Origin of the sequence: Serratia sp. CY33525 (assembly GCF_052169115.1) — a bacterium.
GTDB lineage: Bacteria > Pseudomonadota > Gammaproteobacteria > Enterobacterales > Enterobacteriaceae > Serratia > Serratia sarumanii.
On the sequence record NZ_JBJNLK010000007.1, the window covers coordinates 223,669 to 277,658 of the forward strand.

Genomic DNA, 53,990 nt, shown 5'->3' on the forward strand with positions numbered 1-53,990 from the left:
TCCTGCAGCCAGGCACTTAACCCACTAAATTCATAGCTTAACAAGCGGTTTAACCCCTGGCATTTTGCTTAAACTGCACACGGGCGCTTTCCTCACCTGTAACATTTCGTTACCATCGGCGCACAGACCCTTTAACATCAAAAGGCAACCCGGTGCAGAACACCTACATGCCGTGGCAAATTCGCCTGCACTGGCTGGTGGCGATCCTGCTGGTCATCACCTGCGTCACCATCGAGCTGCGCGGCTTTGCCGAACCGGGCAGCGCCCCCTGGTACGTGCTGGTTGTCACCCACTTCAGCTGCGGCGTAACGGTGTTCGCGCTGATGATCGCCCGCCTGTTCCTGCGTTGGCGCCACCCTTCGCCCGCCATCGCGCCCAAACCACCGAAGTGGCAAACCGGCCTGGCGCACCTGACGCACACCCTGATTTACCTGCTGCTGTTGACGCTGCCGGTGCTGGGGGTGTATTCGCGCTATCTGGGCGGCAAGGAGTGGTATCTGTTCGGCCTGCCGATGCCGTTCGCCGACGTGGCCGATCGGCCGCAGGCGCGGATGATTATCGGCTGGCACAAAAAGCTGGCGTCATTCGGCTACTGGCTGATCGGCCTGCATGCCGCCGCCGCGCTGTTTCACCACTACATCGTCAAGGACAATGCGCTGGTGCGCATGCTGCCGTTGATGAAAAAGCGCTGAATAATTTGGCGCCAGGGATGAATTTTCGGGCCACGCCCGCCGACAGGGAATGACATGCAAACCCAATTTTTTAATGTGACCGTCGAACAATGTGCCTGCCAACAGACGGCGCCGGACAATCTGGTGAGGATCATCGCCGCCGGCCAAACGTTCTTTTTTTACCGTGACGACTTCAGCGACAGCGAAAATCTGCTGGCCACGCTCGCTGCCGGCGATCGGGTGAAGATTGGCGCCCATCGCCTGCAGGACGGCAGCTACTGGCTGCACTGGCTGCTGCACGAGACAAAAGGCCGGCTGGAGCCCGACAGAACGCTGAAATACAAGCTGAAATACTTCGCCCTGCTGGTGCTGGGCGCGGCGCTGGCCGGCGGTTTTCCGGCAGCCTTTTTCATCATGGACGGGGAAGATTCCTGGCTGACCATCGTTCTGTTCTTTATCGCCGTAATCGCCGGCCTTGTCGGCATCGGCATGGTGCTGTTCGTCGGTTCGGAGCTGCTGCTGATCGGGCATCGCGGCCGCAGGCGCCTGCTCAAGGCGCTGGATCGCGTGCTGCAGGGGCAAGACGTCACGCCGCCCGGATCGCTCAGCCTGAAAATCCCCGGCATCAAATACCGGGCCGTCAGTGCAGACGCCGCGTCAGTGCCCGCAGCGCAGCAAACCGACGTCCCCCTCCCCGACGGCGTCGAGGCCTCCGGCATCGAGACGGTCAACGCCCTGAGCTACGAACTCCTCCACTATGAGATCCCGCGCCAGGTGCAGTATTTGGACACCTATGCGTGGCGCCAGAAGGAGACGCACTTCGCGTTGACGACCCGCGCGCTCAACGTCCCCAATACCAAACTGCATCCGGTATTTCGTCGGCAACATCCGCTTTTCATCGCCAAAGGCGATCCGTTGCAGGTGCTGTATTGCGAGAACGACACCGTCCCCGAGTTGCCTACGGTGCGTGGGATCATCAACCACCGCGATCGCCAGACCTACCTCATCGGCGGCCGCCGCTACTTCACCGAATCCGGCCTTAACCTGTGCGCGCGCGTTGTCTTCATTCTCGGCGCGATCGTGACGTGCTTTGTGCTCGGCCTGGCGGTGGCGGATAACGCCGATACCCCGGCGGGCTTTTACCTGGATGCCTGGACCCTGCAGCGTCTCGGCAGCGAATTGCCACCGATTCTTCTCTTAATGATGCTGATGGTCAGCGGCCTCGCGCTGTTGATCGAGGGCTTCGCCCAGATCTGCCGCCTTTACTCTTTTGACCAGCACCGCACGTTTAAAACGTTTAAATACCTGCGCAATCTGCGCCGCAGGTTATGGCGGCAGGATCAGGTGACGGAGCTGAAATGATGACGTTAGCGCTTTATAAAAGACCCCTTATTATCCTGACGCTGTTTTTGGCCAGCGCGCTGGGCGTCTATTTCCTCGCCCCTGAACAACGCTATGCGCAGTGGCAATGGACCCAGAGCGACGAAGCATTGCCGACGATAGCCCATTACGATCTCATCGACAGCTACCCGGCGCAGGACGGCGCCCTGCTGCTCATCAGCAAAAGGAGTGAGCGCGGGGCCTACAATAGCTTTTACGGCTGGGCGGCCAACTATCTCAGCCAGGTGTTGTTCAGCGGCCCGCAGGGATTGCAGATGCTGGGGGAACTCGACGAGTCTATCCACAATGCGGTTTGCGGCGGGCAAGAGTGCGTGCTTTTTCTGTCCAAGGGGCGCCGGCTGGTCGATGTGAAACAGGGCACCATCGGAGCGCTGATCCCTTGGCCGGAGGGCGACGACAACCGGCCTTCCTTTATCGGCGGCAAACTGGTGGCGCTGCCGGGTAAACGCGCGCTGTATCTCATCAGCACCGAAGGCGTATTCTACAGCCCGGACTTTGGCGCCCATTGGCGGCAAACGCTGAATCTGCCGGCGCTGTTGGAAGCGCGACAGCTGCTGGGTTTTGAGCGCGGCGAGGAGGACTCACCGACGGCTTACGCCTCCGGCAAGCGCAAATCCATACCCGAGATCTTTACCGCCGTTGACGGCGATCGCGTGCTGTTCTGGATGAATCCGGTGCTCGGCTCCGGCGCCTTGCACATCGCCGTTAACGGCAAAACCGGCGAGGTGGCCGAACCGCATTGGCTCACGGTGCGCGTGACGGAAAGCGCGCAGGCCCCGGATGGCGGCATCTACCTGATCGCACAGACGCTGGAAAGAGGGCTGTATCAGCTCCTGCGTTATCAATCCGACGGGCAGTTGAAGGTGCTGCTGGAGACCGGCGATAAATCGCTGTATCAGCTGTGGGCAGGCAACGACAAGCTGGTCACCCAAACGGATAACGGCGATGCGCGCCTTTCGCTGATTTTCGATCTGCGCTCATCCGACGTGCGCTACCGCCAGCCGTTGGAGTACCGCTACAACGGGCGCGACGACGCACGCCAAACCGTGATCGAACCGGAAAGCCACTATGGCGATGACGGGGAGCCCCCGGCGCTGCCCTACTTCGTTCGCTACCGTTCCACCACGCCGTGAACATGAGGAACTTGCCATGCTGTTAGGTTATGGCGCCGGCGTTGCAGGGCTGGTGGCGCTGTTGTTGGCGCTGCTGCTCGCCGGCATCCTGCTCGCCTGGTGGGGCTGGCGCTACGCTTCTGCCCGCTGCGGCCGCCCACGCCCGCCGCTTTCCTGGGGCGGCTATCTGCTGGCCTCGGCGCTGGCGATCTACCCGGTGGCGTTCGTGCTGATGCTGATCGACATCGCCATCCAGGATCTCAAGAGCCAGCGGGCGGAAGAACGCTGGAATCGGCGCAGCTACCTGACGCTCGACGAAGCCAAACCGTTCGGTGAAATCACGCTGACGAAAGGCAGCTGGGTAAACCGGCAGGAACCGCGCCTGCCCGGCACCGAAGACAGCCCCATCACGATGGACGGCGTGACCGCCGTGCGTTTTCCTCGGCCGCAGAGCGTGGCCGGCGTGCCGATCATTGCCTTCGAGGTTTTACCGCCGGTAATGGAGCTGGCGAGCGCGCACACCTTTACCCGCCCGAGCGGCCAAAGGGTGCACTGCGAAGCGGGTTGGCTGGTCTCTTTCTCTTTACCGCCGGATAAGCCGGCCCCGCAGTGGGAAGAGTGGCAGGCCGGGCTGCCTGCGGCGGCGTTTCGGCCCAGCGACTGGATCTTTAGGGAGTGCTTCCCCGGCAGCCCGATCGCCGTGCTGACCTTGCACAACGGCGAAGTCAGGGTGCTGCCTTAAGCCTTACGCCGTGGCGTTAGGCAAGCGCACGGTCACGCGGTTATTGGCCGTGGGCAGCCGCAGCGGCGCGTCCTGCCAGCTTACTGCGATAACCAAGACCGGCGGCGCCGCTACGCGCGGCGCACGCCCGTCGGGCCCCACGCTGTAGGCATCCCATTCAATCACGAATACGCCGCCGTCTTGCGGCTCGACCCGCTCGACAAAAAAGGTGGTGTCCGAACCGCGCCCGCCCGCGGGTTTGTGCGCGTAGGAAAGCAGGCTGAACCACTCGCCGGCGAAGTACAGATGGTACAGACCATCGACGATATGCTCACCGCGGAACTGGCAGCCGCCGACGCTCAAGCCGTCGCCCGTCGGCGATTCCGCCACGCGTTCGAGATCGCACACCAAGCGATCGGTCGGCCGGTTATCCAGCAACAGCTCATAAGGCGGCGCGTGCAGCAGCGCGGCAGGATCGTCCGCATGGCGCAAATCCGCCGGTAACGTCGAGCGCGCCGCCAGCGCGCGGCCACTGGGCAAGGCGATCTCCAGACGATCCGCCGGATCCTCTGCCCACTGCGGCACCCACAGACCGCGCACCTGACGCAGCGGCGTGGCCACCGCCTGCCGACAGCTCGCCCGCAGCCACGCCAGCGCCTCGGCGGAACCGCCGGCCACTGCTTCCAGCTCGCGATCGGTCAGCGCAGGCAGCGCGTACATCGCCCGGGCGGCAGGTTCGTAGACCGTCAGCCCCTCACCCTCGCGGCTGCGGGTCGGGATCAGGCGCAACCTGCCGCCGTCCACGTCCTGCGGCGCCGCACAGGCGCCATGCACAATCGCTCCGTCGCGCAGCAGCAGCGTCCAAAAATTGGGGCCGCCCATGCCCAGCTCCCCCACGCCGCCAATCTGCCGGTCGCTGTCGCCGGCGTGCGCCATTTCAATCGGCTGCGAACGCCAGTCGGTCTTGCGCCACTCTGCGGCCTCTTCGGGGTTTTGCACGCCTTTTGCGGCGTATTTGGCCCATTGCAGCACGGCGAACAGCGCGATGCACAACGCGCCGAAAATCGGGTAATCCCGCCAAATCAACAGCCAACCGACGATCAAAAAGGCCCAGGCGGCCATGACGATATCCTTTTTCAAGAGCAAACCGCCTGATTCTAGCGCAGGCGGTTAGCGGGGTTGAAGCCTATGCCATGAATAATTAGCCGTTAAATAGAAAGGCAATAATTTCAGCATTATTTCTGTGACCATGAAGATCACATAAATAACGCTTCACTGAGTGATTTTAACGTAGAAAAGATAACTCTCTGTATCTCAATGCAATATTTAAACCCGTATTAAAATGCAAAGAATTAAAGCGGGAAAAAACCGCAATAATTTGTGCATATTCTAAACATTGACTATGTTTAGACATACTCTTTATATGCAGGTAAACATACTGAAAAACAAAAGAGCAAGGCTCTCAAGATAATTAAACCAACCTCGCGCACCGCGTGGGTGAAACACTCTTTACTATAAAAATTCCGAGGATATTTGATCTCCACGGAACGAGTAACTTTGCGTTTTATCAGGCCAATAGACTACACACCGCAATTAATATCATTATTAGCATTTCGGAGAGCGACAATGAAAATCGTTACAGGCATTATCCTTACCTCTGTGGCCGCCTTCAGCGGCGCGGCTTACGCGGCCGATGCGCAGCCTACCACCGGCAACGCGGAAGTGACGCTGGAACACGTGCACGCCGTGATGGAAAACGGCAGCCCGGCGCCGCAGCACGACGCCGCCTGCAAAAAAGAACTTTCCATGCCGGAATCGAAATATATGGGCATGAAGGTCAAAACCGATTACACCATCAACAGCAGCACCATGATGATGTCGGCCAAATCGATGTTCCCATCGCCAAACGATAAACAGCCGATGGAACTGACGGTCGATCTCTCCGCGCTAGGCCTGGCGGATGTGTATGCCTTCGGCGCCTTTAAACCGGCCGCACTATCGCAGGCGTATATTTATTTCACCATCGATAAGGATTTTAAAAATCCGGTCAGCACCTTTATGATCATCAACCAAGGCAAGCAATATAACTGCGTGATCTCCAGCTCGAATAAAATGATGAGTGAAGAAATGCGCGGCAAGATGAAGAAACAGTAACGGAACGAAAAACGGCGCTTCCCTTAACAGGAAGCGCCGTCAGCAAAGCATTAAATCAGACCAGGATTGTATTTCTGATTGAATTTCTCTTCCGATTGGAACAGATAAATAATGCCTTCGATAAAGCCGACAATCGCCGGGATCCCCGTCCAGCAGAACAGCAGGTAGAACAGTCCCCACCACTTCATCCCTAAGTAAAACTTGTGAATGCCCAGCCCACCCAGGAAGATGGCCAGCAGGGCCGCCGCGAGCTTGTCTTTTCTGCTCATAGTGCACTTCTCCTTACTTCTCACCGAACCACCGGCATGTCCAAAAAAAGGATGCCGCTCCAGAGAGCGCCGCATCGCAATGCTTACGGAGAAAAACATTCACTCCTGCAAGGCTCAACGGGGGTAATTATAACAGTAATTAATTAAACGGTTGTTTAACCGGCGAAACGGTAGACAAATGGGAGATCGCATTGATTTGACTATGCGCTATCCCTCCGTACTATCCCTGAGGCATAAGTTATTAACAACGCCATATTTAATCCGCTGCAAAAAAGAGTGACAGGAAAATTGCACTCTCTGTTAGCTATCGGAATTTAGTATTTAATTCAATTAATTATCCAATTAACAGCCATCACCCTACCGTACACCAGGGTTCGCCTATTTGAACCCAGCCATTACATATTGATCGCCCCTATCGCCCGACGCATCGTCCTTCATACGGCGTTGTATTTCGCCAATCGGTTTACCTCATTTCCATCATTCATTTTGATGTCAACTAAGTCTGCTTTATACAAGCGGCTTTGCCGTCCATTCTGCACAGTGCAGGAGCGGCCATCGCAACTCTCAAATTTTCAATGTCTCAATGACCATTCTTAGGGCGGGGGATACATTGCGATGGGGATAATAAAGAAATAACCCTTCCATTCGCAGGCTGTAACGCTGTAATACCCTGATTAGCACCCCACGCTCTAAATCATCGGCAACCAACTCGACAGGAACATAGGCCAGCCCCAGGCCCAGCCGGGCGGCTTCTGCCTCCATATAGCTGTCAGATAAGGCCCATTGCCCTTCCGGCCGATGAGTGATTTTTTTATCATCCTGATGGAGTTCCCACTGGTATAGGCTGCCGTCGGCAAGCTGATAGGCGATACAGGGATGTGTCTTTAAATCCGCAGGATTTTGTGGAAAACCGTAACGACGAAAATGTTCAGGAGTCCCCACAATCGCCATCTCCATATCGGGCGTAATGCGCACCGCGACCATGCCCTGGCCTACTTCAGGCCCAAGACGGACGCCTGCGTCGAATCTTTCCTCGATAATATCGACGAACCGGCTCTCATTCATGAGTTCGAGCCTGATATCAGGATAGCGCTGTTTAAATACCGCAAGCTTTGGCAGCAGGCATTTATCAATCGCGTGCTGGCTGGCATTGATGCGGACCGTGCCGGAAGGGGTCTCACGATAATGCGCCAGTGTCGCAAGCCCAAGATCTAAGGTATCAAATCCGGACTCCGTTTTCTGATAGAGCTGCTCACCCGCTTGCGTCAGCGATAGCTTACGCGTGGTGCGCACCAGTAGCTGGACACCTAACCTTTCTTCAAGCTCGCGAACAGAACGGCTTATCCCCGATTGAGCCAGGCCAAGCCTGTGAGCCGCAGCGGTAAAACTGCCTTCCCGTACCACCTGCATAAACAGGTAGAGCTCATTGTAGTTCTCCCTTTTTGCCATTGATTTACTCCCCCAAGAATGACGCCAGTCTCAGCATTAATTTATAACAATATGGTATTAATCTTAGCAATTATCTCCCTCTAATCAGCATTAATTCTGCTCACTATAATGAGCCCATCAAAACAAAGCACAGCAGCGTTGTCCGTAGGAAACCTGTCTCTCTATCTTGTTTTTCATGGGGATTTTTATGAAAGCCTTCACCCGAACGCTAAAAACCGCAATGCCTGCCATGCTGTTATTCGCATCATTAAGTGGAGTCACGACAATGAGTTATGCTGATTCAGTCAATCCGAATGCTCCTGTTTCGATGATCGATAAATGGGACAAGACGTTCGCCGAGAGCCAGAAAGTCGATCATCGTAAGGTCTCGTTTCAGAATCGATATGGGATCACCTTAGTGGGCGACCTTTATCTCCCCAAAGATCGTGGCGATCGCAAGCTGGCGGCGATTGCCGTCAGCGGGCCTTTTGGCGCGGTGAAGGAGCAATCCAGCGGCCTGTATGCGCAAACGCTGGCGGAACAGGGATTTGTTACCCTGGCGTTCGACCCTTCTTATACGGGGGAAAGCGGCGGCTATCCGCGTAACGTCGCCTCGCCGGATATCAACACGGAAGATTTCAGCGCGGCGGTAGATTTCTTGGGGCTGCAAAAAGAGGTGGATCGCAACCGTATTGGGCTGCTCGGCATTTGCGGCTGGGGCGGCATGGCGTTAAACGACGCCGCGATGGATACCCGCGTCAAAGCGGTGGCCACCAGCGTGATGTACGACATGAGCCGGGCGATGGGCCATGGCGTAGGTGATGGCAAAGACCGTTATTCGACCGCCGACCGTCGTGCCGTTCTGCAGTATCTGAATGAACAACGCTGGAAGGATGCGGAAAGCGGAACGTTCGCACGAGGTGGCCATGATATTAACGTCGACAGCAATGGCAAGGTCAGCGCGGGTGAGCGCATTCTGCCAGAAACCCTGCCGGCCGATCCGCATCCGGTGCTGAAGGAGTTCTTTGATTACTACCGCATGCCGCGCGGTTTCCACGAACGCTCCGTTAACTCGACCGGGGCGTGGACGGCAACGATGCCCCTGTCGTTTATGAATATGCCGCTGCTGAGCTACGCCAGTGAAATTACTATCCCGACGCTTATCGTGACCGGTGAAAAAGCCCATTCACGCTATTTTGCCGAAGATGCTTATAAGGCGGTCGGCAGTAAAGAAAAAGAGCTGGTGATTGTCCCCGGTGCAAATCATGTGGACCTGTACGACAATGCGGCCGGTAAAATACCTTTCGCTAAGTTCGAACAATTTTTCAAAGCCAATCTGAAATAGCCCCTCTACTGACAACATTAAAAGCCGCCTATCTACGCGGGTGGCTTTTATTCTGACTTCCGTGAAATCTGACTATGTCTGCACTTAGCCAAACACCATCACCGAATAATCAGCCCGCTTACTGGAGCGGCATTTTTGCCATGACCCTGTGCGTCTTTGTGCTGATTGCATCGGAATTTATGCCCGTCAGCCTGCTTACGCCGATTGCCCGTGATTTAGACGTGACGGAGGGGCTGGCGGGACAGGGAATTGCCATCTCCGGCGCGCTGGCCGTCCTGACCAGCCTGACGCTTTCGACGTTGGCTGGAAATGTGAATCGCAAGTACTTACTGCTGGGGATGACGATTCTGATGGCCGTGTCGGGGCTCGTTATCGCACTGGCTTCCAACTATCTGATGTATATGGCAGGCCGCGCGATGATAGGTATTGCGATCGGTGGATTCTGGTCGATGTCTGCGGCAACGGCAATTCGTCTGGTGCCACAGCATCAGGTTACGCGTGCGCTGGCTATTTTCAACGCCGGCAATGCGCTGGCGACGGTAGTGGCAGCGCCGCTGGGTAGCTATCTTGGAGCGACCATCGGATGGCGAGGCGCTTTCTTGTGCCTGGTCCCCGTCGCGGCCGCGGCCTTTATCTGGCAGTGCGTGAGTCTGCCGGGTATGAACGGCAATAATAACCCTGCGTCACGCGGATCCGTATTGCGCCTGTTCAGTCGCCCTGTTGTCTCCATTGGCATGCTGGCTTGTGGCCTGTTCTTTATGGGGCAGTTTGCGTTATTTACCTATGTGCGTCCGTTTCTGGAGTTGGTGACGCGGGTTGATTTCTCTGGCTTGTCGCTAATTTTACTGGTTATCGGTGTGGCCGGTTTTATTGGCACGCTGGTTGTCCCGGCATTCCTCAATAGGAAATTCTATCTAACGCTGATGGCCATTCCTGGGCTGATGGCTGTCATTGCCATCGCCCTGATTCTTGCCGGGCATAACGTTTGGGCTGTCTCGTTGCTGTTAGGCCTCTGGGGCATGCTGGCAACCGCCGCGCCAACGGGATGGTGGACATGGATTACACGCACGCTGCCCGAGGATGCGGAAGCCGGAGGCGGCCTGATGGTTGCGGTGATTCAGCTCTCGATTGCCCTTGGTTCAACGGCAGGTGGCATGATGTTTGACAGCCTGGGATGGCGAAGTACTTTTGGCTTGAGTGGCTTATTACTTCTTGGTGCGGTAGCGATGGCGTTTCTTACGTCCCGTCAAAATAGCAATACGTACTAGCGTAATCAGTTTGTTCAAACGAGCTCTCAGCCATGGCAGTGAAAGCTAGCCGAAAATTCAAGACCGAACAGAAGTACGCGCGCGCCGGATTTTACCGGACAACAAACCAATCGATTCATTGTAATTCGAAGCGTTTAGGGATAATCAAGGATGTGGTAGGAAGAGAGGATGGTGCCGATAATAGGAGTCGAACCTACGACCTTCGCATTACGAATGCGCTGCTCTACCAACTGAGCTATATCGGCATCGAACCGGGCCTGCGGGGCAAGCCGGAAGTGCGTTGAACAAGGTAGACCTGCGCGCGAAATGAGTCAATAGCCGCCGGGGCGTTTGGTTGTTTTGCAAGCAGTGATACTGCCGTGCCCCCAAAAACACTCAGGGCGCAGCACGCTGCGCCCTGACATCTTTATGACCGCAATCCGGCCTTAGCTGCGCACCAGATCGTCGCCGTAGCCAATCCACTTGTAGGTGGTCAGCGCGTCCAGGCCCATCGGGCCGCGGGCGTGCAGTTTCTGGGTGCTCACCGCCACTTCCGCGCCCAGGCCGAACTGGCCGCCGTCGGTGAAGCGGGTGCTGGCGTTGACGTACACCGCCGAAGAGTCCACCGCGCGCACGAAGTGCTCGGCGCTGCTCAGCGAACGGGTGAGGATCGCGTCGGAGTGGTTGGTGCCGTGGGTGCGGATGTGGTCGATGGCCTGATCGATATCGTCCACCAGCAACACGTTCAGATCCAGCGACAGCCATTCGTCGTCGTAATCCTCCGCGTTCACCGGCACCACCGTCGCCGGGCAGCCCTGCAGCAGCGGCAGCGCGTTTTCCGCCGCGTGGAGCGTCACGCCCGCCGCCGCCATTTTGGCGCTCAGCGCCGGCAGGAACTCGGCGGCGATGCTGCGGTTCACCAGCAGCGTTTCCAGCGAGTTACAGGCGCTCGGGCGCTGGATCTTGGCGTTTTCAATCACCGTCAGCGCCTTGTCGAAATCGACGTCGGCATCCACGTAGGTGTGGCACACGCCGATGCCGCCGGTGATCACCGGGATGGTCGATTGCTCGCGGCACAGCTTGTGCAGGCCGGCGCCGCCGCGCGGGATCAGCATGTCGACATAGCGATCCAGGCGCAGCAGCTCGTTCACCAGCGCGCGATCCGGGCTGTCGATCGCCTGTACCGCCGCCGCCGGCAGGCCGCACTGTTCCAGCGCCTGCTGGATCACTTTCACCGTCGCCTGGTTGGTATTGTGCGTCTCTTTACCGCCGCGCAGGATCACCGCGTTGCCGGTTTTCAGGCACAGGCTGGCGACGTCGATGGTGACGTTGGGGCGCGCCTCGTAAATCACGCCAATCACGCCGAGCGGCACCCGACGGCGCTCCAGCTTCAGCCCGCTGTCCAGCAGGTTGCCGTCCAGCACGTGGCCGACCGGATCGTTCAGGCGGCACACCTGGCGCACGTCGTTGGCGATCGCCGCCAGCCGCGCCGGGGTCAGCAGCAGGCGATCGAGCAGCGCTTCGCTCATGCCGGTGGCGCGCGCCTGCGCCATGTCTTGTTCGTTCGCCAACAGGATCGCTTCGCTGTCGGCTTCCAGCCTGTCGGCCATCACCGACAGCACCTGATTCTTCTTCGCCGTGCTCAGCACCGCCAGCTGCCAGGAGGCCTGCTTGGCGGCCTTCCCCATCTGCTCCAGCATGCTCACTCCTTAACTGACAATCATATCGTCGCGGTGCACTGCCACCGGACCGTATTCATAACCGAGGATTTCGCTGATTTCCTGCGAGTGGTGCCCGGCGATCATGCGCATCGCGTCGCTGTTGTAGCGGCTGACGCCGTGCGCCAGATCGCGCCCCGCCAGGTTGCGGATGCGGATCACTTCGCCGCGCGAGAAGTCGCCCTTCACATCGCGAATGCCCTTCGGCAGCAGCGAACTGCCGCGTGCCATCATCGCTTCCACCGCGCCATCGTCGACGGTGATCTCGCCGGCCGGCGGCGCGCCGAAGATCCAGCGTTTGCGGTTTTCCAGCGGGGTTTCCAACGCGTGGAAACGGGTGCCCACCGGTTTGCCTTCGATCACGTCCGCCACCACGCCCAGTTTGCTGCCCGCGGCGATCACCACGTCGATGCCGGCGCGGCAGGCCACGTCGGCCGCCTGCAGCTTGGTGCCCATGCCGCCTGTGCCCAGGCCGGAGACGCTGTCGCCGGCGATGGCGCGCAGCGCGTCATCGATGCCGTGCACTTCACGGATCAGTTCGGCCTGCGGGTTGTTGCGCGGATCGGCGGTGTAGAGGCCCTGCTGATCGGTCAGCAGCAGCAGTTTGTCGGCCCCGGCCAGAATGGCCGCCAGCGCCGACAGGTTATCGTTGTCGCCCACCTTGATTTCGGCGGTGGCGACGGCGTCGTTCTCATTGATTACCGGCACGATGCGGTTGTCCAGCAGCGCCGTCATGGTGTCGCGCGCGTTGAGGAAGCGCTCGCGGTCTTCCAGATCGGCGCGCGTCAGCAGCATCTGCCCGACGTGGATGCCGTAAATGGAAAACAGCTGTTCCCACAGCTGGATCAGCCGGCTCTGCCCCACCGCCGCCAGCAGCTGCTTGGAAGCGATAGTTGCGGGCAGCTCGGGGTAGCCCAGGTGTTCGCGCCCGGCGGCGATGGCGCCGGAGGTGACGATGACGATGCGGTGGCCCGCGGCGTGTTGCTGCGCGCACTGGCGCACCAATTCGACGATGTGGGCGCGGTTCAGACGCAGCGATCCGCCGGTCAACACGCTGGTGCCCAATTTCACAACCAATGTCTGGCTGCCGTTCATAGTATTTCTGCCGTGTGTAATGATGAGAAGAAGAGTGCAAAGGTCTTTGTAACAGGAGAGACGCGTTATGCCAACAGGCACAACGCGAAATCAGCACAATACGTGGTCAAACGGGGTCAGGCGGAGAGTTTGATCAGTTTTTCTTTGAAATCGTCGGCGGGTTCCAGCCCCAGTTCCATGGTCGCCAGCAGCTCGCCCAGGCGGCGATGGAAGTCGCGCAGGGTGTCTTCCAGCTTGGCGTTCACTTCATCATCCTTAATGTTTTGCGCCGTCCAGTCGCCTTCTTTGTCGAACAGGCCGAATTGGTACGAATAGGTAAAGCGCGCCTCTTCCGCCTGCAGCTCCATCCACCAGCCCCAGAACTCGCGCTTCTCCGGAGCGGGCTTTACATTGACGCAGACGGCCAAACAATCAAAGAAAAAACGGTCGTTTTCACATTGCCCTTCACGCAGGTACGGCCCCAAGCTGGCAAAACGTTTCATTAGTCGGCTTTTAGGGTGACCACTCGGTAACGTCATTCTCTAACCTCCTCAATGTAGACCACTCTTTTTAACAAACTGTTAAAATTTAGCAACTAATTAACGCATTTTGTCCTTCAGCCAGCCGGACATTTGCAGCAGTGCCCGGTGGAAACTGTCGTAAACCGGGGTGCGTGGGATGGCGACCAGCTTGCCGCTCACCGAGGAGGTGACGATCAGCTGCGACTCCTCTTTCGGGCTGAGCGTATCGCGCTCCCAGTAGCCGGAGATCATCGGCGTCGGGCAACGGCGCCCCAGCAGCCCCTGCATTTTCAGCGAGTAGCTGTTCAGCTCCACCTTCAGCACGTTGTCGGAGGCGTTGGCCATGCCCATGCGGCTGGCCAGCACGTCCATATACATGTCCGGTACGTTCAGTTGGGTGCTGCTGTCGCACAGCAGGCGATGCACCACCGGCCCCAGGCAGGCTACGCCGCGCAGCCGCTGCGGCTCCAGGTAGGCCAACCGCACCGCCACGTTGGCGCCGAAGCGGAAGCCGAAGGCGCTCACCCGCTGATGATCCACCCACGGCACCGAGGCCAGCTGGATCAGCACCTGCTGGTGCAGGTAGCTGGAATCCTGCGTCAGCTTCCATTTGCAGGAGGAGCCGATCGACGGCATGTCGAGCGTCAGCATGGCGATGCCGTGCGGCGCCAGGTAGTCGCGGAACAGGCGATGATAGTCGGTCTGCAGCGTATCGAGGCTGCCGCACATCAGCACCGTCGGGAACGGCGCTTCGCCCTTCTCCGGCATGTGCAGGAAGCCGGTGACGCTGGCGCCGCCTTCGATGCGGAACTCCAGCTCTTTCAACTGATACGGCAGCAGTAGCGCCGCCTCTTCGTACGCGCGGTTGGCGAGCATCTCCGCCTGTTCGGCCAGCTCGTCGCCCTTCAGGTGCGGGTAACCGGCGATGCTGTACAGGCTCGCGGCCTTCAGCCAGTATTGGCCGCCGAGCAGCGGATCCTGCTGCTCCGTCGCCCGCTGCTGCCACTGCATGCCCTGATGGATCCACTCGTAGATCCAGTTGCCGTTGCGGTAGCCCACCACGGTATCCAGCCGCTGCGGATTGCTGCGTTCGGCGTCGGAGGCGGCGATGCGCGCCAGCACTTCGTGGATTTCGATCGGGCTGACGCCGCGCCAGGCCCACAGCAGCGGATTCAGCATGCGGTACCAGCTGCCGGTGGTGTCGCCTTCCAACGCGGAATGCATGGCGGCGCTCACTTTGTTGCGCGCGCGCAGCACCAGCGTCGAGGTTTCAGGGTGTTTGAATTTGGGCTTGAAAAGAATTTCAGAAAGGTTGGCCTGTGCCATGGTAACAACAGCCTCCGTAAATCTGGCGATAGGCCGCAAAAGGCCTACTTAACTGGAGGTAGTGTACCTAACTCTGGCGGGAGAAACCAAAATAACGCAAACGCCCGGCATCACCGGGCGTTTGCTTGGAACTGGCTGGGCTTAGCGGCCGCCGATCGGTGGAACGAAGCTGACGCCCATATCCCACGGCTGTTCGATCCAGGTGTCCTGCGGGATGTCGACCACGTAGTCGTCCACCAGCGGACGGCCCGCCGGTTTGGCGAAGATGGTGACGAAATGCGCTTTCGGGTACATATCGCGGATCGCTTTCGCGGTGCCGCCGGTATCCACCAAATCATCCACCACGATGAAGCCTTCACCGTCGCCTTCGGCGCGCTTGAGCACTTTCATTTCGCGCTGGTTGTCATGGTCGTAGCTGGAAATGCAGACGGTATCCACATGGCGGATGCCCAGTTCGCGCGCCAGCAGAGCCGCCGGCACCAGGCCGCCGCGGCTTACGGCAATGATGCCCGTCCATTTGTCGGCAGGCAGCAGGCGGTGCGCCAGCTTGCGTGCGTGCATTTGCAGCATATCCCAGGTAACAACGTATTTTTCGCTCATAGAATCGTGTCCCAGCCGGCTGGTGAAGCGGCTTACTTTATAGTTCAGGGGAAAAAAGGTTGCGCGAGATTATAGAGACTGGCCGCGTTGAATTCCAGTTGTACCGAGGAAAACCTCGCGATTTCCGCCGTGCGGCTTTTCGGTGATTGATGCTGAAAAAGCGAACGTTCCCGCAGCGAAGCCGTGTGATCAAGCGCTTAAACCGCACAATACGGTGCGCGCACCGCCGGAAATAAAGTGATATTCTCTGGTGATTGTGCCACGACGCACAGATACCCGCTCACCTTAACCGCGCGGCACGCCCGTCCTGTCGGAGCCTGCCGTCACAGGAGACTTATAGTGTCTGAATTGTCTCAGCTTTCGCCACAGCCGCTGTGGGATATTTTCGCCAAGATCTGTTCTATCCCTCACCCTTCTTATCATGAAGAAGCGCTGGCGCAGCACATCCTCACCTGGGCCAAAGAAAAGAACCTGCACGCCGAGCGCGATCGGGTCGGCAATATCCTGCTGCGCAAGCCGGCCACCAAAGGCATGGAAAATCGCAAGCCGGTCGCGCTGCAGGCGCACCTGGACATGGTGCCGCAAAAGAATAACGACACCGTGCACGACTTTGCCAAGGATCCGATCCAGCCTTATATCGCCGGCGAGTGGGTGAAAGCGCGCGGCACCACGTTGGGCGCCGACAATGGCATCGGCATGGCCTCCGCCCTGGCGGTGCTGGCCGACGACAGCGTTGAGCACGGCCCGCTGGAAGTGCTGCTGACCATGACCGAAGAAGCCGGCATGGACGGCGCCTTCGGGCTGCAGCCGAACTGGCTGCAGGCGGATATCCTGATCAATACCGACTCCGAAGAAGAAGGCGAAATCTACATGGGTTGCGCCGGCGGTATCGACTTCATCACTACCCTGCCGCTGCAGCGCGAAGCGGTGCCGCCCGGTTATCAAACCCTGAAGCTGACCCTCAAGGGCCTGAAAGGCGGCCACTCCGGCGCCGAGATCCACGTCGGTCTGGGCAACGCCAACAAGCTGCTGGCGCGCTTCCTGTTCGCCCATGCGGCGGCGCTGAACCTGCGCGTGCTGGATCTGAACGGCGGCACCCTGCGCAACGCCATCCCGCGTGAAGCCTCTGCGGTGGTTGCGGTGCCGGCGGACAAGGCCGACGCGCTGAAAGCGCTGAGCCAGGAGTTCCTGGCGGTGCTGCAGAACGAACTCTCCGCCAAAGAGAAGAACATCACCGTGCTGCTGGAGCCGACCACCAGCGCTTCGCAGGCGCTGAGCGCCGACAGCCAGCAGCGCTTCCTGGCGCTGCTGAACGGTACGCCGAACGGCGTGATCCGCATGAGCGACGCGGTAAAAGGCGTGGTGGAAACCTCGCTGAACGTCGGGGTGGTCACCACCAGCGAAAACGAAGCGGAAATCATCTGCCTGATCCGCTCCCTGATCGACAGCGGCAAAGATTACGTGGTCGAGATGCTGACCGCGCTGGGCCAGCTGGCCGGCGCCAAGGTGGCGCCGAAGGGCGGCTACCCGGGCTGGCAGCCGGACGCCGATTCGCCGGTGATGCACCTGGTGCGCGAGCTGTATCAGGAGCTGTTCGACAAGACGCCGAACATCATGGTGATCCACGCCGGTCTGGAATGCGGTCTGTTCAAAAAGCCGTATCCAAACATGGACATGGTCTCGATCGGGCCAACCATCACCGGCCCGCACTCGCCGGATGAGCAGGTGCATATCGAAAGCGTCGGTCTGTACTGGAAGCTGCTGACCTCGCTGCTGAAAGCGATCCCTGAGCGCGCATAAGCCGCGCGCTTAACTCAAAAAGCCGGCGACTTGCCGGCTTTTTTATTCCCAAGGCAGCGCCAGCTGCCGCTCCAGCTGCGGATCGAGCAGCGTCACGTGCAGCCCCACCAGCCGCACGCCGCGCCCTTCACGCCGCTCGCGCCACGCCTGCCGCGCCACCTCCAGCAAATCCTGCCGGTTCAGCACCGGGAACACGTGCTCCTGGGTGGTTTGCTGAAAATCCTGAAACTTCAGCTTCACGCCCTGCCGGGCGATGTGCAGATCCGGCTTCACCTTGCGCAGCCGCATCTCCAGCTCGGGATAGAGTTTGTCGATAATCAGCGTTTCGCAATCTTCCCAGTCGTGAATGTCTTCCGCCAGGGTGCGCTCAACCCCCACCGATTTGCGCAGCCGCTCAGGAGAGATTTCGCGCCGATCGATGCCCTGACACCGCTCCCACAGCACCCGGCCGAACTTGCCGAAGCGCTTGAGCAGCTGCGCCAAATCGTATTGCTGCACGTCGGCGCAGGTGATAAGCCCCACCTCTTCCAGGCGCTTGGCGGTCACCTTGCCGACGCCGGGGATCTTGCTGAGCGGCAGCTGCTGCAAAAACGCCGGCACCTGCGCCGGCGTGATCACGTACTGCCCGTTCGGCTTGTTCATCTCGGAGGCGATTTTGGCGAGAAACTTGATAGGCGCGACGCCGGCCGACGCGGTGAGGTTCAGCTCGTCGGCGATCGCCTGGCGGATCTCCTGGGCGATCAGCGTCGCTGAACCGTTGCATTGCGGGCTGTCGGTCACGTCGAGGTAGGCCTCGTCGAGCGACAGCGGCTCGATCAGCGGGGTATAGCGGGCGAAGATTTCACGGATATGCAGCGAGGCCTCTTTGTAAGCCGCTATGCGCCCCGGCAGCAGGGTGAGGTGCGGGCACAGCTTGAGCGCCATCGCCGTGGACATGGCGCTGTGCACGCCGTAGCGCCGCGCCGGGTAGTTGGCGGTGCTGATCACCCCGCGCCGATCGGCGCTGCCGCCAATCGCCAGCGGGATATCGCGCAGGCTGGGATCGTCGCGCATTTCCACCGCCGCGAAGAAACAGTCCATATCGACATGAATGATTTTACGCATCGCACCCTCCAGTAACACTGTATAAGTATACAGTCAGATACCGAAAGCTCAAGGCCGCAGGGTTCGACGAAAGCGCCGTTTCCGCCAGATATTTCCGCGTTGTTAAAAAAGCTTAATTTTTCAATAGTATGATTTCCGCCATCCCGTGCGGCTCACCACAACGACAACGAAAAGGTACCCTACATGATCAGATTTTCTCATTTGCTGCTGGCTTCCGCGCTGTCGCTGAGCGCGCTGGCGGCCAGCGCCGCCGCCGGTCACGCGCCGGCGATCGTCGCCCACCGCGGCGGCACCGCCGATGCGCCGGAAAACACCCGCATCGCCATCGAAACCGCGTTGAAAAACGGCGCCGACGCCATCTGGATCACCCTGCAAGAATCCAAAGACGGCGTCATCGTGCTGTATCGCCCTTCGGATCTGAAAACGTTGACCAACCGACAGGGCCCGGTCTCTGCCTATACCGCCGCGCAGCTGGCCGAGATCGACGCCGGCTGGGCTTTCGCCAAGGGGGATGCGCACCCGTTCCGCGGCCAGGGCATCGGCATTCCGCGGCTGGATGAGGTGTTGAAGGCCTTCCCGCGCGTGACTTTCTATCTGGACATCAAATCCCCGGACGCCGATCCGGCGCAGTTTGGCCAGGCACTGCTGGCGACGCTGGAAAGCACCGACAGCCTGAACCGCATCCGCGTCTACTCCACCGACGCCAAATACCTGCAGGCGCTGCCGCCGGCCATCCCGCGCTTCGAAAGCCGCGACGAGACCCGCACGCTGCTGGCCAACGTCACCATGGCGCACCAGTGCGACGTCAAACCGGACAACCGCCAGCCGCGCTGGTACGGGCTGGAGCTGAAGCGCGAGGTGGAAGTGGTGGAGAAATATACCCTCGGCGAAGGGCGTTCGAAGGCGTTTCTGACCTGGGATAAAGAGTCGATGGACTGTTTCCGCTCGCAGGGCCCGGCGCACATCATCCTGTTCGGCGTCAACTCGCCGCAGGATTATCAGCAGGCGCTGGCGTTGGGCGCCGACGGCGTGATGGTCAACTCACCGGCCGAGGCAAAAAGCTTCCGCAAGGCGAAGTAAAAAACCCGGCCAAGGCCGGGTTTTCGCTACAGCTACAGAATGCGGTGTTTGTCCAACTGCTCGCGCCGCTGTGCCGCTTTGGCTTCGCGCTTTTTGCGCGCATCGCAAGGCTCCGGGCAGTCGCAGACTTTCTCCATCCCCAATGCGGTGATGCCGCCGCAGCTGCCCTGCAGGCTTTTGCGTTTGAACACGTAACCCAACGACATCCCGCCGACGATCAGCAGGAACAACACGAAGGTGGCGGCGAATACCGTCAACATAGCAACCTCACGAACGCTTTTTCATATAGGGTTTGAACGCGTCGGAATAGCGCTCCTCAAACCCGTCGGCGGTTTTCACGATCATGAACACCGGAATGCCGAGCAGATTGGCCAACGCCATGCCGCGCTCCGGCCCCATCACGTTCAGGCCGGTGGACAGGCCGTCGGCGGTCATGCAGGCCGGGCTCAGCACGGTGATCGACACCAAACGGTGGTTGATCGGCCGGCCGGTGATCGGATCGATGGTATGCGAATAGCGCACCCCGTCCTGCTCGAAGTAGTTGCGATAGTCACCCGAGGTGGCGATCGACATCTCCCCCGGCTGGATCACCAGCTGCGCCTGCTGCTGCGTACCGGCGGTCGGGCGCTCGATGGCGATGCGCCACGGCTTTTGCTCGCCGTTGCGCCCGCGGGTGCGAACTTCACCGCCGATATCCACCATGTAGTCTTTCACGTGTTGCGATTGCAGATACTCCGCCACCACGTCCACGCCGTACCCTTTGGCGATCGACGACAGGTCGACATACAGCTCGGGGATGCTTTTCACCAGCGCGCTGCCCTGCACCGACAGTTTTTCGGCGCCGGTCCAGGCGCGGCGATGCGCCAGCTCCGCCTCGCTCGGCACTTTATCCGGCCGCCCTTCCGGGCCGAAGCCCCACAGGTTGACCAGCGGCCCGACGGTCACGTCCAGCGCGCCATCGGTCACGCGGTTGATGCGCAGCGCTTCGCGCACCACCTTGGCGGTCGCCGGCGAAACCGGGAACGGCCGGTCAATATCGCGGCTGGCGTTGAAGCGGCTCAGCTCGGAGTCCGGCCGGTAGGTGGACATCTGGTCGTTCACCTGTTCCAGCCGTTTGTCGATCTCCGCCTGCATCTCGCGCGCCGACGGCGTATCGTCGCCGGCCACGTAACGGATCGAATACGAGGTGCCCATGGTTTTACCCGTCAGGTCCACCTGTTCCGGCCCGCAGCCGGTCAGCAGCAGGGTGGCGCTCAGCGCCACGCCCGTCAGCCAGTTCTTCATCGCCAGTGCGCGCATTTAGCCACCAAAGTCATCCAGCATGATGTTCTCGTCTTCGACGCCCAGATCTTTGAGCATCTTGATCACCGCGGCGTTCATCATCGGCGGCCCGCACATGTAAAACTCGCAGTCCTCCGGCGCCGGGTGGTTCCTCAGATAGTTCTCCAGCAGAACATTATGGATAAAGCCGGTGTAGCCGGTCCAGTTATCTTCCGGCTGCGGATCCGACAGCGCCACGTGCCAGGTGAAGTTTTCGTTCTCCGCCTGCAGCTGGTTGAAGTCGTCTTCATAGAACATCTCGCGCAGCGAACGCGCGCCGTACCAGAAGGTGATCTTGCGCTTCGAGTTCAGGCGTTTGAGCTGATCGAAGATGTGCGAACGCATCGGCGCCATGCCCGCGCCGCCGCCGATGAAGATCATTTCGGCGTCGGTCTCCTTGGCGAAGAATTCGCCGAACGGCCCGGAGATGGTCACCTTGTCACCCGCCTTCAGCGACCAGATATAGGAAGACATGATGCCCGGCGGCACGTCCGGGTTGTTCGGCGGCGGCGTGGCGATACGCACGTTGAGCATGATGATGCCCTTCTCTTCCGGGTAGTTGGCCATCGAGTAGGCACGCACCGTGGTGTCGTTCACCGTCGAGCGGTAGCGGAACAGATTGAACTTGTCCCAGTCGCCGCGATACTCCTGCGGCACGTCGAAGTCGGCGTAGCTGATATCGTGCGCCGGCGCTTCGATCTGGATGAAGCCGCCCGCGCGGAACGGCACGTCTTCGCCATCCGGGATCTTCAGCTTCAGCTCTTTGATAAAGGTGGCTTTGTTATCGTTGGAGATAACCTCGCACTCCCATTTCTTCACGCCGAAGATCTCTTCCGGCAGCTCGATCTTCAGGTTCTGCTTCACGTTCACCTGGCACGCCAGGCGGCAACCCTCTTTCGCTTCGCGCTTGTTGATGTGCGAGAGCTCGGTCGGCAGGATATCGCCGCCGCCCTCTTTGATCACCACCCGGCACTGGCCGCAGGAACCACCGCCGCCGCAGGCCGAGGAGACGAAGATCCCCTGGCTGGAGAGCACGTTGAGCAGCTTGTCGCCCGCCGGCGCATGGAAGCTCTTATCCAGATCGCCGTTGATCTCCACCGCGATGTCGCCGGTGTTCACCAGCTTCGATTTGGCGAACAGGATCAGCAACACCAGCACCATCACGATGGTGGTGAACATTGCTACGCCTAAAATAATTTCCATAAATTCTTCCCGCCTTTACAACTGAACACCGGAGAAGGACATGAAGCCCAGCGCCATCAGTCCGGTGGTGATAAAGGTAATGCCCAGGCCGCGCAGCCCCGCCGGCACGTTGGCATACTTGAGTTTCTCGCGGATCCCCGCCATGGCGACGATCGCCAGCATCCAGCCGGTGCCGGAGCCGAAGCCGTACACCACCGATTCGGCGAAGTTATAGTCGCGCTGCACCATGAAGGACACGCCGCCGAAGATGGCGCAGTTCACGGTGATGAGCGGCAGGAAGATGCCGAGCGCGTTATACAGCGACGGGAAGAAGCGATCGAGGATCATCTCCAAAATCTGCACCAGCGCCGCGATCACGCCGATAAAGGTGATGAAGTTGAGGAAGCTCAGATCGACGCCTTCCACCAGCGCGCCGTCGCGCAGGATCAGGTTGTAGACCAGGTTGTTCACCGGCACCGAAATGCCGAGCACGATGGTCACCGCGATGCCCAGGCCAAAGGCGGTCGAGACCTTCTTCGAGACCGCCAGGAAGGTACACATCCCGAGGAAGAACGCCAGCGCCATGTTCTCGACGAACACCGCGCGCACAAACAGGCTGATATAGTGTTCCATCGGCCTTTACTCCTTTTCGATCTGCGCCGGCTTCAGGGTGCGCAGCACCCAGATCAGCAGGCCGATGATGAAGAACGCGCTCGGCGCCAGCAGGAACAGGCCGTTCGGCTGGAACCAGCCGCCGTTCTGCACCGTTTCCAGCACCGGGACGCCGAACAGCTTGCCGGAGCCAATCAGCTCGCGCAGGAAACCGACCAGCACCAGGATCACCCCGTAGCCCAGCCCGTTGCCGATGCCGTCCATAAAGCTCTCGATCGGCGGCGACTTCATGGCGTAAGCCTCGGCGCGCCCCATCACGATACAGTTGGTGATAATGAGTCCAACGAACACCGACAGCTGCTTGGAGATCTCGAACGCGTAGGCGCGCAGCAGCTGATCGACCACGATCACCAGCGAGGCGATGATCGCCATCTGCACGATGATGCGCACGCTGTTGGGAATATGGTGACGGATCAGCGAGATGAAGAAGCTGGAGAACGCCGTGACCAGCGTCACCGCAATGGTCATCACTACCGCCGTCTCCAGCTTGGTGGTCACCGCCAACGCAGAACAGACGCCCAGCACCTGCAGGGCGATCGGGTTATTGTCGAACAGCGGCCCCAGCAGGACCCGCTTTATCTCTTTGGAATCAGCCATTTTTCAGCGCTCCTTCACGAACTTTTTTCAGGAACGGGCCGAAGCCGTGCTCGCCCAACCAGAAATCAAACGTATGCTGCACGCCGTTGGAGGTCAGCGTGGCGCCGGACAGGCCGTCCACCCCATGCACATCCCCCTGACGCGCGCCGCCTTTCACCACGCGGATCGCCGGCTGGCCGTTGTCGTCGAACAGCTGTTTGCCGACCCACTGCTGGCGCCAGGACGGGTTCTCGACCTCGCCGCCCAGCCCCGGGGTTTCCCCCTGGTCGTAGTAGGTGATGCCCTTGACCGTGTTGCCGTCGTTATCCAACGCCACGAAGGCGTACATCATCGACCACAGACCGGTGCCGTATACCGGCAGCACAATCTTGTTCACCTGGCCGCTTTCGTCGCGCACCAGGTAGATTTCCGCCTGGTTGCTGCGGCGCTTGATGCCGGCCGGATCGTCGCCCGCCGCCAGCGCCACGCTTTTGGCGTCGTCGCGCAGCGCGGCGCCCAGATCGAACGCCGCCGCCTTGCCGGCGACAAACTCGCCGCTGTTGAGATCCACCAGGCGCGGTTCGATGCGCTCGCTGTACAGGCGCTTGACCTGCTCGCTCTCCATTTTCGGCTGCAACAGGCCGGCTACGTCGAGAATATTGCGCTGCTTGTCGAGCAGCTTTTGCTCCTGCTGTTTGGACTTCAGGCCGACGGCGGAGCCCGCCACCACCACTGAACACACCAGACACAGCAGCAGCACTACCAGCAGCGTTTTACCGATGCCGTCGTTTTTCGCTTCATTCGCCACGGGCTTTTCTCCGCTTGATGTTGGCCTGCACCACCAGATAATCGAACAGCGGTGCGAACAGGTTGGCGAACAGGATCGCCAGCATCATGCCTTCCGGATAGGCGGGGTTGACCACCCGGATCAGCACGCACATCACGCCGATCAGAATGCCGTACCACCATTTCCCCTTGTTGGTGAAGGAGGCGGAAACCGGGTCGGTCGCCATAAAGATCATGCCGAAGGCGAAACCGCCCAGCACCAGATGCCAGTACCACGGCATGGCGAACATCGGGTTGGTATCGGAACCGATGGCGTTGAACAACAGGGCGGAAGCCACCATGCCGAGCATCACGCCGGCGACGATGCGCCAGGAAGCCACGCGGCCGAACAGGATAATCGCCCCGCCGATCAGGATCATCAGCGTGGAGACTTCACCGATGGAGCCAGGGATGTTGCCGAGGAAGGCATCCATCCAGCTGATGGACTGGCCGGTAGCCACGTTGCTCAGGCTGTGCGCCCCGCCTGCGCTCCACTGCGCCAGCGGCGTCGCGCCGGAGAAACCGTCCGCGGAAGTCCACACCAGATCGCCGGAGATCTGCGCCGGATAGGCGAAGAACAGGAAGGCGCGGCCGGCCAACGCCGGGTTGAGGAAGTTGCGCCCGGTGCCGCCGAAGATCTCTTTGGCCACCACCACGCCGAAGGTGATGCCCAGCGCGGCCTGCCACAGCGGCAGGGTCGGCGGCACGATCAGCGCGAACAGGATAGAGGTGACGAAGAAGCCTTCGTTGACCTCATGCTTGCGGATAATGGCGAACAGCACTTCCCAGAAACCGCCGACGACAAACACCACGGCGTAGATCGGCAGGAAGTAACAGGCGCCCAGCACCATCTTGCTGACCCAGCCGGCGTCGGCCGCCAGCGAGGCGCCGAGCCACTGCGCCAGGCGATAATGCCAGTCGCCCGCCAGCACCTGTTGCAGCTCGTCGCCGCTGTACAGATGGTGCAGCGCCGGGATCGCCTGTTGGCCGACGTTGTACATGCCCCAGAACATCGCCGGGAACACCGCCAGCCACACCAGGATCATCATGCGTTTCAAATCGATGGCGTCGCGCACGTGCGAAGCGCCGCGCGTCACCGTGCCGGGGGTGTAAAACACCGTGGTAGTCGCTTCATACAGCGGGTACCACTTTTCCAGTTTGCCGCCCGGCGTGAAGTGATGCTCTATCTTCTCAAAATAATTCTTCAGGCCCATCGGTTATCCTTCCTGCTCAATCTTGGTCAGCACCTCGCGCAGCACCGGCGCGTACTCATACTTGCCGGGGCAAACGAAGGTGCACAGCGCCAGATCTTCCTCGTCCAGCTCCAGACAGCCCAGCGCCTGCGCGCTGTCGCTGTCGCCCGCCAGCAGATCGCGCAGCAGCAGCGTCGGCAAAATATCCAGCGGCATCACCCGCTCGTAGTTGCCGATCGGCACCATGGCGCGTTCGCCGCCGTTAGTGGTGGTCGAGAAGGCGAACAGTTTGTTCTTCAGGAAGTGGCCCAGCGTGGTGCGGGTAATGGAGAACTTGTTCGGCGAAGGCACGATCCAACCGAACAGCTCTTTGTCGCGCCCTTCTTCCAGCACCGACACCTGCGAGTGGAAGCGGCCGAGCCAGGCGTTCGGCCCGGTGGCGTGCATGCCGTTCAGCACCGAACCTGAGATCACCCGATTCTCGCCGTTTTTCAGGCGGCCGGCGGTCAGCTCATCGAGGCTGGCCCCCAGGCGGGTGCGCAGCAGCGCCGGCTGCGCCACCTGCGGCCCGGCCAGCGCCACGACCCGGCGGGTATCGAGCTGACCGGTGGTAAACAGCGTGCCGATGGCGATGACGTCCTGATAGCCAATGTGCCAAACGGTTTTCTTCAGGCTGACCGGTTCGAGGAAGTGAATGTGGGTGCCCACCAGCCCGGCGGGATGCGGGCCGGTGAATTCGCTGTAGGCGATCTGCGGGCCGCTCTGCTGGCCAACGGAGGCGCCGGCGGCGTGGCATACGTGCACCTTGCCCGCCGTCAGGCGCGCCAACACCACCAGCCCGGCGTTGAACGCCGCCTGCTGCTCGGCGATGATCACCTGCGGATCGGCGGCCAACGGCCGGGTATCCATCGCGGTGACGAAAATGGCGCGCGGTTCGCTGCCGGGGCTCGGCGTTTTGCTGAACGGACGGGTGCGCAGCGCGGTCCACAGGCCGCTGGCGATCAGTTCGCTCTCGACCTGTTCGCGTGGCAACTGGGCCAGTTCACCCAGCGGGTAATGCGCAAACTCGAGCTGGTCATCGCCGCCGTTTTCCAGCGCAATCACCACCGATTGCAATACGCGCCGCTCGCCGCGGTTAATCGCGGCGATGCGGCCGCTGGCGGGAGCCGTGAAGAAAACCCCGGGGTTTTTCTTATCTTCGAACAACGCCTGGCCTTTCTTAACGGTATCGCCTTCCTGCACCAGCATGGAGGGACGCATTCCGACATACTCTTCCCCAAGCAGGGCAACATGCTGAATGTTCGGGCCGTCTTGGATCGCCTGAACCGGGGCTCCGGCTATCGGCAGATCTAACCCTTTTCTGATCTTAATCATAGGATTTATACGATGTAGTTTGGTTTACACGTCTGCCCGGCCCCAGAGGCGGGTGCTGACGATGCCAGGATTGCCGGGCAGTGCGCATGACGGCACGCCCAACATGAACTTTCTCGCAGTGAAAAACTGGGGTAACGCGCATTCCCTTGATTCCCCCTTTCCGTTGTTAGCGCGACGGTCGATATGTTAACGGCCTGTAGCCAAATAACCATCAAAATGGCCGGGTTATATGCCATAACTCCTGCCGCTTCAATCGCCACAGCGCGTTAAATTGAAGGGGGAATATTAACATTGTTCGCAACATTGTTCTGCGTTCCGTCGTGACTTGGGTCAAGCAAACGCAATTAAATTTCGCCTGTTTTTCACTACTTATCGTTAAAATCTGCCGGTCATTTCACTTTTATCGAGCTTTGTCGTTTTTTTATACATATCACGTATTGCTAAAAATAAACGCGCTGGTAATCTGGCGGTGTTTTGCAGCAGTAAAAACAATATCAGTGGCATGCCGACCAACGTCATTGCGCCGGCAAATAAATATAAGCAGGAATAATAATGAGCAAAATCGCGCTGTTGTTTGCGATGCTTGTTTCTATGCCGATGATCACGGCCTGCAGCGCCAGCGAGCAGGTACCCGAAGCGCCGGTAGTTAAACAGCAATTATTGGGTTCGCCGGTCTATATTCAGATCTTCAAAGAGGAACGCAAGCTGGAATTGTATGCCAAAATGGGCAATGAATTCCGCCTGGTCAACACGTTCCCGATCTGTAATTTCTCCGGCGGGCTGGGTCCTAAACGCCGTGAAGGCGACTTTAAAAGTCCGGAAGGCTTTTATAGCGTTGACGCGCGTCATCTGAAACCCGACAGCAAGTATTATCGGGCGATCAATATCGGTTTCCCTAATGATTACGATAAGTCGCAGGGCTATTCCGGCGCTTATCTGATGATCCACGGCGAATGTAAATCGATCGGCTGTTACGCGATGACCAACACCTATATGGACGAGATCTATCGCTACGTCGAAGCCGCCTTCGCCTATGGCCAAAGCCGCGTCAACATCAGCATTTACCCGTTCCGCATGACCGAGCAAAACCTCAAGCGCCATGCATCATCCAGCTATATCGCCTTCTGGCGCCAGCTGAAGCCGGGCTACGATTACTTCGCGAAGAACCACCAGCCGCCGACAATGGGCGTGGTCAATGGCCAGTACGTCTTGGGTCAACCGCTGATGAGCAGCGGCGGCATGATGACGCAGTACGCGTCAGCCAGCCCGACGCCCAACACCAATCCCTTCGCTCAGAACAAGCCGCTCACCGAAGTGAAATAACGCGAACTCGCCTGGCTCAATCTTGTGCCAGGTTTCGTTGGCGGTCAGCGGTTGGGTGGCGATCACCGTGACCACATCGTTCGGTGTGGTCTGCTGCTGAAAATCGATTTCCACGTCCTGATCGAGCAGCGTCGCCTTGCCGAACGGCGCGCGGCGCGTGATCCAATACAGGTTGGTGGAACAATAGGCCATCACGAAGCGCCCGTCCGACAACAGCATGTTGAACACCCCCTTCTTGCGCAGCTGGTTCGCCAACAGGCCGATATAGCGGAAAACCGCCGGCCATTGGCTCGGGGTGCGCGGGTATTTCAGCGCCAGCTGATGCAGCAGCCAGCAGAACGCGTATTCGCTGTCGGTCTGGCCGACCGGGCGAAACGTGCCGGTATCCAGCTGACGATAGCCTTTCAATTGGCCGTTGTGCGCGTAGGTCCAGTTGCGGCCCCACAGTTCGCGGGTGAACGGGTGGGTGTTTTCCAGCGCCACCTCGCCGCGATTGGCCTGACGAATATGGGACACCACCGCGCAGGACTTGATCGGATAGTCCTGCACCAGGCGGGCGATCGGCGAGTTGAAGCTCGGCTGCGGATCCTTGAATGTGCGGCAGCCGTTCCCTTCATAGAAGGTAATGCCCCAGCCATCCTTATGCGGCCCGGTGCGGCCGCCGCGCTGTACCAGGCCGGTAAAGCTGAAGCAGATATCGGTCGGTACGTTTGCGCTCATCCCGAGCAGTTCACACATCGCCAGCACTCCTTAACCACACTGACACAGGCTGTGCGGGCGCAGCATGCGGCGCCCGCCGTCTTATTCATGGGGAGCCGCAGCTCCCCGCAGGCTATCAAGCCTTAACCATCTCTTTTTCGATCAGCTGAATCAAGATGTGAATCGCTTTAATGTGGATTTCCTGAATGCGGTCGGCGTAGCCGAAGTGCGGCACGCGAATTTCCACATCGGCGGAACCCGCCATCTTGCCGCCGTCCTTGCCGGTCAGGGTGATCACTTTCATCCCCTTGGCGCGCGCCGCGTCGATGGCCTTGATGATGTTGCCGGAATTGCCGGAGGTGGAAATGCCCAGCAGCACGTCGCCTTCGCGGCCTACCGCTTCCACATAGCGAGAGAACACGTACTCATAGCCGAAGTCGTTGCTGACGCAGGACAGGTGGCTCACGTCCGAGATGGCAATCGCCGGGTAGCCCGGGCGGTTTTCACGGTAGCGGCCGGTCAGCTCTTCGGCGAAGTGCATCGCGTCGCAATGGGAACCGCCGTTGCCGCAGGAAATCACTTTACCGCCGGCTTTGAAGGAATCCGCCAGCAGCACCGCGGCGCGTTGGATGGCGTCGATGTTGGCGTCGTCATTGATAAATTTCGCCAGGGTATCAGCCGCTTCGTTCAGTTCACTGCGAATAAGGTCGTGGTACATGAGGAACCTCTTGTTATCGTCAAATCTTCCGCTCCGCAGTGTACCGGATCGCGGAAACAGCGAGAAGCATTCTCAGCCAAACAGCGCGCCGGTTAAGGAAGCGGAGAGGTTTTTGATGATTGGTGCTGTCAGTTTGTGACCTGAGTTGTAATTAAACTGTAAACGCATTGATAAAAATTCTGCCTTGTACTAAAACCTATTACATACACACAACAGGTCAGACCTCTTACTACTTCGGAGCTTCTTATGATGGTTCTTAGTATCGTCGTTTTCCTGGCTCTCCTCGGCGTGGTGTTCTACCACCGAGTGAACCTTACCCTCAGCAGCCTGATCCTGGTGGCGTACACCGCCGCCATGGGTGCGATCGGCCTGTGGAGCTTCTGGCTGTTGCTGCCGCTGGCTATCGTGCTGCTGCCGCTGAACCTTTCCTCTGTGCGCCGTTCCCTGCTCTCCGCGCCGGCGCTGCGCGCCTTCCGCAAGGTGATGCCGCCGATGTCCACCACCGAGAAGGAAGCGATCGACGCCGGCACCACCTGGTGGGAAGGCGATCTGTTCCGCGGCGCGCCGGACTGGAACAAGCTGCACAGCTACCCGAAACCGCGCCTGACGGAAGAAGAGCAGGCGTTTATCGACGGCCCGGTGGAAGAAGCCTGCCGCATGGCCAACGACTTCCAGATCACCCACGAACTGGCCGATCTGCCACCTGAACTCTGGGCATACCTGAAAGAACACCGTTTCTTCGCGATGATCATCAAGAAAGAGTACGGCGGTCTGGAATTCTCTCCTTATGCTCAGGCGATGGTGCTGCAAAAACTGGCCGGCGTTTCCGGCATCCTGGCGATCACCGTCGGCGTGCCGAACTCCCTCGGCCCGGGCGAACTGCTGCAGCACTACGGTACCGAAGAACAGAAAAACCACTATCTGCCGGGCCTGGCGCGCGGCGACGAGATCCCTTGCTTCGCGCTGACCAGCCCGGAAGCGGGTTCCGATGCCGGCGCCATTCCGGACGTGGGCACCGTGTGCATGGGCGAATGGCAAGGCAAGCAGGTGCTGGGCATGCGCCTGACCTGGAACAAGCGCTACATCACGCTGGCGCCGGTCGCCACCGTACTGGGCCTGGCGTTCAAACTGCATGACCCGAACCGCCTGCTGAGCGACAACGAATCCCCGGGCATCACCTGTGCGCTGATCCCGACCAGCACGCCGGGCGTGGAAATAGGCAACCGCCACTTCCCGCTGAACGTGCCGTTCCAGAACGGCCCGACCCGCGGCACCGACGTGTTCGTCCCGATCGATTACATCATCGGCGGCCCGAAAATGGCCGGCCAGGGCTGGCGGATGCTGGTTGAGTGTCTGTCGGTAGGTCGCGGCATCACCCTGCCGTCCAACTCTACCGGCAGCCTGAAATCCATCGCCCTGGCGACCGGCGCCTACGCGCACATTCGCCGTCAGTTCAAGATCTCCATCGGCAAGATGGAAGGCATCGAAGAGCCGTTGGCGCGCATCGCCGGCAACACCTATGTGATGGACGCCGCCGCTTCGCTGATCACCTATGCGCTGGTGCAGGGCGAGAAGCCGGCCGTGCTGTCGGCCATCGTCAAATACCACTGTACGCACCGCGGCCAGCAGTCGATCGTTGACGCCATGGACATCGCCGGCGGTAAAGGCATCATGCTCGGCGAATCCAACTTCCTGGCTCGCGCCTATCAGGGCGCACCGATCGCCATCACGGTGGAAGGCGCGAACATCCTGACCCGCACCATGATGATCTTCGGTCAAGGCGCGATCCGCTGCCATCCTTATGTGCTGGATGAAATGGCGGCGGCGCAAAGCAACGATCTGAACGCCTTCGATAAATCGCTGTTCGGCCACTTGGGCCACGTCGGCAGCAACAAGGTACGCAGCTTCTGGCTGGGCCTGACCAACGGCCGCACCAGCGCCACGCCGACCAAGGACGCGACCCGTCGTTACTATCAGCAGTTGAACCGCCTGAGCGCCAACCTGGCGTTGCTGTCGGACGTTTCCATGGGCGTGCTGGGCGGCAGCCTGAAGCGCCGCGAGCGCATCTCCGCTCGCCTGGGGGATATCCTCAGCCAGATGTATTTGGCTTCCGCCGTGCTGAAACGCTTTGACGACGAAGGCCGTCAGAAAGAAGATCTGCCGCTGGTGCATTGGGGCGTACAAGACAGCCTGCATAAAGCCGAACAGGCGCTGGATGATCTGCTGCGCAACTTCCCGAACCGCTTTATCGCCGGCGCGCTGCGCTTCGTGGTCTTCCCGTTTGGCCGCGTGCATACCGCACCGTCCGACCGTCTGGATCACCAGTTGGCCAAGATCCTGCAGGTGCCTTCCGCCACCCGCAGCCGTCTGGGGCGCGGTCAGTACCTGACGCCGAGCGAGCATAACCCAATCGGCCTGCTGGAAGCGGCGCTGGCCGACGTGATGGCCGCCGAGCCGATTCACGAGCGTCTGTGCAAGGCGGCCGGCAAAAACCTGCCGTTCACCCGCCTGGATCGTTTGGCGGAGCGCGCGCTGGAAGAAGGCAAGATCAGCGCCGACGAGGCGAAGATCCTGGTGAAAGCCGAAGAGAGCCGCCTGCGCTCCATCAACGTGGACGACTTTGCGCCGGATGCGCTGGCGGCCGCCAAGCCGGAAAAGCCGGCGGCGCAGTCTAAGCGCCAACAGCAAACCGAAGCGGCTTAACGTTCACTTCACGCATCCAAGGGGCGTCATCATCGCCCCTTTTTCTTTTGCTTTCATGACAAACTGCGCACCGCGCCGCAGGTTGGCGCAACGGCGGATTTCACGGGAAGGAAGTTCGAGTAGACTGCGCGACGGGTGCTCTGGATCTTTCTGTCCGGAGCCTTGGCAAAGGAGAGAAAGAGAAAGGCCCCGAGTCGATATTATCAACCCGAGGCCACTCTGATGCCTAGCAACGTCAGGTTAGCCTCTTACCCGCCGCAAGGCAAGGATAGGGAGGTCAAAAATGCAGCAAAAACGGGTCGTGCTTAAGCTGGTGATCGTCTGTATGACGCTGATCGCGTTCATCTGGCTAACCCGCGGTTCGCTGTGCGAACTGCGCATCAGGCTGGGAGACTCGGAGGTTGCGGCCACTTTGGCTTACGAATCCGAACGGTAAGGCAACCCAACGGCGGGGTTCGCCCCGCCCGTTGGCTGATGGTGTCAGGCAAGATCCACGAGCACCCGCCTTTTCAGCCCTGCTGACGAATGCGCGCCAACAGCGCGTCAATATGCTCGATCTGCGGCGCATTGACGATCAGCGTGCGCCCCAATCCCAGCGCATGGCGCTGACAGTCGAGGCGCATATCGGCGTCGGCGATGCTGTCCAGATCGGCGACGTGCGCCAGGCCGATGGTGCGCCGAATCAGTTCGGTGCCGCAGTACCCGACCGCATCGGTCCAGACCTGTTGCAGGAACAGCTCGGCGTAACCCGGCGTCGCCAGCGCCGCATCCCGGCTTTGCTGATGGCACAAAGCCAAAAAGCGATCGGCGAAGATCAGCCACAGCTCGCGCACATCCTGCAAGCGCTGCTCGCGCCCGGCGGCGGCGTCGCGCGGCCCGAACAGCCCCGGCAGCCCGCAATAGTTGAGCAGCAGGTTGCCTAACGCAGTACCGATATCGAAACCGATCGGGCCGTAGAAGCCGAATTCGGCGTCGATCGCTTTCAACCGGCCTTCCGCCACGAAGATCGAACCGCTGTGAATATCGCCGTGCAACAGCGCCTCCGCCTTGGTGAGGAAGCGATGTTTCAGGCCGGCGACCGCCAACTTCAGCGGCGCATCCTCGCGCAGCGCCTGCACCTGCGGCAACAGCGCCACCTCGAACTGATTGCGCTCATGGTCGATATAGGGATCGGTAAAGAACAGGTCTTCGGTGATCTGGCACAGTTCGGGGTTAGTGAAACGTCTGACTTCCGCCTTCTTCTGCTGCGCCGACTGATAAAAATCGGAGGTGTGAAACAGCGTCTGCGCCAGGTATTCCGCCAACTGCCCGGCCGCCAGCGGGTGATAGTTGCCCTGTACCAGCTCACTGCGCCAGATGCGATGATCGGAGAGATCTTCCTGCACCATCACCGCCAATTCGGGATCGTGATGCAAGACTTTTACCGTATGCCGCGGGCAGAAACCGCCGTGAACCCGCAGCGTTTCCGCTTCGATGCGCGCCCGATCCAGCGTCAGCGGCCAGGATTCGCCCACGCAGCGCACGTAGGGCAGCGCCTGTTTGACGATCACCCGGCTCACGCCTTCGCGATCGCGGATCTTGAACACCAGGTTCAGGTTGCCGTCACCGATCTCGTCGGCGCTCACCAGCGCCTGCGGATCGGCCACCTGCCCGTATTGGCGGGCATATTCAACGGCATCGGCAGCCGTAAACGTACGATAAAGCGACATTCCCCAACCCCTCTGTTCTCTCTCACTGACCCCAGCGATTCTGTTTATTTAGACGTAAAAGCATTTGGACGTCTATACATCTGGAAGTCATGTTGGCAGAATAGCGTTTCAGATGCAATAACCACGCAACAAGGAATTAACCGCCGATGCAAGCGCTTAACACCACCAGCTTGACCCTGCAGGACAACCGCCTTTGGATCCTCGATCAGCAAGCCCTGCCGCAGGAAAAGCGGTGGCGCGCCTGCGACAGCGTGGAGGAACTGGTCGGGCACATTCACAGCCTGCGGGTGCGCGGCGCGCCGCTGATCGGGCTGTCCGCCAGCCTGCTGTTGGCGCTGCTGGCGGAACGCGGTCTGCCGCGCGCCGAGCTGGAACAGGCGCTGCACACGCTGCGCGCCGCTCGCCCGACGGCGGTCAACCTGATGAATAATCTGGATCGCATGAAGCTGGCGCTGGCGGAGCCTGACTGGGCGCCGGCGATGGTGAACGAAGCGCTGCGGCTGGTGGAAGAAGATCGCCGGCTGTGCGATCGCATCGCCGATCACGGCGCTGGGCTGGTCAAGCCCGGCAGCCGCCTGCTGACCCACTGCAATACCGGCGGATTGGCCACCGCCGGCGTCGGCACCGCCATCGGCGTGCTGCTGCACGCCCACCGGCAGGGCAAAGTGCAACAGGTATGGGTCGATGAAACCCGGCCGCTGCTGCAGGGCGGCCGTCTGACCGCCTGGGAATTGGGCGAGCTGGGCATTCCCTATCGCCTGATCTGCGATTCGATGGCCGCCAGCCTGATGGCGCAGGGCCAGGTCGATGCGGTATGGGTCGGCGCGGATCGCATCGCCGCCAACGGCGACGTTGCCAACAAGATTGGCACCTACAGCCTGGCGGTGCTGGCGCACTATCACGGCATCCCGTTCTACGTGGCCGCCCCGCACACCACCCACGATCCGCACTGCCCGGACGGCGCAGCCATCCCGATCGAGCAGCGCGCGGCGGCCGAAGTCACCGGCGTTTCAGGTAGCTTCGGCGCCTGCCAGTGGGCGCCGAACGATGCGCCGGTCTACAATCCGGCGTTCGACGTCACGCCGGCGAAGCTCATCAGCGGATGGATATTCGACAGCGGCGTGATTACGCCGCAGCAGGTTGAAGCGGGGATTTTCCAGCGGGCGTTGAGTTAACGCCCGCCCATCGGCACTCAGTCCAAACGCGGATAAGCATCGGCGATCTTGTCGCCGGTGAAATGCGCCACCCAGCCTTCCGGGTTGTCGAACACCCGGATTGCGGTGAAATGCGGCGCCGATCCCATATCGAACCAATGGCGGGTGTTGGCCGGCACCGAGATCAGATCGTTCTTTTCACACAGGATCTGAAAGATCTTGCCGTCCAGATGCAGGCAAAACAGCCCTGCGCCCTCGACGAAAAAGCGCACTTCATCTTCGCCGTGCGTATGTTCGGACAGGAATTTTTCACGCAGCGCCTGGCGCTGTTCATGGTCCGGCCGCATGCTGATCACGTCCCAGCTCTGGTAACCCTTTTCCGCCACCAGCCGGTCGATCTCATGCTGGTAGGCCGCGATCACCGCCTCCGGCTGCGGATTGTCGCCCAGCTCGCGATCCGCCTGCCAGCGCTCAAAGCGCACGCCGATCTGCGCCAACTGCCGCTGGATCTCCTGCGCATCACGGCTCTGCCACAGCGGTTGCTGCGGCGCTGTATCGCTGAAAATGGTCAATCCACTCATGAGACGAACTCCCCTAAATCGATGCGATCAAAACGGTTAACCTGCGGATGTCGGCTCTGCACGTCCGCCTCATCGCGGATCAGCTGGCAGGTATGCCAGCCGGCGGCCTGCGCCGCATCCAGCTCCTGGCGGATGTCGGACAAAAACAGCAGCTCGTCGGGCGCGATGCCGATAGCCTGCGCGATGTTGCGGTACGACGCGGTTTCACGCTTGGCGCCGACGTGCGTATCGAAATAGCCACTGAACAGCGGCTGCAGATCGCCCGCGTCGCTGTGGCCGAACAGCAGCTTCTGCGCCTCCACCGAACCGGAGGAATAGACGTAGAGCTTCACCCCTTGCCGCTGCCAGGCGGCCAACTGCCCGGCGACTTCCGGATACAGATGCCCGCGGAAATCACCCTCGCGGTAGCCGCTGCGCCAGATGATGCCCTGCAGCGCCTTGAGTGCGGTGGATTTGCGGTCTTCATCCATAAAGCGGTACAGCGCGGCGATCAGCACGTCGAGATCGGCCTGCGGTTGGCCAATTTCAGCGCGCAGCGCCGCCAGCGGAGCGGCGACTTCGCTCTCAGCGGCATGGCGGCGCACAAAATCCGCCAGCCGTTCGCGGGCGTAAGGAAACAGTACCTGATGCACGAAGCGAATATCGCTGGTGGTGCCTTCAATATCAGTCACGATGGCGCGGATCATTTCGCCTCCAGTAAGCGGCGTTGCAGTTCACACTGGAACAAGAATTCCAGCCCTTCAAGATGGCGGCGAGCTTCCGCCACCTGGCTTCCCCAGCAATACAGACCGTGGCCGCGTACCAGAAAGCCGTATTGCAGCGGCGTGGCCTCGGCATAGACCGCCACGCGCGCCGCCAGCCGAGGGATATCCTGATCGTTGTCGAAAATGGGGATCGCCACGCTGTCCAGGTGGCTGCGCTGGCCGGCCAGCGACTTCTGCATTTCGTACCCCTGCAGCACCAGCGCATCGCCGCGTTCCACCCGCGACAGGACGGTAGCGTTGACGGAATGGGTATGCAGCACCGCGCCGATATGCGCAGACAGGCGATAGAGCAGCGTATGCAGCCCGGTCTCCGCCGACGGCGTGCGGCCGCTCGGCACATGATTCTCGGCAATATCCACCCGCAGAAAATCGGCGGCGCTCAGGCTACCCTTGTCTTTGCCGGACTCGGTGACCAGGCACTGACGTTCGTCCAGGCGCAGCGACATGTTGCCGCCGGTCGCCGGGCACCAGCCTTTGTCGCCAATCCAGTGGCAGGCCGCCAGCAATGCGGTAAGTTGCGGATTCTCCGTCATTATTATCGTTTCCCGTTCGGTAAGGCGGCCGGCAGATGAGGCTTGGCCTGCCGCGTGGCGGGCTAAGCACTTTTTCGCATTTAGCCATCTAAGCGTCTTGATTGCCAAATACTAGCATCGTGTTATATTGACGGCAATATAAGCGCCAGGAGTATTCACCCGCTATGAGCACTTCCGCATTGATTCCCGAAAGCAAACTGCCCTCGCTGGGCACCACCATCTTTACCCAGATGAGCGCGCTGGCGCAGCAGCACCAGGCGATCAACCTGTCGCAGGGCTTCCCCGATTTCGACGGCCCGGACTACCTGAAAGAACGCTTGGCCTGGCACGTCGCCCAGGGCGCCAACCAATATGCGCCGATGACCGGCGTGGCGCCGCTGCGCGAAGCCATCGCCGACAAAACCGCCGAGCTGTATGGCTGGCAGCCGGACGCCGGCAGCGAAGTGACCGTCACCGCCGGCGCCACCGAAGCGCTGTTCGCCGCCATCAGCGCGCTGGTGCGCCCCGGCGACGAGGTGGTCTGTTTCGATCCCAGCTACGACAGCTATGCGCCGGCGGTGACGTTGGCCGGCGGCATACTCAAACGCATCGCCCTGCAGCCGCCTGCGTTTGCCGTGGATTGGCCAGCGTTCGCCGCCGCGCTGTCGCCGCGCACCCGCCTGGTGATCGTCAACACGCCGCACAACCCGTCCGCCACCGCTTGGCAGGCGGAAGACATGCAGCAGCTGTGGCACGCTATCGCCGAACGCGAAGTCTACGTGCTCAGCGACGAGGTTTACGAACACATCTGCTTCGCCAAAGGCGGCCACGCCAGCGTGCTGGCCCACCCGCAGCTGCGCCAGCGCGCAATCGCGGTGTCCTCTTTCGGTAAAACCTTCCACATGACCGGTTGGAAAGTGGGCTATTGCGTGGCACCCGCCGTGCTGAGCGCCGAGGTGCGCAAAGTGCATCAATACCTGACCTTTTCGGTCAATACCCCGGCCCAGCTGGCGCTGGCGGATAGCCTGCGCGCCGAGCCGGAGCACTGGCGACAGCTGCCGGCGTTCTATCGCGCCAAACGCGACCGCTTTGTGCAGGCGCTGGCGAGCAGCCGACTGGAAATTTTACCCTGCGCGGGTACATACTTCTTGCTGGCGGACTACGGCGCCATCTCCGATCTGGACGATGTGGCGTTCTGCCATTGGTTAACCGAGCACGTGGGCGTGGCGGCCATTCCGCTGTCGGTCTTCTGTGCCGATCCTTTCCCCCATAAATTGATCCGGCTGTGCTTCGCTAAACAGGACGCCACGCTGGATGCAGCTGCGGAGCGGTTATGTCGACTTTAAAAATTACCCTGTTGCAGCAACCTTTGGTCTGGCGCGACGGCCTCGCCAATCTGGCCGCCTTCGACGCGTTGCTGGCGCCGATCGTCGGCCGCGATCTCATCGTCTTGCCGGAGATGTTCACCACCGGTTTCGCCATGGATGCCGGCGAGAGCGCCCTGCCCGAACAGCAGGTGATCGACTGGCTGCACGGTTGGGCGGTGAAAAGCCACGCGTTAATCGGCGGCAGCGTGGCGCTGAAAACCGACGAGGGCGCGGTCAACCGTTTCCTGCTGGTCGAGCCGGGCGGCCAGGCGCACGCCTATGACAAACGCCACCTGTTCCGCATGGCCGGCGAACACCTGCACTACCAAGCCGGCAACCGGCGTGAAATCGTCGAATGGCGCGGCTGGCGCATCCTGCCGCAGATCTGCTACGACCTGCGTTTCCCGGTTTGGGCGCGCTATCAGCAGGATTACGATCTGGCGTTGTACGTCGCCAACTGGCCGGCGCCGCGCAGTCACCATTGGCAAACGCTGCTGGCGGCGCGGGCGATAGAAAACCAGGTGTATGTAGCGGGTTGCAACCGGGTGGGCGACGATCCCAACGGCCTGAACTACAGCGGCGACAGCCTGATCATCAGCCCTCAGGGCGAGATCCTGGCGGATGCGGAGCCAGGCGCGGCCACGCGGCTGGACGCCGAGCTGTCGCTGGAAACCCTGCAGAGTTACCGCAGCGCCTTCCCGGCCTGGCGCGACGCCGACAGCTTTCTGCGTTTAGACTGACTCCCCCTTCTCCCAGCCGGCGATCGTCAGGCAATAGGCCTGGATCGCCAGCGCCACGTCCGCCTGCCGCACCGCTTCGGCCGGATGATGGCTGACGCCGCCGGCGCAACGCACGAACAGCATGCCGACCGGCCAGTGCGCCGCCACGGCGATGGCGTCGTGCCCGGCGCCGCTCGGCAGCGCCAGGCTCCGCCCCTGTACCTGCTCGACGGCCGCCTGCCAGCATTGCCGCAGATCGCTATCGCAGGCGGTGGCGTCAATGCGGTAAAACTCCTCGCTGGCGAAGCGCACGCCGCGGCGCGCGCAGATCGCCTGCGCCTGCGCCAGCAACGCCGTCAACAGCGCCGCCAGTTGTGCATCCTGCGGGCCGCGCACGTCGAGCGTCAATCGCACTTCGCCGGGGATCACGTTGACCGCGCCCGGCAGGCATTCAATACACCCCACGGTGGCCACCAAATGCGGATCGGCGGCGCGGGTCAGAGTTTCGACCGCCGTTATCCATTCCGCCGCGGCCGCCAACGCGTCTTTGCGCTGCACCATAGGCACCGTGCCGGCGTGGCCCGCTTCACCGCTGAAAGTGCAGGTAAGCCGGCGCGCGCCATTGATCGCCGTCACCACGCCCAGCGCCAGGTCGGCTGCCTCCAGGCACGGCCCCTGTTCGATATGCAATTCGAGATAGGCGCGAATTTCGTTTGGCGCGCGACGCGCCTGTGCGATCGCCGCCGGATCCAGCCCAAAGTCGCGCATGGCCTGCGCGATGCTCACCCCGTCGGCATCCGTCTGCGCCAGCCATTCCTGCGGCCATTGGCCGGTCAGCCCGCGGCTGCCGAGCAGCGTGACGCCAAAGCGCGCGCCCTCTTCGTCGGCAAAACCGATCACCTCCAGCGCCAGCGGCAAACGGCGCCCCTGGCGGTGATAGTGCGCCACCGTCTCCAGCGCTGTGAGCACGCCGAGCATGCCGTCATAGCGCCCGGCGTTGCGCACCGTGTCCAGATGCGAACCGAGCAGCAGCGCAGGGGCAGCGGGCGTGAGCCCTTCATAACGGCCGCAGATATTACCGACGCTGTCCTGCCAAACCTGCATGCCACTCTCGCGCATCCATTCACCCACCAGAGCGTTGGCGCGCCGATGTTCCGCAGACAGATAAAGACGCGTCAATTTACCGGGCTCCGCGCTGATCGCCGCCAGCTCGTCACAGCGCGCCATCACCCGTGCGGCAGCCTGCTGCGCCTCCAGCGGCGTCATCCACGCTTGCCTGCGTCATAAACGTTCCAGGCGGCCTGCAACGCCTCGCCCTGCTTGCTGGCGAAGCCGAGACGGTTCAACACCGCCTCCAGCGCCGCCAGGGTTTGCAGCACGCAATCTTTGCGCGCGTTGTAGCCCATGGTGCCGATGCGCCAGATCTTGCCCTGCAGCGGGCCGAACGAGGTGCCGATTTCGATGCCAAAGTCGTTCAGCATCATCTGCCGCACCTGTTCGCCGTGCACCTGCGGCGGGATCATCACGCCGAGCACGTTATTCATGCGGTGTTCGAGATCGCCGAACACCGCCAGCCCCATGCCCCGGATGCCCGCCAGCATCGCCGCGCCATGCAGCCGGTGGCGGGCGATGGCCTGATCCAGCCCTTCTTCAAGGATCACCCGCGCACATTCGCGCGCTGCGAACAGCATGCTGGTGGCTTCGGTATGGTGATTCAGGCGCTCCGGCCCCCAATAATCCATGATCATGCCGATGTCGAAATAGTTGGAGTAAATTATCTCGTCGTCGCCGTCGGCATGCTCGGCGGTGCGGATCCCCGCCTCCACGCATTTACGGCGGCGCACAATCTCTTCAAACTGCGGGCTGAGGGTGACCGGCGAGCTGCCGGAGGGGCCGCCCAGGCACTTCTGCAGCCCGGCGGAGACCGCATCCAGCCCCCAGGCATCGGTCTCCAGCGGGTTACCGCCGAAGGAAGCCGTCGCATCGGTGTAGAACAACACGCCGTGGCGGTGGCAGATATCGCCCAGCTCATGCAGCGGCTGCAGCATGGTGGTGGAAGTGTCGCCCTGCACCGTCAGCAGCAGGCGCGGGCGCACTCGCTTAATCGCGTCTTCGATGCGATCGGCGCTGAACACCTCGCCCCACGGTACCTCGATCGTGTGCACCTCGGCGCGGCAGCGGCGGGCAATCTCGCACAGCAGATGCCCGAAACGGCCGAAGACCGGCACCAGCACCTTATCGCCCGGCCGAATGGCGGAAACCAGCAGCGCCTCGATACCGGCGCGCGAGGTGCCGTCCACCAGCATCGTCCAGCGGTTTTCGGTGCGGAACAGCGCGCGGTACAGCGCCATGACCTGATTCATGTAACCGGTCATCGCCGGATCGTACTGGCCGATCAGCTGGCTCGACATGGCGCGCAGCACGCGCGGATCGGCGTTGATCGGCCCCGGCCCCATCAGCAGGCGTGCCGGCGGGTTAATCTGATCGAATTGCGAGATATCCAACATGTTCATTCCCTGTCAGCTTAGTAAGTTATTGAGTTATGCCGTCAGCGTCGACATGACGTTTGTTTGCTGCCCAACAGCCTACTCCCGATAGGGTTTCAGTTGAAACAAAAGATTCTTATGATCAATTAATGAAACCAAAGTAACACAATGAGGTGACCGATCCGCCTTAAACGGCGGAAGGTGCAGGAAGGGAAATGACCTGCCGCACTTAACGCAGCTCCAGTTCGTCCAGCGCCTGGAACAGTTCGGCGACGTGATGAATACGCTGCCGCCCCTGCGCCAGCCGCTCATGCAGCAACGCATTGCTGAGCAGGCTGGCCAGGCTCATGGCGGCGGCATAGCTGTCGAACGCCGACACGCTGTCGAGCGGCACGGTCAAGTGCCAGTTGGCCAGTGGGAACAACGCCTGCGCCTGCGGTTCGCAGATCAGCAGCGTCGGCACCCCGCGGCTTTGCAACAGCGCCAGCAGCGCCTTTATCTGGCGCGGCCGGCGACGGAACGCCACCACCACCGCCATGTCCTGCGGCGTCAGCCCCGCCAGATCTTCCGCCAGCGTTTGCCCCGGCTGCGGCGCCAGCAGCACCTGCTCCCGCACCTGCATCAGCTGCTGGCGCAGGTGCATCGCCACCGGATAGCTGTTGCGCAGCCCCAGCAGCATCACGCTTCGCGCCTGCGCCAGTGCGGCGATCGCCGCGCTGAACTGCACCGCATCGATCTGCTTTACCCAGCGGGTGAGATTGGCCATTTCCTGCTTACAGTGCCGCGCCAATAGCGTATCGCCCTGCACCGCATCGCGGCTGTCGGTCAGCGGCATGCCGCTTTGGCGCAGGGTGCGCAGCTCATCGCGCATGGCGCGGTAGTTGGGGTAGCCCAGCCGTTTGAACAAGCGGCTGACCGTGGCTTTGGAAACGCCGCTCAGACGCGCCAGCTCGGCGCTGTTGTAGCCGATCAAATCGTCATAGTGATCGAAGATGAAGTCGGCCACCCGCTGCTCCTGCGGCGTCAGCTGTGGGTAGTCGCGGCGCAGGCGTTCGTCGAACCGTTGCATTATCGTTCTCGCTGTAACCTTCGTTTCAGCGGAACATAACACGGTCGAACTACCCGCTGGCAAGCGATTATTCGTTGAGGGGGAATAGCAGCGGCATGCCCTGCTCCAGCGTTAATGCCGGAAAAGGGCCGCGCGTTCAGCACCAATAGGCCATGAAGTTGACGGTAGCGCGATCCAGATCGCGTTCGCCGATCAGATAACGCCGCAGCGTTTTCACCGTGGAAGACTCGGCCGCCACCCAGGCATAAAAAGCGTTACCGCCGGCCGCCCGCTCCCAAAGCACCTCATCGCTCAGGCTGCTTTCCGCCAGGGACTGCGCCTGCGCACACGCCGACGCGGGGATATCGACCCGCTGGCGCACCGCTTCCACCAGCAGCGTACCGTGCGCCAACTGGCGGCCCACGTCACGCGGCAGCCAGTAAACCTCGGCGAACGGGAAACGGGCCAAATCCAGGCAATCCCCCGCCACCGGCACTTCGAAGAACGCCTGCACCCACGGCGGATTGGCCTGCTGCGCCAGCTGCTCCAGAATGCCCATCGCCGCCGGCACCGCCGTCTCATCGGCGATCAACAGCGCCTGCTGCAACTGCGCCGGCGGCGCCCATTCGTAGCCGCCGCTGTCGCCGCCGAACTCGCCGTTGGGCGCGACCGTCTGAATGGCGTCACCCGGCTCGGCGTGGGTCGCCCAGGCGGAAGCCGGGCCGTTCACACCATGCAGCACGAATTCGACGTCCATCTGATTCTGCTCACGGCGCAGCGCACGCAGCGTATAGGTGCGCATCACCGGCCGTTGTTCTTTGGGGATCGCCATGTAATCGCCGTACCAGTCCGGGCCGTTGACCAACTGCGGGCTCTGGCCGTCCGCCGCCGGGAACAACAGTTTGATGCGCTGATCCGGCGCTTCAAGCTTCATCCGATGAATATCCGCACCTTCAAACACGCAGCGCACCAGCGAAGGTGAAATCAGCGTTTTGCTTTTCAGGGTGATATCAAAAATTCTGTAGCTGGCGGACATGTTCTCGATTCTCCGGCAACGCTGTCGCTTGCGCGTATGGCCGATCGGCTGCCGTGTTGACGGCGTGGGGTGCTCGATCGCGCAGTGGGTAAAATGTTAATAAAACTAATTAATTACGTTAATGTATCGCAAAAAATCATATCATGATTTTATTGATAACAAGAAACGTTATTGATAAAAGAAGCATTCTCAAAAATAGAGTAATAACAAAATCACCTGGGAAATAACGATGAAACGCAAACACCTTTGGGTATTGAACCCTTGTCTGCTGGCAATGCTTGCGCCGGCGGCTTGGGCAGAAGATCAGAAAACCAGCAACGAAGAGCAGTTGGTAGTCTCCGCCAGCCGTTCGCACCGCAGCGTGGCGGAAATGGCACAGACCACTTGGGTCATCGAAAGCCAGGAGATCGAACAGCAGGTTCAGGGCGGTAAAGAGATCAAGGACATGTTGGCGCAGCTGATCCCCGGCATGGACGTCAGCGGCCAGGGCCGCACCAACTATGGCATGAATATGCGCGGCCGTTCGATGATGGTGATGATCGACGGCGTACGCCTGAACTCATCGCGCAGCGACAGCCGCCAATTGGATTCTATCGATCCGTTCAATATCGATCATATTGAGGTGATTTCCGGCGCGACCTCGCTGTACGGCGGCGGCAGCACCGGCGGCCTGATCAACATCGTCACCAAAAAGGGGCAACCGGAACAGCAGGTCGAGTTGCAGATCGGCGGTAAAACCGGCTTTGGCGGCCATAACGATCACGACGAGAACGTGGCGGCGGCGGTCAGCGGCGGCAACGACAACGCCTCGGGGCGCCTGTCCGTTTCTTACCAGCGCTACGGCGGCTGGTATGACGGCAAAGGCAACGAGGTGCTGATCGACAACACCCAAACCGGCCTGCAGTATTCCGATCGCCTCGACGTGATGGGCACCGGCACCCTCAACATCGACGATCATCAACAGTTGCAGCTGACCACCCAATACTACAAAAGCCAGTCCGACGGCGACCACGGCCTGTTCCTGGGAGAAAACTTCGCGGCGGTGACCGGCAACGCCAAGGCCTACAACAGCGGTAGCTTAGATTCCGACCGCATCCCCGGCACCGAACGCCATCTGATCAACCTGCAGTATTCCAACACCGATTTCCTCGGCCAGGATCTGGTGGCGCAGGTCTACTACCGCGACGAAACCCTGACCTTCTACCCGTTCCCAACGCTGGCGGGCAAAGCGCCGAACTATTACGTCAGCAGCATTGGCGCCTCGCAGCAAAAAACCGACTTCTACGGCGGCAAACTGACGTTAAACAGCAAACCTGTCGACGCGCTGAGGCTGACTTACGGCATCGACGCCGAGCATGAGAGCTTCAACGCCAACCAACAGTTCTTTAACCTGGCGAAGGCGCAACAGTCCGGCGGCATGACGCTGGAGAACGCCTACAGCACCGGCCGCTACCCGAGCTATACCACCAGCAATCTGGCGTCGTTCCTGCAGGCCAGTTACGACATCAACCCGATCTTCACCCTGAGCGGCGGCGTGCGTTACCAGTACACCGAAAACAAGATCGACGACTTCGTCGGCTATAACCAGCAGCAGGCGATCGCTACCGGCGCCGCCGCCTCCGCCGACGCCATTCCGGGAGGGAAAACCGACTACAACAATGCGCTGTTCAACGCCGGCCTGTTGGCGCACCTGACCGAGCGCCAGCAAACCTGGTTCAACTTCTCTCAGGGCTTCGAGATCCCGGATCCGGGCAAGTATTACGGCAACGGCACCTACGCGCTGAACGGCGGCCACTACCAACTGCTGAAAAGCGTTAACGTCGGCGATTCCAGGCTGGAAGGCATCAAGGTCAATGCTTACGAGCTGGGCTGGCGCTATACCGGCGATAACCTGCGCACGCAAATCGCCGCCTACTACTCGCTGTCCGACAAGAGCATCGCCATCAACAAAACCGACATGACCATCAACGTCAATGCGGATAAGCGCCGCATCTACGGGGTAGAAGGCGCGGTGGATTATTTCTTTGAAGACAGCGACTGGAGCGCCGGCACCAACTTCAACGTTATCCGTTCCGAAACCAAGGTCAACGGCGAATGGAAGAAGCTGGTGGTGGATACCGCCAGCCCATCGAAAGTCACCGCCTATGTCGGCTGGGCGCCGGGCGACTGGAATCTGCGCTTACAGTCGCAGCAGACCTTCGACGTGTCGGACGACGGTGATTACACCAAGGCCAATTCCACTCAGGGCCGCAAGATCGATGGCTACAACACCCTCGATTTCCTCGGCAGCTATGCCCTGCCGGTGGGGAAAATCAGCTTCAGCGTGGAAAACCTGCTGGACAAGGAGTACACCACCGTTTGGGGCCAACGCGCGCCGATACTGTACAGCCCAACCTACGGTTCGCCTGAGCTGTACAGCTATAAAGGCCGTGGACGTACCTTCGGCTTGAACTACTCGGTGTTATTCTGAGGATAAGGGGCCGGTCTGCCGGCCCCGTTCATTGAGCCGCACCGTTTTTCATAGAGCAGAAACGACGAAGCCCTGAGTTATCGCTAACTCAGGGCTTCTGAATAGTGGCGGAACGGACGGGGCTCGAACCCGCGACCCCCTGCGTGACAGGCAGGTATTCTAACCAACTGAACTACCGCTCCGCGCCATTCCCTCTTGCGGGGGAACGAGGCGCATATTACGGACGCCTTTCGGTTCCGTCAACGCCTTTTTCTCACCAAATGAACCGTTTGCACAGTTTTTCAACGAAGGTTCATCCGGTGAGGTTTTTTCACGCAAAAACGCCGTTATTCGGCCGGCGCTCCGCGCCACAGGCAGCTGCCGCCCTTCTTCGCCACCAGATCCAGACGCGCCTCGTGCGCCTTCACTTCTTCGTCGCTGGCGTAGACCACTTTCATCGCCGTCGCCGGACGGACGATGCGCTGAATCTCTTGCGCGGCGTCGTTTTGCTGGGTATCCCCCTCCATCTGGAAGGCTATCGAGGTCTGACCGCCGGTCATCGCCAGATAGACTTCCGCCAGGATCTCGGCATCGAGCAATGCGCCGTGCAGCGTACGCTTGCTGTTGTCTATCTCATAACGGCTGCACAAGGCATCGAGGTTGTTGCGCTTGCCCGGGAACAGGCGGCGCGCCATCAGCAGGCTGTCGGTGATGGTGCAGAAGGTCTCTGTCTTCGGGATGCCCTGCTGCAGCATGCGGAATTCGTGATCCATAAAGCCGATATCGAACGCCGCGTTATGGATCACCAGTTCGCCGCCGCGGATAAAGTCGAGGAATTCCTCGGCAACCTGATCGAAGGTCGGCTTATCGGCCAGGAAGTCGTCGCTGATGCCGTGTACGCCGTAGGCTTCCGGATCCACCAGCCTGTCCGGCTTGATGTAAACGTGGAAATTGCGCCCGGTCAGGCGGCGGTTAATCACCTCCACCGCACCGATTTCGATGATGCGGTGCCCTTCGTAGTGCACCCCGAGCTTGTTCATACCGGTGGTTTCGGTATCGAGGACAATCTGTCTGGTGGTTGTAGAGATCATATTGCAGTGCTCACAGCGCTCGTTTATGTCAGACTTGGCTTTTATAAAACTGATAGGAAGAGTCTACCAGAGATGCTCAAACAGGTAGAAATTTTCACCGACGGCTCCTGCCTTGGCAACCCCGGCCCCGGTGGCTACGGCGCGATATTACGCTATAAGCAGACGGAAAAAACCTTCAGCGAGGGTTTTCGTCTGACCACCAATAACCGCATGGAAATGATGGCGGCGATCGTGGCGCTGGAAGCGCTGACCGTGCCCTGCGCCGTGACGCTCAGCACCGACAGCCAGTATGTGCGCCAGGGCATCACCAGCTGGATCCATAACTGGAAGAAGCGCGGCTGGAAAACCGCCGACAAGAAGCCGGTCAAAAATGTCGATCTGTGGCAGCGATTGGATCAGGCCATTCAGCGCCACGAGGTAAAATGGGAATGGGTCAAGGGCCACGCCGGCCACCCGGAGAACGAACGTTGTGACGTGCTGGCGCGCGAAGCGGCCGGTAAGCCGACGCAGGAAGACGTCGGTTACCAACCGGAAGCCTAAGGCAGTTTGCGATAGCTCTTGGTCGCGCCCACCGCGCGGCTGAGAGAAGGTTTTCTCGCCCCCAGTTTCATCGGCGTAGGCGTCAGCGGCAAGGTGCGTTTGCGCGCCACAATCACGCTCATGCAGCCCAGAGCCGGCAAATGAGTGCATAAAAACTTGCCGCCCTTGCGGTGCCATGGCAGCACGTGAAAACGCGCCTGGTACAACACCTCATAATTCAGCAGGCTGAGCCAATCCAGCAGCCGCATCTGGGTAAACATGCGGCTGACATAGGGCTGGCGGCGACGCAATCCGGGCACCAGTTTGCCCAATCCCAGCAGGCTGAACGGATTGAAGCTGCTGATAACCAACCAGCCATCGTCGATCAACACCCTGTCTACTTCACGCAGCATGCGGTGCGGATCGTCCGCATAGGACAGCGTATGCGCCAACAGGCAGGCATCCACCGACTTGGCGGCAAACGGCAGTTGATAAGCATCGGCGATCACCTGCAGCCCTTCCCCCTCCAACCCTACGTTGACCTGATGGGAAATCGCGCATTTGTCCGTGGCCAGCTCGGCGCTGAGCATGCCCATCTTCAGCAGATGGAAACCGAACAGCTTTGGCCACCAGGGTTGCAACTGCCGCTCGAGGGCTTCACGATAGTATTCCCCCCACGGCAGCTCCGCCCAGGACTGCGGGCCGGTGAGCTTTTGTAGAGTATGGGCTGGTTTCATGATTTATTATCTTCTTTCAAGCCGTTGCCAACGAGAGGTACACCATGAATCTTATCAGCATTCCCGCCTTCCAGGACAATTACATTTGGTTATTGGATGACCGGCAGGGGCGCTGCATTATCGTCGATCCGGGTGAGGCGCAGCCGGTGCTGGAAGCGCTGCAGCGCCTGCAGCTGACGCCGGCGGCGATCCTGCTGACCCACCATCATCACGATCACGTCGGCGGCGTGGCGCAGATCGTGGCGCAATATCCCGGCCTGGCTGTCTATGGGCCGCAAGAAACCGCGGACAAAGGCGCCAACCACATCGTCCGCGACGGCGACACCTTTGCCATCGATGGCCACCAATACAAGACTATCGCCGTCCCCGGCCATACGTTGGGCCATGTGGCATTCTATAGTGCCCCTTATCTGTTCTGCGGCGACACAATTTTCTCCGCCGGCTGCGGCAGGCTGTTTGAAGGCAGCGCCAAACAAATGTACGACTCATTTCAACAACTCGCGCAACTTCCCGATAACACCTTAATTTGCTGCGCGCATGAATATACTCTTTCAAATCTTAAGTTTGCGCGGGCTATTTTGCCGGAAGATCGAGAGATTGAAACATATCAACAACATGTTGAAGCGTTAAGGGCAAAAGGCCAAGCCAGCGTGCCAACCACATTGCAATTAGAGCGCAAAATTAACCTGTTTTTACGTTGCCATGACGCTGATTTACTAAAGAAATTAGGCTTTAATTCACCACCGGAAAGCCTTCATTCAGTTTTTTCCGAATTACGCCTGCGGAAAGATAACTTCTAAGCTTTTAGTTGTGTTATTTGGCGAAGCAAAGTATTATTGCTCGTCTTTTAAGCAACTACATTGACACACACATGAAGGCTAAAGCGATATTTCTCGCCTCAGTCTTGCTAGTGGGTTGCCAGTCGTCCAGGCAGGACGCACCGGCGCCAGAACAGCATGCACAGAGTTTGTCTTCAGCTGGTCAAGATGGTGAAGCAGGAGAGTACACAGCAAATGGCCGAGCGAGCTCGGCGCGGTGGTTGGATAACAACAGTCCCGCCGCGCAACAGGACCTGTGGAACTTCATTAGCGACGAGCTGAAGATGGAGGTTCCGGAAAATTCCCGGATCCGTGATCAGAAAAGAAAGTACTTAAAAAGTAAGAGCTATCTCCACGATGTAACATTACGGGCAGAGCCGTACATGTACTGGATAGTCGGGCAGATTAAGAAACGTAATATGCCGATGGAACTGGTACTGCTACCCATAGTGGAGAGCGCTTTTGACCCCCACGCCACGTCAAGTGCCAACGCCGCAGGGCTATGGCAAATCGTGCCGCAAACGGGTCGCAATTATGGTTTGAAAAACAATCAGTGGTATGACGGTCGACGCGATGTCGTCGCCTCGACAACCGCTGCGCTTAACATGATGCAGCGCTTGAACCGCATGTTTAACGGCGACTGGTTACTGACCGTAGCCGCCTATAACAGTGGTGAAGGCCGCGTGATGCAAGCGGTGAAGGCAAACAAACGCCAGGGTAAGCCAACCAATTTCTGGGCATTGTCGCTTCCGCGTGAAACGTCAATCTATGTCCCGAAAATGCTGGCGCTGAGCGACATCATCAAGAACAGCAAGAAGTACGGTGTGAAACTCCCGAAAACGGATGAAACCCGTGCGCTGGCGCGTATCGATGTCGGGCAGCAGATCCAGCTGACTCAGGCGGCTGAGATGGCGGGGCTTTCAGTCACCAAGATGAAAGCGTATAACCCAGGCTACAAAAAAGGCGTTACGGCACCCAACGGGCCCCATTACATCATGGTTCCCAAAGGGCATGCCGAGCAACTGAAAGACTCGCTGGCCGATGGCCAGATCGCCGTGACTCAGCCAACGACGCAGTTGGCGAAGAACAGCGGTTTGACCGGTGGCAGTTCATATAAAGTGCGCTCCGGCGACACCTTATCGGGCATTGCCAAGCGGCTGAACGTTAAGACCAGCGATTTGCAGAGTTGGAACAACTTACGCGCCAAGAGCGCCATAAAAGTTGGGCAAACCCTGCAAGTGGCCAGCAATACTGGCGGTAACAGCAGTATTACCTATCAGGTTCGTAAAGGTGATTCGCTTGCCAGTATCGCACGTCGTCACGGCGTCGATATTAACGACGTGATGCGTTGGAATTCAACGCTCGGTAAAGGCAACAGCCTTCAACCCGGTCTGAAGTTAACCCTGTTTGTCGGCAACAAGCTGACGCCGGACACCTAAGTTTCCGGCACAAAAAAAGCACCCTTCGGGGTGCTTTTTTATTGCCTGCGATTCACCAGACGGGAGAATCTTTTTCCGGGTGGAACTCCACCAACAGCGGATTGTGATCCGACGCGCTGGTCACCAGTACCGACGCCTCTACGACCCCAAGATTGCGATAAAACACAAAGTCCAGCGGGCGGCCAAAAGCCTTACGGCGGTGATCGTCGGCGAAGCTCACTTCGCGCAGCGCCATCTCACCGGCAAAGTCATACAAGGCATTGATACGTTTGCGGCTCCAGGCGTTGAAGTCCCCGGCCATGATCACCGGCCCCCGGTGGCTAGCGATCTGCTCGCCGATCGGCCCCAGCTGCTTGCTGTAGACGTCGACTCCCAGACTAAAGTTCACCGCATGGATGTTCACCACCATCAACAGCTCACCGTTGTACAGCGGATAAACGGTGATCAGGGCCGACTTGGACAGCCGCAGCAGCGGCTCTCGCTCGCGCAGCGGGCAGCAGTAAACCGGATGAGCGGCCGCCAGCGTCATCACGCCGGAAGGGTGCTGCGGCAACACAAAGGCCGGCACCTGATCGGCCGCCAGATAGTTGGCGGTAGCGTAGCTCACCAGCTCCGGCGTAGTTTGCGCTTCTTGCAACAGCACCAGCTGCGCATCTTTGCCATAGTTTTTCAGCACCGAAAGCCAGTCGGCTCGCTGCTGTTTGAAAATATTCCACACCATAACGCGCAAGGCGCCGGTCGTCGGCAGCGCCGCCCCTGGCGGCAACGGCTGATTAACGGCGCCAGGAAAGATTCGCTCAACTGGCTGGCCTGCAACATACCTCATTGCATAAGTTCGTTTCGGCACGCGATTCGCCTATAACCCATTAGCATGAAACTGGCGATGAAGACTTCGCCAACGGTGAATTGATTATACGCCTGCCCCGCACAGAGGGCATGGCTTTTACAGGCATAACCTTTTCAGTTATAGGGGCCGCCTGCGGCGATTTCAATCTTCTGAGGGTATAGCAGTGTAAAGGTGATGCAGCAGAGGTGAAAAATGCGAAAGGGCCAGCAAAATGCAGACGGGGAAACAGGAATATGCGCAATCAGATTCCTGTGGGTGACGACGATGCTCCGACGTGTTTAAATGACGAAATCGCTAAAAATTTAGAACAGAGTTTGCCTTTGGAGCAAAAATGAAAGCGAATTCGGACGAGCTCATCACCTTCGTCACCGTAGTGGAAAGCGGCAGCTTCAGCCGGGCGGCGGAGCGCCTGCAGCAGGCCAACTCCGTGGTCAGTCGAACGGTAAAAAAGCTGGAGAGCAAGCTGGGGGTAACCCTGCTCAACCGCACGACACGCCAAATCAGTCTGACCCAGGAAGGCGAAAACTACTTTCGGCAGGTGCAGAAAGTGTTGAGCGATATGGCCGCAGCGGAAAATGCGTTGATGGAAAGCCGTCAACGCCCGCAGGGGCTGCTGCGCGTCGATGCCGCAACGCCGGTCGTCTTGCATCTGTTGACGCCGCTGGTCGCCGAGTTTCGTGAACGCTATCCGGAAATGTCCCTGTCGCTGGTCTCTTCGGAAAACTTCATCAATTTGATCGAACGAAAAGTGGATATCGCAATCCGCGTCGGCGAGCTGACGGACTCTACGCTGAAAGCGCGCAAGCTGATGGCCAGCTATCGACGCATCCTGGCCTCCCCCGCCTACCTGGCGCAATATGGCGCGCCAAAGACGGTAGCCGACCTGGAGCACCATTGCTGCATCGGCTTTAACGATCTGCCCAATCTGAACCGCTGGCCGCTGACCTGTGCCGATGGTCGACAACTGGAGATCGTTCCGGGGCTGACCACCAACAGCGGCGAAACCCAGCGCCACCTGTGCCTGCACGGCAACGGCATCGCCTGCCTGTCGGACTTTATGAGTGATGAAGACGTCAAACGCGGGAACCTGGTTCCCCTTCTGGTAGGAGACACGCTGCCACTCGAAATGCCGATCAACGCGGTGTACTACAGCGATAGCGCTGTCAGTAACCGCCTGCGCAGCTTTATCGATTTTATCAGCGAGCGGCTAAAGCGATAAAAAGGCGCCCTCTTGGGGCGCCTGAGGTCTTCATATCTGAAGATTAGTCCCAGTTGGGTGCGAGGCCTTCCGGGCTGACCAATCGGCCGTTGCTTTCAAGCGCCGCAATCTGCGCCATATCTTCGTCACTCAGCGTCAGTTGCTGCGCTAACAGGTTGCTTTCCAGGTTTTCGCGCTTGGTCGAAGAAGGGATCACCGCGTAGCCCAGCTTCAACGCCCAAGCCAGAACCACCTGTGCCGGCGTCGCATTGTGACGGGCGGCAATGCTTTTGATCGTCTCATCCTGCAACGCTTTGCCATACGCCAGCGTCATATAAGAGGTGATGGCGATACCATGTTGCCGTGCGAACGCCACCACTTTTTCATTCTGCAAGAACGGTGACAGTTCGATCTGATTAGTCGCAATCTGATCGGCGCCAACCGCATCAATCGCCTGCTGCATCAGATCGATGGTGAAGTTAGATATACCAATCTGACGGGTCAGCCCCAATCGCTTGGCTTCCAGCAGTTCAGCCATAAACTCTGCGACAGGCACCTCATCATTTGGCGATGGCCAGTGAATCAGCGTCAGATCGACATACGGGGTCTGCAGCTTGGCCAAGCTGTCTCGCAGACTGGGAATTAAGGCGCCCTTAGCCAGATTCGCGATCCAGATCTTGGTTGTGATGAACAACTCGTCACGCGGCACACCGCTAGTGGCGATAGCCTGGCCGACGGCCGCTTCGTTTTCATAGATCTGTGCGGTATCGATAGCCCGATAGCCCAATTCCAGTGCCGTGCTCACAGAGTCGATAACGACCTGATCCTGAAGGCGAAAAGTACCTAAACCAAATGCAGGGATGCTCACAATATTTGCTCTCTCATTAGTGGATAAATAGCGATGCGAGAGAGTATGGCAATATTTTTAGTGAGCAAAAACGCCAGGTTCGGCATAAGACTTTTGATCAACAGGCAACAATATTGAGGAAAGCGGCAGGAACGGCGACAAATTCGACGAGGCTTTATGAATTTTGCATATGAAAAATCCCTGAGTCAGAGACCCAGGGCTTATCAATTAAGTGGCGGAACGGACGGGGCTCGAACCCGCGACCCCCTGCGTGACAGGCAGGTATTCTAACCAACTGAACTACCGCTCCACCGATTCTTTTACGTTGCATCTTTCGATGCCGGCAATATCGCGCGCTGCGATTTGCGCATTACCAGTCGTCACGCTGATAACGTTTATTTGATGCCTGGCAGTGTCCTACTCTCGCATGGGGAGACCCCACACTACCATCGGCGCTACGGCGTTTCACTTCTGAGTTCGGCATGGGGTCAGGTGGGACCACCGCGCTATTGC

At 59.8% G+C, this 53,990-nt stretch carries 51 protein-coding genes, 3 tRNA genes and 1 rRNA gene; 20 read left to right on the plus strand and 35 right to left on the minus strand.

Annotated elements, in window-relative coordinates; translation table 11 throughout:
- Positions 1-167 precede the first annotated feature (167 nt).
- The 4 genes from cybB to ACJ8IM_RS18150 are packed head-to-tail and all read left to right on the plus strand — an operon-like array spanning position 168 to position 3,926.
- Positions 168-692 carry a cytochrome b561 gene (cybB, locus tag ACJ8IM_RS18135; RefSeq protein WP_080289895.1) on the plus strand — a complete coding sequence of 175 codons (525 nt, stop codon included), beginning with the start codon at positions 168-170 and terminating at the stop codon, positions 690-692.
- 54 nt (positions 693-746) lie between these two features.
- Entirely contained in the window at positions 747-2,033 is a 1,287-nt protein-coding gene (locus ACJ8IM_RS18140) for a hypothetical protein (protein ID WP_033653325.1), read from the plus strand.
- Positions 2,030-3,205, plus strand: coding sequence for a hypothetical protein (locus tag ACJ8IM_RS18145; protein WP_033653326.1), 1,176 nt, complete (start codon positions 2,030-2,032; stop codon positions 3,203-3,205). Before ACJ8IM_RS18140 ends, ACJ8IM_RS18145 begins: the two co-directional genes overlap by 4 nt.
- 16 nt (positions 3,206-3,221) lie before the next feature.
- The gene (locus ACJ8IM_RS18150; RefSeq protein ID WP_033653327.1) at positions 3,222-3,926 is read left to right on the plus strand and encodes a hypothetical protein; all 705 of its coding nucleotides are present in this window, start codon (positions 3,222-3,224) and stop codon (positions 3,924-3,926) included.
- A gap of 3 nt (positions 3,927-3,929) precedes the next feature.
- On the opposite strand, the gene ACJ8IM_RS18155 is transcribed toward ACJ8IM_RS18150, so the two are convergent.
- Entirely contained in the window at positions 3,930-5,045 is a 1,116-nt protein-coding gene (locus tag ACJ8IM_RS18155) for a hypothetical protein (protein ID WP_229601688.1), read from the minus strand.
- A 486-nt stretch (positions 5,046-5,531) separates the two neighbouring features.
- On the opposite strand from ACJ8IM_RS18155, the gene ACJ8IM_RS18160 reads away from it, so the two are divergent.
- Positions 5,532-6,059: a hypothetical protein gene (locus ACJ8IM_RS18160; RefSeq protein WP_033653328.1), complete on the plus strand. Its 528-nt coding sequence runs from the start codon at positions 5,532-5,534 to the stop codon at positions 6,057-6,059.
- 50 nt (positions 6,060-6,109) lie between these two features.
- Here the strand turns inward: ACJ8IM_RS18160 and ACJ8IM_RS18165 are convergent, their stop codons facing one another.
- Both ACJ8IM_RS18165 and ACJ8IM_RS18170 read right to left on the minus strand, forming a co-directional pair.
- Positions 6,110-6,328: a TM2 domain-containing protein gene (locus ACJ8IM_RS18165; protein ID WP_015376761.1), complete on the minus strand. Its 219-nt coding sequence runs from the start codon at positions 6,326-6,328 to the stop codon at positions 6,110-6,112.
- Positions 6,329-6,892: 564 nt separating this feature from the next.
- Entirely contained in the window at positions 6,893-7,777 is an 885-nt protein-coding gene (locus ACJ8IM_RS18170) for a LysR family transcriptional regulator (RefSeq protein ID WP_033647407.1), read from the minus strand.
- 187 nt (positions 7,778-7,964) lie between these two features.
- Between ACJ8IM_RS18170 and ACJ8IM_RS18175 the strand changes: the two genes are divergently transcribed.
- Complete coding sequence (locus ACJ8IM_RS18175; RefSeq protein WP_033647518.1) at positions 7,965-9,101, plus strand: alpha/beta hydrolase; 1,137 nt, start codon at positions 7,965-7,967, stop codon at positions 9,099-9,101.
- A 140-nt stretch (positions 9,102-9,241) separates the two neighbouring features.
- Complete coding sequence (locus tag ACJ8IM_RS18180) at positions 9,242-10,369, plus strand: MFS transporter (RefSeq protein WP_033653329.1); 1,128 nt, start codon at positions 9,242-9,244, stop codon at positions 10,367-10,369.
- A gap of 169 nt (positions 10,370-10,538) precedes the next feature.
- Here ACJ8IM_RS18180 and ACJ8IM_RS18185 read toward each other — a convergent pair.
- The 6 genes from ACJ8IM_RS18185 to gpt all read right to left on the minus strand — a co-directional run bounded on the left by ACJ8IM_RS18185 (position 10,539) and on the right by gpt (position 15,587).
- Positions 10,539-10,614, minus strand: a tRNA-Thr gene (locus ACJ8IM_RS18185).
- A 180-nt stretch (positions 10,615-10,794) separates the two neighbouring features.
- On the minus strand, positions 10,795-12,048 hold the full coding sequence (gene proA / locus ACJ8IM_RS18190; protein WP_033653330.1) for a glutamate-5-semialdehyde dehydrogenase: 1,254 nt from the start codon (positions 12,046-12,048) through the stop codon (positions 10,795-10,797).
- A gap of 9 nt (positions 12,049-12,057) precedes the next feature.
- Positions 12,058-13,161 (minus strand): glutamate 5-kinase, encoded by a 1,104-nt coding sequence (gene proB / locus ACJ8IM_RS18195; protein ID WP_033653331.1) that lies wholly within the window; start codon positions 13,159-13,161, stop codon positions 12,058-12,060.
- A gap of 116 nt (positions 13,162-13,277) precedes the next feature.
- Positions 13,278-13,679, minus strand: a complete 402-nt coding sequence (gene crl, locus ACJ8IM_RS18200) for a sigma factor-binding protein Crl (RefSeq protein WP_004930258.1) — start codon at positions 13,677-13,679, stop codon at positions 13,278-13,280.
- A gap of 60 nt (positions 13,680-13,739) precedes the next feature.
- A complete protein-coding gene (gene frsA / locus ACJ8IM_RS18205; RefSeq protein ID WP_033653332.1) occupies positions 13,740-14,987 on the minus strand; it encodes an esterase FrsA in 1,248 nt (415 codons plus the stop codon).
- Positions 14,988-15,128: 141 nt separating this feature from the next.
- Entirely contained in the window at positions 15,129-15,587 is a 459-nt protein-coding gene (gene gpt, locus ACJ8IM_RS18210) for a xanthine phosphoribosyltransferase (protein ID WP_033637215.1), read from the minus strand.
- 339 nt (positions 15,588-15,926) lie between these two features.
- Between gpt and pepD the strand changes: the two genes are divergently transcribed.
- Positions 15,927-17,387: a beta-Ala-His dipeptidase gene (gene pepD / locus ACJ8IM_RS18215; RefSeq protein ID WP_033653333.1), complete on the plus strand. Its 1,461-nt coding sequence runs from the start codon at positions 15,927-15,929 to the stop codon at positions 17,385-17,387.
- Between the two features lie 42 nt (positions 17,388-17,429).
- Here pepD and dinB read toward each other — a convergent pair whose 3' ends face one another.
- Complete coding sequence (dinB, locus tag ACJ8IM_RS18220; RefSeq protein WP_033653334.1) at positions 17,430-18,491, minus strand: DNA polymerase IV; 1,062 nt, start codon at positions 18,489-18,491, stop codon at positions 17,430-17,432.
- A gap of 183 nt (positions 18,492-18,674) precedes the next feature.
- Here dinB and ACJ8IM_RS18225 point away from each other — a divergent pair, with 183 nt between their 5' ends.
- Positions 18,675-19,571 (plus strand): glycerophosphodiester phosphodiesterase family protein, encoded by an 897-nt coding sequence (locus ACJ8IM_RS18225; RefSeq protein ID WP_033653335.1) that lies wholly within the window; start codon positions 18,675-18,677, stop codon positions 19,569-19,571.
- Positions 19,572-19,603: 32 nt separating this feature from the next.
- Here the strand turns inward: ACJ8IM_RS18225 and nqrM are convergent, their stop codons facing one another.
- The 8 genes from nqrM to ACJ8IM_RS18265 are packed head-to-tail and all read right to left on the minus strand — an operon-like array spanning position 19,604 to position 26,713.
- Positions 19,604-19,831 carry a (Na+)-NQR maturation NqrM gene (gene nqrM / locus ACJ8IM_RS18230; RefSeq protein WP_004930244.1) on the minus strand — a complete coding sequence of 76 codons (228 nt, stop codon included), beginning with the start codon at positions 19,829-19,831 and terminating at the stop codon, positions 19,604-19,606.
- Positions 19,832-19,838: 7 nt separating this feature from the next.
- The gene (locus ACJ8IM_RS18235; RefSeq protein WP_033653336.1) at positions 19,839-20,870 is read right to left on the minus strand and encodes an FAD:protein FMN transferase; all 1,032 of its coding nucleotides are present in this window, start codon (positions 20,868-20,870) and stop codon (positions 19,839-19,841) included.
- The gene (gene nqrF / locus ACJ8IM_RS18240) at positions 20,871-22,094 is read right to left on the minus strand and encodes an NADH:ubiquinone reductase (Na(+)-transporting) subunit F (RefSeq protein WP_033653337.1); all 1,224 of its coding nucleotides are present in this window, start codon (positions 22,092-22,094) and stop codon (positions 20,871-20,873) included.
- A 15-nt stretch (positions 22,095-22,109) separates the two neighbouring features.
- A complete protein-coding gene (gene nqrE, locus ACJ8IM_RS18245) occupies positions 22,110-22,706 on the minus strand; it encodes an NADH:ubiquinone reductase (Na(+)-transporting) subunit E (RefSeq protein ID WP_004930235.1) in 597 nt (198 codons plus the stop codon).
- 6 nt (positions 22,707-22,712) lie between these two features.
- On the minus strand, positions 22,713-23,342 hold the full coding sequence (locus tag ACJ8IM_RS18250) for an NADH:ubiquinone reductase (Na(+)-transporting) subunit D (RefSeq protein WP_033653338.1): 630 nt from the start codon (positions 23,340-23,342) through the stop codon (positions 22,713-22,715).
- Positions 23,335-24,129 (minus strand): Na(+)-translocating NADH-quinone reductase subunit C, encoded by a 795-nt coding sequence (locus ACJ8IM_RS18255; protein WP_015376731.1) that lies wholly within the window; start codon positions 24,127-24,129, stop codon positions 23,335-23,337. Before ACJ8IM_RS18255 ends, ACJ8IM_RS18250 begins: the two co-directional genes overlap by 8 nt.
- A complete protein-coding gene (locus ACJ8IM_RS18260; RefSeq protein ID WP_033649926.1) occupies positions 24,119-25,360 on the minus strand; it encodes an NADH:ubiquinone reductase (Na(+)-transporting) subunit B in 1,242 nt (413 codons plus the stop codon). The genes ACJ8IM_RS18255 and ACJ8IM_RS18260 overlap by 11 nt, the downstream gene beginning before the upstream one ends.
- 3 nt (positions 25,361-25,363) lie before the next feature.
- Complete coding sequence (locus ACJ8IM_RS18265) at positions 25,364-26,713, minus strand: Na(+)-translocating NADH-quinone reductase subunit A (protein WP_033653339.1); 1,350 nt, start codon at positions 26,711-26,713, stop codon at positions 25,364-25,366.
- A 552-nt stretch (positions 26,714-27,265) separates the two neighbouring features.
- On the opposite strand from ACJ8IM_RS18265, the gene dpaA reads away from it, so the two are divergent.
- Positions 27,266-28,036: a peptidoglycan meso-diaminopimelic acid protein amidase gene (gene dpaA, locus ACJ8IM_RS18270; protein WP_033637205.1), complete on the plus strand. Its 771-nt coding sequence runs from the start codon at positions 27,266-27,268 to the stop codon at positions 28,034-28,036.
- Here dpaA and ACJ8IM_RS18275 read toward each other — a convergent pair.
- Together ACJ8IM_RS18275 and lpcA are read right to left on the minus strand one after the other, a co-directional pair.
- The gene (locus ACJ8IM_RS18275; protein ID WP_025301665.1) at positions 27,971-28,774 is read right to left on the minus strand and encodes a class II glutamine amidotransferase; all 804 of its coding nucleotides are present in this window, start codon (positions 28,772-28,774) and stop codon (positions 27,971-27,973) included. The two genes, dpaA and ACJ8IM_RS18275, sit on opposite strands and share 66 nt — an antisense overlap.
- A gap of 97 nt (positions 28,775-28,871) precedes the next feature.
- Positions 28,872-29,453: a D-sedoheptulose 7-phosphate isomerase gene (gene lpcA / locus ACJ8IM_RS18280; RefSeq protein WP_004930220.1), complete on the minus strand. Its 582-nt coding sequence runs from the start codon at positions 29,451-29,453 to the stop codon at positions 28,872-28,874.
- Between the two features lie 246 nt (positions 29,454-29,699).
- On the opposite strand from lpcA, the gene fadE reads away from it, so the two are divergent.
- Positions 29,700-32,156 carry an acyl-CoA dehydrogenase FadE gene (gene fadE, locus ACJ8IM_RS18285; protein WP_033653340.1) on the plus strand — a complete coding sequence of 819 codons (2,457 nt, stop codon included), beginning with the start codon at positions 29,700-29,702 and terminating at the stop codon, positions 32,154-32,156.
- 283 nt (positions 32,157-32,439) lie between these two features.
- Positions 32,440-32,592, plus strand: coding sequence for a Hok/Gef family protein (locus ACJ8IM_RS18290; RefSeq protein WP_004930217.1), 153 nt, complete (start codon positions 32,440-32,442; stop codon positions 32,590-32,592).
- Between the two features lie 73 nt (positions 32,593-32,665).
- On the opposite strand, the gene mtnK is transcribed toward ACJ8IM_RS18290, so the two are convergent.
- On the minus strand, positions 32,666-33,865 hold the full coding sequence (gene mtnK / locus ACJ8IM_RS18295; protein WP_033653341.1) for an S-methyl-5-thioribose kinase: 1,200 nt from the start codon (positions 33,863-33,865) through the stop codon (positions 32,666-32,668).
- A gap of 146 nt (positions 33,866-34,011) precedes the next feature.
- Here mtnK and mtnA point away from each other — a divergent pair, with 146 nt between their 5' ends.
- Entirely contained in the window at positions 34,012-35,040 is a 1,029-nt protein-coding gene (mtnA, locus tag ACJ8IM_RS18300) for an S-methyl-5-thioribose-1-phosphate isomerase (protein ID WP_033653342.1), read from the plus strand.
- A 17-nt stretch (positions 35,041-35,057) separates the two neighbouring features.
- Here the strand turns inward: mtnA and ACJ8IM_RS18305 are convergent, their stop codons facing one another.
- The 3 genes from ACJ8IM_RS18305 to ACJ8IM_RS18315 are packed head-to-tail and all read right to left on the minus strand — an operon-like array spanning position 35,058 to position 36,897.
- Positions 35,058-35,600 carry a 1,2-dihydroxy-3-keto-5-methylthiopentene dioxygenase gene (locus tag ACJ8IM_RS18305; RefSeq protein WP_015376726.1) on the minus strand — a complete coding sequence of 181 codons (543 nt, stop codon included), beginning with the start codon at positions 35,598-35,600 and terminating at the stop codon, positions 35,058-35,060.
- Positions 35,597-36,286: an acireductone synthase gene (gene mtnC, locus ACJ8IM_RS18310; RefSeq protein WP_033653343.1), complete on the minus strand. Its 690-nt coding sequence runs from the start codon at positions 36,284-36,286 to the stop codon at positions 35,597-35,599. The genes ACJ8IM_RS18305 and mtnC overlap by 4 nt, the downstream gene beginning before the upstream one ends.
- On the minus strand, positions 36,283-36,897 hold the full coding sequence (locus ACJ8IM_RS18315; protein ID WP_033653344.1) for a methylthioribulose 1-phosphate dehydratase: 615 nt from the start codon (positions 36,895-36,897) through the stop codon (positions 36,283-36,285). Before ACJ8IM_RS18315 ends, mtnC begins: the two co-directional genes overlap by 4 nt.
- A gap of 164 nt (positions 36,898-37,061) precedes the next feature.
- On the opposite strand from ACJ8IM_RS18315, the gene ACJ8IM_RS18320 reads away from it, so the two are divergent.
- Entirely contained in the window at positions 37,062-38,222 is a 1,161-nt protein-coding gene (locus ACJ8IM_RS18320) for a pyridoxal phosphate-dependent aminotransferase (RefSeq protein ID WP_033653345.1), read from the plus strand.
- On the plus strand, positions 38,210-38,983 hold the full coding sequence (locus ACJ8IM_RS18325; protein ID WP_033653346.1) for an amidohydrolase: 774 nt from the start codon (positions 38,210-38,212) through the stop codon (positions 38,981-38,983). Before ACJ8IM_RS18320 ends, ACJ8IM_RS18325 begins: the two co-directional genes overlap by 13 nt.
- Here the strand turns inward: ACJ8IM_RS18325 and hpxK are convergent.
- The 4 genes from hpxK to ACJ8IM_RS18345 all read right to left on the minus strand — a co-directional run bounded on the left by hpxK (position 38,975) and on the right by ACJ8IM_RS18345 (position 43,532).
- Positions 38,975-40,228 carry an allantoate amidohydrolase gene (gene hpxK, locus ACJ8IM_RS18330; RefSeq protein ID WP_033653347.1) on the minus strand — a complete coding sequence of 418 codons (1,254 nt, stop codon included), beginning with the start codon at positions 40,226-40,228 and terminating at the stop codon, positions 38,975-38,977. The two genes, ACJ8IM_RS18325 and hpxK, sit on opposite strands and share 9 nt — an antisense overlap.
- A complete protein-coding gene (locus tag ACJ8IM_RS18335) occupies positions 40,225-41,469 on the minus strand; it encodes a pyridoxal-phosphate-dependent aminotransferase family protein (protein WP_033653348.1) in 1,245 nt (414 codons plus the stop codon). The genes hpxK and ACJ8IM_RS18335 overlap by 4 nt, the downstream gene beginning before the upstream one ends.
- Before the next feature lie 208 nt (positions 41,470-41,677).
- A complete protein-coding gene (locus ACJ8IM_RS18340; protein ID WP_033653349.1) occupies positions 41,678-42,517 on the minus strand; it encodes a MurR/RpiR family transcriptional regulator in 840 nt (279 codons plus the stop codon).
- Positions 42,518-42,653: 136 nt separating this feature from the next.
- Positions 42,654-43,532 carry a siderophore-interacting protein gene (locus ACJ8IM_RS18345; RefSeq protein WP_033653350.1) on the minus strand — a complete coding sequence of 293 codons (879 nt, stop codon included), beginning with the start codon at positions 43,530-43,532 and terminating at the stop codon, positions 42,654-42,656.
- Positions 43,533-43,761: 229 nt separating this feature from the next.
- Between ACJ8IM_RS18345 and ACJ8IM_RS18350 the strand changes: the two genes are divergently transcribed.
- A complete protein-coding gene (locus ACJ8IM_RS18350; protein ID WP_033653351.1) occupies positions 43,762-46,002 on the plus strand; it encodes a TonB-dependent siderophore receptor in 2,241 nt (746 codons plus the stop codon).
- A gap of 105 nt (positions 46,003-46,107) precedes the next feature.
- Here the strand turns inward: ACJ8IM_RS18350 and ACJ8IM_RS18355 are convergent.
- Together ACJ8IM_RS18355 and dnaQ are read right to left on the minus strand one after the other, a co-directional pair.
- Positions 46,108-46,184, minus strand: a tRNA-Asp gene (locus ACJ8IM_RS18355).
- Between the two features lie 144 nt (positions 46,185-46,328).
- Entirely contained in the window at positions 46,329-47,072 is a 744-nt protein-coding gene (gene dnaQ, locus ACJ8IM_RS18360; protein ID WP_004930195.1) for a DNA polymerase III subunit epsilon, read from the minus strand.
- Between the two features lie 72 nt (positions 47,073-47,144).
- On the opposite strand from dnaQ, the gene rnhA reads away from it, so the two are divergent.
- The gene (gene rnhA, locus ACJ8IM_RS18365; protein ID WP_004930193.1) at positions 47,145-47,612 is read left to right on the plus strand and encodes a ribonuclease HI; all 468 of its coding nucleotides are present in this window, start codon (positions 47,145-47,147) and stop codon (positions 47,610-47,612) included.
- Here rnhA and ACJ8IM_RS18370 read toward each other — a convergent pair.
- Complete coding sequence (locus ACJ8IM_RS18370) at positions 47,609-48,328, minus strand: class I SAM-dependent methyltransferase (protein ID WP_033637192.1); 720 nt, start codon at positions 48,326-48,328, stop codon at positions 47,609-47,611. The genes rnhA and ACJ8IM_RS18370 overlap by 4 nt on opposite strands.
- Before the next feature lie 44 nt (positions 48,329-48,372).
- On the opposite strand from ACJ8IM_RS18370, the gene gloB reads away from it, so the two are divergent.
- Both gloB and mltD read left to right on the plus strand, forming a co-directional pair.
- Positions 48,373-49,128: a hydroxyacylglutathione hydrolase gene (gloB, locus tag ACJ8IM_RS18375; protein WP_033653352.1), complete on the plus strand. Its 756-nt coding sequence runs from the start codon at positions 48,373-48,375 to the stop codon at positions 49,126-49,128.
- Positions 49,129-49,199: 71 nt separating this feature from the next.
- Positions 49,200-50,585 (plus strand): murein transglycosylase D, encoded by a 1,386-nt coding sequence (gene mltD / locus ACJ8IM_RS18380; protein ID WP_033653353.1) that lies wholly within the window; start codon positions 49,200-49,202, stop codon positions 50,583-50,585.
- 52 nt (positions 50,586-50,637) lie between these two features.
- Here mltD and ACJ8IM_RS18385 read toward each other — a convergent pair whose 3' ends face one another.
- Positions 50,638-51,432 carry an endonuclease/exonuclease/phosphatase family protein gene (locus ACJ8IM_RS18385; protein ID WP_072008392.1) on the minus strand — a complete coding sequence of 265 codons (795 nt, stop codon included), beginning with the start codon at positions 51,430-51,432 and terminating at the stop codon, positions 50,638-50,640.
- Between the two features lie 331 nt (positions 51,433-51,763).
- Here ACJ8IM_RS18385 and yafC point away from each other — a divergent pair, with 331 nt between their 5' ends.
- On the plus strand, positions 51,764-52,651 hold the full coding sequence (gene yafC / locus ACJ8IM_RS18390; protein ID WP_033637190.1) for a DNA-binding transcriptional regulator YafC: 888 nt from the start codon (positions 51,764-51,766) through the stop codon (positions 52,649-52,651).
- A 43-nt stretch (positions 52,652-52,694) separates the two neighbouring features.
- Here the strand turns inward: yafC and dkgB are convergent, their stop codons facing one another.
- The 3 genes from dkgB to rrf all read right to left on the minus strand — a co-directional run.
- On the minus strand, positions 52,695-53,498 hold the full coding sequence (gene dkgB, locus ACJ8IM_RS18395; RefSeq protein ID WP_033653355.1) for a 2,5-didehydrogluconate reductase DkgB: 804 nt from the start codon (positions 53,496-53,498) through the stop codon (positions 52,695-52,697).
- A gap of 212 nt (positions 53,499-53,710) precedes the next feature.
- Positions 53,711-53,787, minus strand: a tRNA-Asp gene (locus ACJ8IM_RS18400).
- A 94-nt stretch (positions 53,788-53,881) separates the two neighbouring features.
- Positions 53,882-53,990, minus strand: a 5S ribosomal RNA gene (gene rrf / locus ACJ8IM_RS18405); the annotation flags it as partial.

Excerpts from the sequence above, each read along its gene's own strand:
- cybB (WP_080289895.1), top strand. The coding sequence starts at position 168 with ATGCCGTGGCAAATTCGCCTGCACTGGCTGGTGGCGATCCTGCTGGTC.
- ACJ8IM_RS18140 (WP_033653325.1), top strand. The coding sequence starts at position 747 with ATGCAAACCCAATTTTTTAATGTGACCGTCGAACAATGTGCCTGCCAA.
- ACJ8IM_RS18145 (WP_033653326.1), top strand. The coding sequence starts at position 2,030 with ATGATGACGTTAGCGCTTTATAAAAGACCCCTTATTATCCTGACGCTG.
- ACJ8IM_RS18150 (WP_033653327.1), top strand. The coding sequence starts at position 3,222 with ATGCTGTTAGGTTATGGCGCCGGCGTTGCAGGGCTGGTGGCGCTGTTG.
- ACJ8IM_RS18160 (WP_033653328.1), top strand. The coding sequence starts at position 5,532 with ATGAAAATCGTTACAGGCATTATCCTTACCTCTGTGGCCGCCTTCAGC.
- ACJ8IM_RS18165 (WP_015376761.1), bottom strand. The coding sequence starts at position 6,328 with ATGAGCAGAAAAGACAAGCTCGCGGCGGCCCTGCTGGCCATCTTCCTG.
- ACJ8IM_RS18170 (WP_033647407.1), bottom strand. The coding sequence starts at position 7,777 with ATGGCAAAAAGGGAGAACTACAATGAGCTCTACCTGTTTATGCAGGTG.
- ACJ8IM_RS18175 (WP_033647518.1), top strand. The coding sequence starts at position 7,965 with ATGAAAGCCTTCACCCGAACGCTAAAAACCGCAATGCCTGCCATGCTG.
- ACJ8IM_RS18180 (WP_033653329.1), top strand. The coding sequence starts at position 9,242 with ATGACCCTGTGCGTCTTTGTGCTGATTGCATCGGAATTTATGCCCGTC.
- proA (WP_033653330.1), bottom strand. The coding sequence starts at position 12,048 with ATGCTGGAGCAGATGGGGAAGGCCGCCAAGCAGGCCTCCTGGCAGCTG.
- proB (WP_033653331.1), bottom strand. The coding sequence starts at position 13,161 with ATGAACGGCAGCCAGACATTGGTTGTGAAATTGGGCACCAGCGTGTTG.
- crl (WP_004930258.1), bottom strand. The coding sequence starts at position 13,679 with ATGACGTTACCGAGTGGTCACCCTAAAAGCCGACTAATGAAACGTTTT.
- frsA (WP_033653332.1), bottom strand. The coding sequence starts at position 14,987 with ATGGCACAGGCCAACCTTTCTGAAATTCTTTTCAAGCCCAAATTCAAA.
- gpt (WP_033637215.1), bottom strand. The coding sequence starts at position 15,587 with ATGAGCGAAAAATACGTTGTTACCTGGGATATGCTGCAAATGCACGCA.
- dinB (WP_033653334.1), bottom strand. The coding sequence starts at position 18,491 with ATGCGTAAAATCATTCATGTCGATATGGACTGTTTCTTCGCGGCGGTG.
- ACJ8IM_RS18225 (WP_033653335.1), top strand. The coding sequence starts at position 18,675 with ATGATCAGATTTTCTCATTTGCTGCTGGCTTCCGCGCTGTCGCTGAGC.
- nqrM (WP_004930244.1), bottom strand. The coding sequence starts at position 19,831 with ATGTTGACGGTATTCGCCGCCACCTTCGTGTTGTTCCTGCTGATCGTC.
- ACJ8IM_RS18235 (WP_033653336.1), bottom strand. The coding sequence starts at position 20,870 with ATGCGCGCACTGGCGATGAAGAACTGGCTGACGGGCGTGGCGCTGAGC.
- nqrF (WP_033653337.1), bottom strand. The coding sequence starts at position 22,094 with ATGGAAATTATTTTAGGCGTAGCAATGTTCACCACCATCGTGATGGTG.
- nqrE (WP_004930235.1), bottom strand. The coding sequence starts at position 22,706 with ATGGAACACTATATCAGCCTGTTTGTGCGCGCGGTGTTCGTCGAGAAC.
- ACJ8IM_RS18250 (WP_033653338.1), bottom strand. The coding sequence starts at position 23,342 with ATGGCTGATTCCAAAGAGATAAAGCGGGTCCTGCTGGGGCCGCTGTTC.
- ACJ8IM_RS18260 (WP_033649926.1), bottom strand. The coding sequence starts at position 25,360 with ATGGGCCTGAAGAATTATTTTGAGAAGATAGAGCATCACTTCACGCCG.
- ACJ8IM_RS18265 (WP_033653339.1), bottom strand. The coding sequence starts at position 26,713 with ATGATTAAGATCAGAAAAGGGTTAGATCTGCCGATAGCCGGAGCCCCG.
- dpaA (WP_033637205.1), top strand. The coding sequence starts at position 27,266 with ATGAGCAAAATCGCGCTGTTGTTTGCGATGCTTGTTTCTATGCCGATG.
- ACJ8IM_RS18275 (WP_025301665.1), bottom strand. The coding sequence starts at position 28,774 with ATGTGTGAACTGCTCGGGATGAGCGCAAACGTACCGACCGATATCTGC.
- lpcA (WP_004930220.1), bottom strand. The coding sequence starts at position 29,453 with ATGTACCACGACCTTATTCGCAGTGAACTGAACGAAGCGGCTGATACC.
- fadE (WP_033653340.1), top strand. The coding sequence starts at position 29,700 with ATGATGGTTCTTAGTATCGTCGTTTTCCTGGCTCTCCTCGGCGTGGTG.
- ACJ8IM_RS18290 (WP_004930217.1), top strand. The coding sequence starts at position 32,440 with ATGCAGCAAAAACGGGTCGTGCTTAAGCTGGTGATCGTCTGTATGACG.
- mtnK (WP_033653341.1), bottom strand. The coding sequence starts at position 33,865 with ATGTCGCTTTATCGTACGTTTACGGCTGCCGATGCCGTTGAATATGCC.
- mtnA (WP_033653342.1), top strand. The coding sequence starts at position 34,012 with ATGCAAGCGCTTAACACCACCAGCTTGACCCTGCAGGACAACCGCCTT.
- ACJ8IM_RS18305 (WP_015376726.1), bottom strand. The coding sequence starts at position 35,600 with ATGAGTGGATTGACCATTTTCAGCGATACAGCGCCGCAGCAACCGCTG.
- mtnC (WP_033653343.1), bottom strand. The coding sequence starts at position 36,286 with ATGATCCGCGCCATCGTGACTGATATTGAAGGCACCACCAGCGATATT.
- ACJ8IM_RS18315 (WP_033653344.1), bottom strand. The coding sequence starts at position 36,897 with ATGACGGAGAATCCGCAACTTACCGCATTGCTGGCGGCCTGCCACTGG.
- ACJ8IM_RS18320 (WP_033653345.1), top strand. The coding sequence starts at position 37,062 with ATGAGCACTTCCGCATTGATTCCCGAAAGCAAACTGCCCTCGCTGGGC.
- ACJ8IM_RS18325 (WP_033653346.1), top strand. The coding sequence starts at position 38,210 with ATGTCGACTTTAAAAATTACCCTGTTGCAGCAACCTTTGGTCTGGCGC.
- hpxK (WP_033653347.1), bottom strand. The coding sequence starts at position 40,228 with ATGACGCCGCTGGAGGCGCAGCAGGCTGCCGCACGGGTGATGGCGCGC.
- ACJ8IM_RS18335 (WP_033653348.1), bottom strand. The coding sequence starts at position 41,469 with ATGTTGGATATCTCGCAATTCGATCAGATTAACCCGCCGGCACGCCTG.
- ACJ8IM_RS18340 (WP_033653349.1), bottom strand. The coding sequence starts at position 42,517 with ATGCAACGGTTCGACGAACGCCTGCGCCGCGACTACCCACAGCTGACG.
- ACJ8IM_RS18345 (WP_033653350.1), bottom strand. The coding sequence starts at position 43,532 with ATGTCCGCCAGCTACAGAATTTTTGATATCACCCTGAAAAGCAAAACG.
- ACJ8IM_RS18350 (WP_033653351.1), top strand. The coding sequence starts at position 43,762 with ATGAAACGCAAACACCTTTGGGTATTGAACCCTTGTCTGCTGGCAATG.
- dnaQ (WP_004930195.1), bottom strand. The coding sequence starts at position 47,072 with ATGATCTCTACAACCACCAGACAGATTGTCCTCGATACCGAAACCACC.
- rnhA (WP_004930193.1), top strand. The coding sequence starts at position 47,145 with ATGCTCAAACAGGTAGAAATTTTCACCGACGGCTCCTGCCTTGGCAAC.
- ACJ8IM_RS18370 (WP_033637192.1), bottom strand. The coding sequence starts at position 48,328 with ATGAAACCAGCCCATACTCTACAAAAGCTCACCGGCCCGCAGTCCTGG.
- gloB (WP_033653352.1), top strand. The coding sequence starts at position 48,373 with ATGAATCTTATCAGCATTCCCGCCTTCCAGGACAATTACATTTGGTTA.
- mltD (WP_033653353.1), top strand. The coding sequence starts at position 49,200 with ATGAAGGCTAAAGCGATATTTCTCGCCTCAGTCTTGCTAGTGGGTTGC.
- yafC (WP_033637190.1), top strand. The coding sequence starts at position 51,764 with ATGAAAGCGAATTCGGACGAGCTCATCACCTTCGTCACCGTAGTGGAA.